This is a genomic window from Aeromonas sp. FDAARGOS 1416, from assembly GCF_019048085.1.
GTDB classification, from domain to species: domain Bacteria; phylum Pseudomonadota; class Gammaproteobacteria; order Enterobacterales; family Aeromonadaceae; genus Aeromonas; species Aeromonas veronii.
This window is the reverse complement of record NZ_CP077301.1, coordinates 172122-228848: the sequence shown is the minus strand read 5'-3', so window position 1 is coordinate 228848 and position 56727 is coordinate 172122. Positions and strand designations below refer to the sequence as shown.

Here is a 56727-nt window from a genome sequence, read left to right as displayed (position 1 = left end):
CTTGCCTATGACAGCACTCACGTTCTGGCACCCGCATCGCTTGCCCGCAGGCTAGATGGCGAGATCGTGTCGCTCTTTCTGTGCCATATCCAGGGTCACCAGATCGAACTTGCTCCCCTTGAGGGCGGACAAAATATCCGATTGCATATCAAAGGCCTGCGCACGCTGATGCTCGGGCAGACGCACCCGAGCCAGGGTGGTGGAGCAGTCACACAGGGTATGGAAAAAGACCTGAGCCTCGTCCAGCCCCATGTCGGCCAGCATCTGCTCTGCCTGATCCACCATTCGCAGATAACGCTGCTCAAGCTGCCGTGGATTGGTGAAGCGATTGCTGAGGCAACCGTTGCTCCCTTTGCCCCAACGACCGAGCTGACGCTTGTTGAAGCCGTAACGATAATCGCGACGCATCAATCCGTTGTCGGCAAAAAACCAGATGGAGTTGGCAGGCAGAGACCCGAACTGGGCAAGATAATCATCACGCTCCTCCACCGCAGCCGGAACCAGCAACGGCAGATGAGTCCATTCCGGACGAGTCTGCACATACTCACCAATGCGGCGAACCGGGTCGATCAGCCCTTCAATATTTGGCAGGCGATCGCAAAAGACGATCTCGTCACTCTTGATGACCCAGTGATCGATACCATAACGCTGGCAATAACGGCGGGCACGGGCTACTTCGCTGCGACTGCGGGTCGGATTATCGAGGGTAATTGCGTGGATTTTCACACCGGCAGCGCGGCACAGCTCGATGCTGTAGCAGGATTCCAACCGTCCCGAAAAAGAGACAACCAGCTCGTCAAAACTTGCCAGTCGCTCAATCAGCAGCTGTTCCCTGGCTTGAAAAGAGTGATCATATCCCTGATTCAGTACAACTACATTGGCACCCATTAAACAGCTCCGGATGATGAACAGGTGCAGTATTGTGCGGCAAACAAACTGAATAGACCCTTAAAGAGTCTGGTTAAAATTAAAACTTGATGATTATTTCCTGTGATTCTGCTGCTAAATCTTCATTTTGGGCGTCATAAATTCGTAATCTTGCTTGGTGAACCCGATGGGCTCGCAAGAACCCCTGCGCCTGATCCAGCGAGGTGAAGGTCAGGCGTCCTCCCTCGCTGTCGGTCAGGCAGAGGCACTCCCCTTCCGCCTCAATGCAGAGCTGATAACCGCTGCCATCCTTGCAGGCGATGATCAGGGTCGCCTCGGGATAGTGACTGAGCCAATTGCGAAACCGGCCATGCTCCATAGTGCTCCTAGAGGGGCATCACCCCTTGCCGGGGGCGGGCAAACAGCCCAGCTCACCCAGTTGCTGGCGGCAACTCGCCGCGTCGGTAAAGACGATCCCCCTGATACCGAGGGCCTCGGCGGCCGCAATGTTGGCAGGACTGTCATCGATGAAGAGGCACTCTGCCGGTTTCAGATCGAACGACACCAGCAGATAGCGATAGATATCCGGCTCCGGCTTCATCATCCGCACCCGCGCCGACACCACCTTGCCGCTGAAGAAGCGCCAGAAATCCTGATGCTGCTCCAGCCAGTCGATGCTGGCATGACCCATGTTGGAGAGGGCATAAAGAGTGTGCCCCGCCCCGTGCAGCTCGGCTATCAGGGTTAGCATAGCGGGATCTGGCAGCAGGGAAGCGGGAACTGCCTGTAAAATGGCCAGATTCTGTGCCGCCGAGAGGCCTGTGCGCGCTTGCGCTTCCCGGGCCATGGTGTGGAGCGACATGGTACCTCTGTCTACCTCCAGCCAGTCCGGGTGGTTAAAGAGCTGCTCGGCCAACTGTTCGGCCCCTTGCGGACCACGCACGGAACGCACTATGCCTACCGGATCCCAGCTCACCACCACCCGTCCCAGATCGAAAATAATCGCCATCGTCTTTACCTCCCCCACTGGGTTTCAGTCATAAAAACAGAGTCAATAGAACATCGCTCATACGCCATTTTCTTAACCGGATACCCTGCCCCCATCCCCGCCCGCGGGCAAGTTTTACTTGCATCAGGCCGACAAATCCCTTAATGGTTATGACGTTACTTCAAGGACACACCTATGCACGCACCATTCTTCTTTGCTTTCTCGTTTATCCGGCCCGCTTGAGGGAAGGCCTGTCGTCGTGTGAACAGAAAGCAAAGACGAATCGAGCCTCCCCTAGCGGAGGCTTTTTTTTGCATTAATATCAATCGATTACTTGGATAGGGAACAATCATGGCAACGCTCGACGAGATCAGACAAGACATCACCCGGTTGGATCAGGAGCTGCTTGCCCTGCTGGCGAAACGCAAGACCCTCAGCATCGAGGTGGCCCGTGCCAAGCAAGCCAACCCGCGCCCCATTCGTGACCATCAGCGGGAGCAGGAGCTGCTGGTCGCCCTGATCCAGAAAGGGCGCGTGCTTGGGTTGGATGCCCAGTACATCACCCGTATCTATCACACCATCATCGAAGACTCTGTGCTCTCCCAGCAGGCCTATCTGCAGAGCCTGCTCAATCCGGAGCAGCAAGAGCCGATGACCAGCGTCGCCTATCTGGGGCCGCGTGGTTCCTACTCCAGCCTGGCCGCCCGCAAATATCTGGCGCGCTACAAGGATCAGGTGATCGAGGTGAACTGCCAGAACTTCCGCGAAGTGCTGGATGCGGTGGAGTCGGGTCGCGCCGCCTTTGGCGTGCTGCCCATCGAGAACACCAGCTCGGGCTCCATCAACGAAGTCTATGACGTGATGCAGCACACCAGCCTCTCCATCGTCGGCGAGCTCACCTACCCCATCGAGCACTGCATCCTCACCGCCGTACCGACCGAGCTGAGTCGCATCAAAACCTTCTATGCCCACCCGCAGGTGTTCCAGCAGTGCTCCCACTATCTGAGCAAGCTGGAAGGAGCCCGTCACGAGATCTGCGACTCCTCCTCCAGCGCCATGATGAAGGTGAAAGAACTGGCCAGCCCGGAGGCCGCCGCCATCGGCAGCGCCGCCGGTGGCGAACTGTATGGTCTGGATGTGCTGGCCGAGCAGCTCGCCAACCAGAAAGAGAACTACAGCCGCTTTATCGTGGTGGCGCGCAAGCCCATCGATGTGGCACCGCAGATCCCGGCCAAGACCACTCTCATCATGTCCACCTCCCAGAAGCCGGGTTCGCTGGTCGAGGCGCTGCTGGTACTGCGCAGCCACGAGATCAACATGACCAAGCTCGAATCCCGTCCGGTGCAGGGCAACCCGTGGGAAGAGATGTTCTACCTCGATGTCTCCGCCAACCTGCAGACCCCGGCGATGCAGGCCGCACTGGTGGAACTGACCAAGATCACCCGCTATATCAAGGTGCTTGGCTGCTACCCGAGCGAGGATGTGAAACCCACCGCAGTGCCGCCGGTGCTGATGGGGAGCTAACCAGCCCACAACGACAAAAGGCGAGCACACTGCTCGCCTTTTGTTTTGATGCCGGTTTTCACGGCAAGCCCATCAACTCAGAACTGACCCGCCATCAACTGATTGATGTTGTAGAGGGCGCGGGTATCGAGCTCCATCTCGGTGGCATAGGTGTTGCCGCGCGGATAGGAGGCAACTACCCGGGCACCACGCACCACACCGGCGACCGACACATCCAGCGAGTTGGAGGTCTGTGTCAGATCGCGGTAGCTGCTCTGACCGCGCACCTGCTGACCATTGAGCTGCTCTGCCAGTTCGCGATAAGCATCCATCTTGGAAGCGCGAATGGCTTGCAGCATCTTCTCCGACTGGGAGGGGCCGGGCTGGATGTCGATCACCGCATACCCCACCGCCTTGAGCACCGGAAAATCATCGGGCTTGCCACCCTGGGTGTAATCCACCACCCGGTTGCCGCTGCAACCGGTGAGCAAGAGTGCCAACAGGCAACCAAACAGGATCTTCATGACTCGCTCCTCACGGGGTCAGGTTGACCAGATGACCACCCGGCCGGGCCTGACTGTCACGCATCAGATAACCGCGATTGATCGATGCCCGACCAAACGAGTTGTTGGCACCGAACAGATATTTTTGCGGGATCAGGCTCTGGGCCGTGGTCTCCACCATCTTGGTGCGCATGTCGATAACGCGGGCATTGACCAGGATCCCCTTGCTATTGCGGCTGAAGGTGCCGACCAGAATGCGGGAGATCGGCAAACGGGAAGAGAGCTCCTTGTAGTTGCGGCTCAGCACGAAGTCCCCCTGCGGCGTCACCTTGATGCTGCCGGTCAGCTTGAAGTCCACCACCACCTCGCCGCGGCGGTTGAGCTCGTAGATAAAGCTCTCCTCAATCTGCTGCCCCATCCAGTTGGTATCCTGCAGGGTATCGAGATCGACGAAAGAGGCCACCGCGATGGGTTCGGTCAGGGTGGTCAGCGATTTGCGCTCCATCAGCTGATCGGTCATGCGCGCCACCAGCCAGTTGAGTTCCATCCCCTGCGCCGCCTGGCGGGGGTCACCCTGATCCCGATTGATAGGGTCGGAGCCACACCCGGTCAATGCCAGGGCAAGCGCCAACGCCGTGATGAGTTTGTTCATGGATACCTTTCCTGTATCTGCACCTGACTTATTATCGGACGCTCCGGACAAAGCTTGAGCCGGGAATGAGGCATGATTCTTGCTTTTTAATGCTCATCGTCAGCGCCAACGTGCGCTGCCACTTGGAACGTGTTGTGATCCATGTCGGCCAGCAGGCGCCATTTCCTCAACATGGCTCGGCTGCCCGCCAACTCAAGGTATCTACTATGAAATTACCGCTGCTGTTGACCCTGCTGCTGGCCAGCCTGAGCGCCCGCGCCGAGCTTATCGAAGCGCAGGGCAGCGCCGCCATTCTGGGGGGCGATGAGGTCTATGCCCGCGAGCAGGCGACCCGCGACGCCCTGCGTCAGGCGCTGCTGGCCAGCGGCGCGGCCGTTTCCAGCGTGCAGCGTCTGGAAAATGGCAGCCTGCGATCCGAGCAGATCCAGATCCGCTCCGGCGGTGACATTCGCCAGTATCGGCTCAAGCGGGAAGAGGTGCGCAACGGCCGCATGTATATCACGCTAGTGGCCGACATTCATGCCGAGCGCCAGATCTGCCAGACCCAGCACTTCGCCAAGGATTTGACACTGGTGAGGCTGCGGATGCGCTATCCGGACCAAGCCAGCTACGGCGCCATGGACGACATGCCGGAAAACCTCTCGCGGCGGCTATTCGAAACTCTCGCGAATGCGCCGCAAGGGGTCGCGGTGCGCCAGTGGCTGGATGAAAACCTGCGCATCGATCCGCTCCATCTGCAACAGGGAGATCGCAGCGCCCTCGAGGAGATCAAGGCGCTCAGCCTGCGTACCGACAGCCAGTATCTGGTGCTCGGCAGCATCGACGATCTCTCCATAGAGCCGCAAGGCAACCAGCTGACCAGCTGGTATGAGGATCCCGTACGTAACTTTCGCATGCAGCTCTACCTGTTTGACGGCATCAATGGCAGCCTGGTCAACCGCAAGGTCTACGAAGGGCGCGCTACCTGGACCTTTGGCAAGCGGGAGCAAGTGGGCAGCAGCAGCGGCCAGTTCTGGCAGTCAAGTTATGGCCAGGAGGTCAACTACCAGTTGCAACAGGCGGCTCAGGATCTGGTAGCCCAGCTCACCTGCGCCCCGGTCACCGCCCGGGTGGTCGGCCAGAACGAACGCGGCCCCTACATCAATCTGGGGCGGCGCAACGGCATCAAGCTTGGCGATCAGTTCCGCATCCAGCACAACGCCGACTTCATCGACCCCTACGGCAAATCGCGCATGATGCGCAACCCGGCCGACGGCCTGTTCGAAGTGGTGCAGGTGTTCGACGATGGCGCCATCATCAGCAGCCAGAACAAATATTCGCCGTTTAACATCCAGAACGGGGATTTGGCAGTATTGGAATAAGAATCAAGGGTTTAAAAGGGAGTTGCTTCTTGTATAATGCCCGCCACACAGCTCCCGTAGCTCAGCAGGATAGAGCGGTCCCCTCCTAAGGGACAGGCCACTGGTTCGACTCCAGTCGGGAGCGCCATATAAAACAAGGGGTTGGCATCTTCATGATGCCAACCCCTTGGTCGTTTTTGGCCCTGGCGTGCTTGTGAGCGTATTGCCCCATCCTTCGCTCAAAACCCAGATACTATGGGATAACACAGTGGCCCTGAAGGGCCACTTGCCTGTCAAGCTATCAGCCTTTTTGCCAGGTAGTGGCGATCTTGCCAAACCAGTGCTCAGAGAGCTTTTGCGCCTGTTTGACTTCCGGCTTGGTCATCGCTGCTTCCAGCTCATCACGAGCCTGCACAGCTTCTGGCATCCCTTCTGTTGCCGCCATAGATAACCAGGCATAGGCATGTACCCGGTTGCGCGGAGCTCCCAGTCCCTCTTCACGCATGGTTCCCATACGGTATTGAGCCATCCGGTCACCCTGCTGGGCAGCCAGACGATATTGCTTGAGTGCCAGCACATAGTCCTCTTTACCGCCCAAACCCTGCCGCAGCATCTCGCCATAAGCATATTGAGCCTGGGTATGACCTTGTCCAGCAGCTTTGGCATAGCTGGCTCTGGCTTGCTCCAACTCACCCTGCTCTTGCTGCAACTGCGCCAGCTCGAAACTGGCCTTGGTGATCCCGCCTTCCGCAGCCAGAGTCAACCAATGCTGCCTGGCTACGCCATCTGTTTGTTGCAAGCTCAGTTGGTACTCCGCCTCATGCGAGCCATGAGTCACCGCCAACTCCAACCAATATCTACCCAACGCAGGATCAGCTTGCACCTGCTCTCCCGCCAGATAAGCAACACCCAGCCATAGTTCAGCTTCGGCAGAACCCGCATTGGCAGCCCGCTGATAAGCCGCGAAAGCATCCGTCGGTGTAGCCTGACGAGCCAGCAACAACAAGGCATCCGGCTGCTGCTGGGCGGCAGCCTTCTCAAACCAGCGCTGGGCAATATCCGGGCGTTTGATCACCCCTTTCCCCTGCTCATAGCGCTTGCCCAGCTGATACTGAGCGTTGCGATTGCCCTGCTCTGCCGCTTTTTCCAACCACTTGACGGCATCCTCATCCGCCCCCTGCTGCTTGGCATACCACTGCCCAAGGATCAATTGCGCCTCTGCATGATCCTGTTTGGCGGCTTGCTCGAACCAGTCGAGGCATTCACTGACCAACTTGCCCTGATGCTGCTCCTGACACATCAGGCCCAGCTGATAGCTGGCATTGCTGTTGCCAAGGCGAGCAGAGCGCTGCCACCACTGAGTAGCAAGTGCTGGATTCTTTGGCTCACCGAGTCCAGCCTGATACCACTCCCCTACCTGCCAAGCTGCATTGGCACGGACATGCTGATCGGCAGCCAAAGGGCCCGACTGCTCTGCCGCTTGCTGCATCCAGTGCATGGCATTAGGGTAATCGGGCTGGATTGCCAGCCGTCTGGCCAGTTCATATTGGGCGCGGCCATCCCCCTGCTTTGCAGCTTGGGATAGCTCGGCATCAGTGCGTGGCGCCGTGGCAGAGCAGGCGGTTAAGATGCTGGCAGTCAGTGCCAGCCATAGGACTCGATGGGTCATGAGAAATTCTTCGCTGAGTGAAAAAGGGGCGAATAAAACAGGGCCGGTTACAGATAGTGCCATTATTGGTCAATCAAGGGGCAGAAAAGCTGAATTACAGCCTCTCTGCCCCATGGCTTAATGTTTATTGACCAGCAGATCGAAGCGAGCCAGCTCGTCCTCCGCCATTCAATATCTAAATAACAAGCCCAGATTAATTTACATATCGACTCTGTGCTTGTTATCAGTGAATAACTTTACGTGACAGGATGGCCCTTTATATATTTTATTTCGACGCATCTAATCTGCGATTTAATAAGTTCAACGACCCATCCAAAATCCTCAGATTTACAATATATGTTATCGCTATGTGCTGATTTAAAGGGCGTGGATTCAAATCTCAGGGCTTTTTTCCTATTGGAAATAAAAAGCGTGTAGGGCCACTCTTTTTTAAACATGGTTTCATGCTCTGTCACTTCACTTTTAAAGTCAGTAAAAAATACTGCCAAAAGCGCCATACCACCGGCACCCACCAGGGCCAATGGCCCCAGCAGGGCAACCGCGAGCACACATACCACCACACCAAACCACGCCAAGCCACGGACTATGGTATAGGCCACTTCGGGTATCGCATCCTGATAAGTGACGATGACACCCTCAGTGGTTACCCGGTAGTGGTAATCCTTATCTGCCATAACCAAATAGCGAAAATAAGGTGTCATTGCCATAGCGACACAGAATGCTAGATAAGCAAACCCCCAATCACCATCACCAGCAAGCAATACGCAACCCACAGCGAACAACGTCATAATTGTTGTAACTGTTAGAATCATTAGCCAAGCGAATGGTGTAGGAACCCTGATATCCCATTCATGGAGGGTTGGCGCTTCACGAACCCTTTTTTGATTGGCATCGAGAATACGCTGTTGCTCCTCCTGCGGTAGCTGACGAAAAGGGGTCTCCTGCTCATTAGCCCCAATGACTTCGTTTGCGTTGTCCATTATCTGTTCCCTTGCTTGCCGACCATCAACGCGGGCATGGTACCCAAGCCGCCGGAGCTTGTCGCCAATGTGATTGGGCCGCTACTGCTACTGCTGCCCTTGAAGATAAATTCTTGCTGAACCATGCCCCCCAAATAACCCAGCTCCAGCTTGATGGCGGTATTGATATCGACCCCCAGCGGCAGGGTATAGACCAGATCATCCCAACGTCCGCGCTGTGTCTCCAGCGTTTTGGGCTGCATGGCGACCTGATAGCGCGCCAGCTCCTCTTTAGAACGGGCCGGTATCATCTGGCCGGCCTTGGCGATCGGTTGGCTAATGACCTTCAACCCGATGGTCTGTCCGCGCAAGTGCGCAGGCAGCGAGAGCTGCAATTGCCATTGGGGGCGACCCGTGTCCATCCACCCCTGAGGGGCCGAGCGCACCACACTTAGGCTGGCCCCCGGTTTATTGACCAGCACCTCGAAGCGAGCCAACTCATCTTCATCAGACCAGTTGGCTGGCTGCTCACCCCAGGTGGATTGACGCAACCATTTCTCCAGATCCGAGCGTCTAAAGATATTGAGCAATACAGCCAGCACCAGATAAGCGGCCCCCAGCACAAAGAAGCCAATACCCATCCAGCTTGCACAGATGGCTGCGATGGATGAAAAACCTAAACTATTGACACCTAAATACGCAAGCTGGATGAGGAAGATGCCACCCTGCCCAAATAACACCACGGCTTTCATCCGCAAGAGTGTTTTTTCTATGCCGCTTATCAGAGGGTCCTTACTAGCCTGCCAAGTATCCCAAAGCTCTGCCCCGGCCGCCGCCATGCCCAGGCCAGAAAAGGCCAGCATACGCAGTGAGAAGGTTTTCACCAGCGCGGTATGTTCGCCCTCTTTTATGGCCGCTTTAATCGAAAGTGCAGTCAGTGCCTTTTTGCCTCCATCAACAGTGAGTGGTTTCAACTGCCCCCACGCAGCTCCCTGATAGAGCGCGGCGATGGCATTGCCGGTCCAGGCGAAGGCCGAGCCCAGCTGTATATTGGCGCGCAACCGGCCAACCGACTGGGTATTTTGCGCCGTTCCGGCCATGACCACCGTCAGGTTCCAGAGGTTGAGCAGGGCCACCAGCCCGCCAAAGGTAGTCAGATTGGGGACTCTCTCGTTCATGGCGGTGATGCGCTGATTTACGCCGCTGCGCACACTTGCCAGATAGTCGCCGATATATTGTCTAGCCTGCTGCTGGTAGAGATCGCCTTTGAGTTTCACCAGCATGGGCATCTCACGGGCGATCAAGGCATCCAGCTTTTGCTGCAGACTGCGCAGATCGCCGTTGATTGCCTGCACTGTGGTGTTGTGTCCCGCTGGTGGCGAGCTGATGGCTGCCATCTGTTTGGTAATAACCAAGGCCTTCTGCTTGAAGCTCTTGGATAGCATCCGATAGCCGCTGTTGACCTGCAGCGGCTGGTCACCGAGCAGTGATTCCAGCAGCACCAGCCTCAGATTACCTGCCAGGCTGTTCTTCCAGGCGTGGGGCAAGATGGCCGCCATGATCTGGGCGTGAGCGCCCTTGGCCAATGACGTTGCAGCCGCCTTCATGGCATCAATCACGGCTTCGGCAGCCTGGAACCAAGGCTTCTGCTTGAGCCCGTCGTCACCCAGTAGCGCCTCCAGGTCGGCCGTTCTACCGAAGAGTGCCGTCATATCGCCAGAGGAGGTGCTGAGCCAAACATTGTCGACCGTCTGTTCACTCAACCCTTTGTGCAGCGCCGCATCAAAACCATAGGGGGCCAGCGCCAGCAAGTTGTCATTGACCTTCTCGCCGAGCAGTTTTTCCAGTGCTTTTTTGTTGTCCTCTGTGCTGCAACTGAGAGAGAGGGCCTGCCCCGCCTCGGCAAACAGGGTTTGCAGGTAGGCTTGTCCTTCGGCCGTGCAGTTGTCGAGCCCCAGGGGCAGCGGATCGGCTTTGAGACGGGTCAGGCCATTGCGCAGGTCCTCATGGGCCCGCGCCAACGCCAGCACCAATTCATTGAGCGGTGCCTGATACTGTTTAATAAAGGCATGGAGGCCACTCCAATTGACCTCGTCCTGGAACGCTGCGCGCTCTTTCCACTGACGGACCTGCTTGTCGGATGGATTAAAACCATATTGTTCCCGCAGGATCTTCAACTTGGCATCTGCTCGTTTCGTCATGAGGGAGTCGAACCTCACCATACCCGGCTCTGCCGTCATGTTCTCCATATCGGCGAGATAGCGATCCCCAAGATAATCATCCAGCGCCTCTTCAAAGGCATGAACCTTGGCCACATTGCCACTGACGGAGGCGGGCAACTCTTTCTCATCGAGGCGCACCCGGGCCAGATTGCGCGTCACCTCGGCCATCATCAACTTGTGCGTGTTTGCCTTGCGCTGTTTCTCATCCTTGCCCATCAAGGCTTCGCGCTTGGCCAACAGTTGATTGACCTTCATGGAAAGGTCTGCCAGATCGGCCAGCGGATCCTCCAGAACCACAACCATAGCGCTTTGGGGATCCGGCATTCCCGCCTTGTAGGCGGCTGGTGAAGCCGCGGGCTTGTGTACCAACAGTTTGATACCTTGCTTATCCTCTTCGGCTGGCTTGGCCAGTGGAGTGCAAGAGAGCACAAAGCCGTTATTTGGCATACCGAGATCCGCAACCTTATCTAGAGCATCAGGCAAACCACAATGTGCGGCCTTCATGGTGCTTGCAAAACTGCCCAACTTCACCTGCTGCATCCAGGCACTGCGCAAGCCGCTGTTCTTCTCCATCTCTTTCTTGATGCGCCCGGTCCAACGCTGGGGAGAGTAAATGAGGGACAACGAATGAGTCGCCGGGTAGAGCAGATGGCCCTTGCTCCCCTTGCTCTGACTGATGAACGTGGCATCTTTCACTTCATATTCATCCAACACCTTGGCTTTTTCGTCATAGACATAGAGCCAGCCATCGCGCAGTTGGCGCAGGGCATAACAACTTTCCTTGAGCTTGAGCGGTGCAACAAAACCCGCTCCGGCGGGTAATGGATGCGGCTGCTTCTGAGGAGGTGCGAAAGGCTCATCAAGGGCATAGCGCACTGGCACCAGGGCGATATCTTTGTTTTTAAAGGGACAGGTGCCAACCGGGCTTTTGCAATCCTTGTTGCTGGTCGCCATTGCTGTCTGATTGGCACCATGCTTGGGAGTGGTCGCTGCGTTGCCCGTTGTGGCTGCACTGTTCGATGTCGGCAGTTTCAGGGTTTGCCCGCTATAAATTTTATCCGGATCAGCAATGCCGTTGAGTTTGGCAATGGCATCGACAGAGGTGTTATTGCGACGAGCAATGGCGCTCAGGGTATCGCCCTGTTTCACCTGATAGGTTTGGCCCATTTAGCTTAACTCCTGTGGTAATGCGTGCTGCTCAGCCCAACTGGCTGCCAGCTCCACACGTTGTGACGGGGTTTGCGCCGAAGGCGCTGTCAGCAGTTTGGTCAGGGTCGGGTAGTCATCTCCCAGCCACCATCCCTCGCCGACAAATCCCAGCACATTGAAAAACAGCAGCTGGTCGCGCTCGGTCTGAAATCCCAGTTGATAGGCCTGTTTTGCCCAGTGGGCAATCCATGCCTTTGGGTCGGACTGCTGCGCCAGCCTCGCGGGAAACCACGCCTGCATATGGTGATAAGTTGCCTCTAACTGGTTTTGCCAGCTCACCTCACCAAGCCGGGCCCATTGGCTGTCTGTGAGCCTGCACTTATCACCGATGGGGGCGACCAGCGTCTCTTTAACCAGCCAATGATGCCAACCGGTGCGGGTTGGCAGCCAGACTTGCGTTATCCCCCGCCACAGCCAGGGGTCGGCATCTACCATCAGGCAGGCCATGGTTTCCGGGGCTGCCAGTTTAAGCAAGATGCGGCTGCCATAGGGGCTTTCGACCTCGATAAGCTGGCGCAGCTGGTCAGCCAGCGGTAATAGCGCCTGCGGCGAGGCAAGCAGCCATCCGGTATTGGCAGGCTGCTGCTGAAACCAGCTGAGCAAGGGCTCGCTGGCCTCCACCAGACAGGGAGAGACCTCCCGCAGGCTATCCCAGGGGGCATAGAGATAGAGCGGCTGATAGGCCGGGCTGTCGCTGACCTCAAAGAGGTGGCGCTCAAGCTCAGGGATCTGCCCGCCATCGAGCAGCAAATAGAGCCGCTCACCGGGCGTCAGATCAAACTCGGGCAATCCCATTACTTGCCCTCCTTGGCCAGCTGCTCACATATCTCGCAGACTGGCTCGGCCGATTTCAGAGTCGCAATCTGGCGCACCGGGTCGACCGGGGGCGGTGGGGAGACCACCTCCACATCATCAGGTTGTATTGGCATCTGCCCGCCCCAGCCAGAGCCAGAGCCGGGACTACCGCCAGAGTTCATCTTGATAGAGCCGCCAGAGAGGGTGACACCACCGGCATCAATCTTGACAAAGCTGCCGCCGACTTTCAGGGTCAGTTCGGCGCCCGCCTCCATCACGATTTTCATCCCCGCTTTGTGGTGCACTTCACTGCCTGCATCAACCAGCAGTGACTGCCCCAGCTTCTGGTGCATGGAAGCATCGACCGTCAACGAATAGTCGGCCTTGATGTGGTCGCGCTTTTCCCCTTCTACTGTCAGATGGTCATTGGCCTTGATGCGGGTCACCCGCTCATTGTCGATATCCCGATGCTCGTCATGCTTGATATGCCACGCCGCATCGTTCTCTATCAGCACATTCAGGTCTTTCTGACCGTGGATGTAAATCTCTTCCTGCCCCGCCTGGTCTTCAAAGCGCAGTTCATTGAAGCCCTCGCCCTGGTGGGTTTCGGTGCGCAGCACGGTGCGAGTCTTGTTGGCTGGCAGCTCATACGGCGGCCGGTTGGTGGCGTGATAGGTACGGCCGGTGACGATAGGCTGGTCGGGGTCACCTTCGAGGAATGAGACGATAACCTCATGGCCGATGCGCGGAATCGCCATCATGCCATATTGACCGCCCGCCCAGCCTTGGGAGACTCGCACCCAGCAGGAACTCTGGTCGTTGGAGCTGCCATATCTGTCCCACGGGAACTGCAGCTTCACCCGGCCATGTTCGTCGCAGTAAATCTCCTCCCCCTCCGGGCCCACCACGATAGCGATTTGCGGGCCGTCCACCATCGGCTTGTGGGGCGCCTCGGGGCTGCCGATTCGCGCCCGCCAAGTGGTGCTCGCCTTCACCACGCCAAATTCGTTGTGGTAGACAGTCGGGCCGCTGCCACCCTCTTCCTCCAGCGCCTGCGGCTGTTCGCCGGTATGGCGGATATGGACGATTTGCCAGTCGGTGTTGAGGCTGCCGTTGGGATGCTCGGTGAGTGAGAAGTGCTGACCTGGCAAGAGCGCCGCGCTGTTGGATTTGCCGCTGCCCGCTACCGCGTCATTGCGCAGGGCATCGAGCCGGTGTTGGGCAAAGGCCTTGCCACTCAGGTCCTGCTTGTAGCGACCCGGATAGTCGAAGTGTTGATAGGTGTCGCGCTGGTGCTCCAGCTCTGCTCCCTGCTTTTTGTGGGAGAGGCCATAAGCCGGGGTCTTGAAGCTGTAATCTTTCAGCTCCACATCCGAGGGGCGCACCGCCTCGCGGTAGTGGAACTGGCGCACATAGGGCCCTTGTTCCAGCGAGCGGTTGCCGAGGTTGAAGAAGAGCTCGGGGCCAGCAGTCAGTGCTGCCGCGTCGTCGGCAAACACGATGCGGTGCTTGCCTGCTTCAAACTCGTGGAAGTAGAACAACCCCTCTTCGGCAGCAAGGCGATTCACGAAATCGAGGTCGGTCTCCCGATACTGCACGCAGTATTCGCGCTGGGCGTGTTCGTTTTTCAGGGCAAAGGCGTAGTCGGTGATGCCATGCTCTTGCAGCAGGATGCTGAGGATTTCATCGGGCTTCTGCGCCTGAAAGATGCGGGAGTTCTGGCGCAGCCCCAATCGCCACAGGGCGGGTTTGACGTTGAGGCTGTAACGGGTGCGGCGAAAGCCGCTGTCCCCTTGGGCAAACTCGCTCACTACCCCGCAGACCCGGCGTTGCAGCTCGCCGTTGTACCACACCATCAGCTCGCACGGCTGGTCCAGCACGGCGCCAAAGTCAACATCAGGCTGGCTGCTGGCCACCTCCAGCTGCAGATTGAACGGCCGATTCAGCCCCTCATCCAGCTGGAAACTGGCCACCACAAAGGTGCTCTCGGGCAACGCCCCCACCTTCACGGTAAATTGCAATCCGGTTTGATTAGCCATGGCTTTCCCCTCTTGTCACGGCCAAGCAGTGCCTGAGCCCTTGCCTACTCTCGCGCCCATACACGCCCTCACCGCGCGGCCACGCTACCGCCCTCTCCGGTGCCGCAAGGGCCACCAAAGATAAAGGGGTTAACAGGTTACGAGCGGGTCGGGTCTGCATCACAGGACACCCTTTAGTGCTTTGCCATCCCTCCGCACTCACCGGCAGGGGGATGACAAAACAGAAAAGCTCCAGCCAACCCGTTGGCCAGGCTGGAGAAAATGCACAGTACAAGAAGCCGGTTGAACAACCGGCTCAAAGACACATTACTACTTACAAGGAATACCAAAGTACCGAAGCAAGGCTTACGCCTCGATGGGCGCGCGCCAGTCGTCCGCACCGGAAGTACCGGCAACGGTGTGCTCCCAGTCAATCTTGCGGTAAGCCATGGAGACCTGGATAAGCTGGGTGAAGTCAGACTTCGCCGGGTCCTGGCAGTGCGGCATCTGGCAGTCGATGTCAACGATGGTGGCATCGGTCAGCACGGTAGAGAAGAAGTGCTCCTGCTTGCCCTCAACGGAGGTGCGGTACCACTTCAGGGTCACTTTCGGCAGCATTTCACCGGAAGCCAGAGAGTTGTACATCAGCGGCACAGCTTTGTTCAGCGCAACGGTGAACTTGAACGGCTTGTGGACACGCTGACCAGCAGGCTGACCGGATTGCGGGTCGGTCGGGACGGTGACGACGTGCTGGAACTCTTGTACCAGCATCTCGTCTTCATGACCTTGCACGAAGATGTTGCCGACGGAATCGGAGGTGAAGGCACCTGCGGTGATATTGCCCTGGGTTTTACCTTCGATGCTGATATAACATGGAGTTGGCATGGGTATGCTCCTAAATAGATTGGTTAAACGAGATAGCACTCGACCAACCTTTTAGCAGCGACCATGCCATTTTTTTACCACTTATTTATCAAATACTTACACCCAGCCAATTCTCACTCAACGCACATGGGTGCAATAAGTTGCGCAATGTCATCACACTCACTGGCAAAACTTACCTTTTCAGTAATTTCATCTACGTAATGAGCAAGCTTTTGCGTTAGACAGCATCATGCACTGTTATCATCCACATTTTCGATTTGTGCCGTGTCAATGTTCAGCCTGACAATCCCCTGCATCAGTGCCCAGGATATCGCCTGATTTTTGCTGCTTGCCCCCAGCTTCTCTGCGATCCGCTCAAGATGGAAAGTGACGGTTCTGGGCTTGATCCCCAGGATCTGGGCAATATCGCTCACTTGCTTGCCTTCGGCGGCCCATTGGCACACCTCCAGCTCCCGTAGCGTCAGATCTTCCTGAGGAAGCTGCACGGCAAGACAAACACGGGCCACCGCCTCGAAGACATGCACCGCCAGCCAGCTTAAAAAGGGAATAGCCGTCAACCACTGATGTTCGGTTCGTGGCGTACGAGTGATCAATGACAGCAAGCCAACATGGCCATTCGCCCCGTGCCAGGGAATCGTGATCCCGTCGCGCAGCCCCATCTCTTGTGCCTGCAGCATCACTTCCAACCCCGCGATGTCCTGCAGATCGCAACACTCGGTGATCAGGTTGGCCCAGAGAATGGGGGTGCTCTGTTTCATTCCTTTGCGCACAACGGGATCTACCGCAAAGAAACGCTGTTTGTCATAGGCCTGCACCCACTCGGCAGGACAGCCGTTGAAAATCCTCACATCAGGACGCTGAATTGAACTGGGAAAGATGAATCCCAGCCGGAAGTGGTCAAATCCCATCTGCTGGCTCAGAGTTCGCAACAGAGTCACTATGGTCTGCTCGTCAGGGGCCTCATTGAAGCGGGTAATCAGCTCAAGTGCATCGGCGGTGTCGAGAAAATAGTTCGATGTCGAAGTCAAAGGCGAGTCGCACCCATTGTAAAGAATTACTAAATATCATTAACAATGAATGAAATAGCATAATATCTCGCCAACACAAAGAAAAGGCGACGCCAACGAATAACATGGCGTGAGCGGATCACCTCACGCCTGGCTACATGTATAAAAAATCCCCGCCTGTCAGGGCGGGGATCCGGTGCGGGCAACAGCCCGCGATCACTGCGTGTGTTGTCTTTTTAGAATACGTATTTGACCCGTGCACTCAGGTTGCGACCCGGCTCGGTCATCAGGCTGTTGTCGGAACCTGCATCACGACCGGCGATGCGCTCGTAGCTGGTGTACTCCTTGTCAAACAGGTTGAAGACCCCGACGTTGAGCTGCAGGTCGGTCATCGGGTTGAACTGGGCGTACATATCCACCACACCCCAACCGGCGCTCTTCACGTAATCGTTGCCTTTGCTGTCTTTACGGACTTTGTCCATGTCGTCAGCAAAGCGCAGCGCTGTGTTGAAGTTCCATTGGGCCTGTTCCAGACGCACACCGACGGAGCCGTTCAGCGGGCTCAGGCTGTTGATGTAGTTGCCATCCTTGCCTTCGATGTAGGCGAGGTTGCCCCAGACATTGACGATGTCGTTGAGCCAGTAATCCGCCTTGGCTTCGACCCCTTTGGTGGTCGCCTTGCTCAGGTTCTGGTACTGATAGACGGCGGTGCGCCCCTCTTTGCCCACTTCCACCATCTCGATGAAGTCTTCAAACTTGTTGTAGAAGCTGGCTACTTCATAGCTGAAGCCGTTGCTGCTGCCACGTACACCAAGATCGATGCCGTCGCTGCTCTCCGGATTGAGGTTCGGGTTGGGCTCGATGCGATAGCCGTAAGCCTGATGGTTCAGGGTGGAGAAGGCGCTGTCATACATGGGGGCCTTGAAACCGTGGCTGTACTGGGCGAACAGGTTGGCCGCCTCGTGGGCCTTGAACACCAGACCCAGCTTGGGTGACAACTCCCCTTCGGAGAACTTGTGCAGCTTGTCGCCTGTGTAGGCCGGATCGTTGTCCGGGGTCATCCGGTAGTAGTCATAACGGGCACCCGGGGTCAGCACCCAGCGCTCGCCAAACTTGATCTCGTCAAAGGCCCACAGGGCGCTGCGCTCGCTGGTGGTAGCCGGGAAACTCAGCTCGTTGTAGCCGACAAAATCACCGGGAGTCGTCGGCCCCTTGTAACGGGTACGTTCGTTATCGGTGTGCTCGTATTCAGCCCCCCAGGCCAGGCGGTGGTTGGCGACCGCCTTGTGGAACTGCAGCTGGGCGCCGATGTTCTTCTGATCGAACACGTTGTGATCCAGCGAGTTTTTGGTCACATAGGGGTTGCCGGGGCTGACCGGATACTTGGATGAGGCGTACTGATCCAGCGTCTGCTTGGTGCGGGCGAAGTAAACCTTGCTATCCATCCGATCGGCCCAGCCTTGATTCAGCGCGATGCCGTGATCCAGCACCACAGAGAGGTTGTCGGTCTGCTTGTCGGTGATGGGCTGATCAAAGACACGGGCAGTACCGGTACCGACCTTGTTGAGCTTGACCGCATCCGGCTCCTCGCCATCGGTCAGGTAGTCAACGGTCAGCTTGAGGAACTGCTCATCGGAGAGGTTCCACTTGCTCTTGAGCAGCAGGGCGTGGGTACCGATATCGAAGTCGTTTTTGGTGGAGTCGAAATTCTGGGTCACACCGCCATCGCGCCAGGTGTAGCGCAGCAGGTTCTCCACTTCGCCGGTGCGCAGGGCGCCGGTAAAGCCCGCCATCTTCTGGTGGCTGCTGGAGGCGTAACCGCTGGTCACATCCAGATAACTATCCTTGCCCTTGAGGAAATCGCTGGCATCCTTGGTGGTGATGGCAATCACGCCACCCAGCGCATCGGAGCCGTAGGCCGCAGAAGCGGGCCCCTTGGCCACTTCTACCTGCTTGATCATGTCGGTATCGAAGTAGCTCTGACCGACACCGCCCTTGCTGTAGGCATCGTTCTGGCGCACACCGTCGCGCACCACCTTGACCCGGTTTTCCCCCATGCCGCGGATGATGAAGGTCTGCGCATCACCCTGACCGCCGAGCACGGTCACTCCGGGTTCGTAGCGGAACAGGTCGGCGACGTTGGTGACGACCTGCTCTTCAATCTGCTTGGCGGTGATCACCGAGATGGGGCCGGAGACATCTTCCAGTTTTTGCTCCATCCGTGAGCCGCTGACGACCACGACTTCATCCGCCTTCTGGGTGGCAGCAAAGACTTGGGAAGAGAGACCGGCTGCCACGGCGAGGGCAACCAGAGAGAGTGCGTTATGATGGGTCACAGCGAATCCTTATTGAGAACTGTTATCAAACAGGCCGCATATTACCCGGCTCTCGACAAAGATCAACAAGAAACGAAATCATTCTCATTTGTTTTGAACCAAATTGGTTTTACACTGTCGCCCTGTGTTGCCCTTATTCTCTATTAGCCCCCCGAGATGCACCGGCATCCGGGCATATCAGCCGTGAGATCCCATGATTAGACGACTTCCCCTGCTCGCCCTGCCGCTGCTACTGGCAGCCTGTGCCACCCCCACCCAACCGACCCAGTCATCACAGTTGCAGACGCTCTATGACTACCGGCTAAGCGGCGAAAGAGAAGCAGACCTGACGCTGGAGCAGGCAATCGCGCGCATTGCCGACGCCGACATCATTCTGGTGGGTGAGCTGCACAGCCATCCCGCCGTGCATCTGTTGCAATCGCGCCTGCTGAGCGGGCTCTACACCGCTGGTCAGCAGCACGGTCGGCCATTGGCCCTCTCCATGGAGCAGTTCAGCCGCGCCGATCAGAAGACGCTGGATGCCTATCTGGCGAACCAGATTGGTGAAGCGGCCTTGATCCGCGAAGGCAACGCCTGGCCCAACTATCCGAGCGACTACCGCCCGCTGGTGGAGTTTGCCAAGGCTCACCAGATGCCGGTGATCGCCGCCAACGCCCCCAAGCCCCTGGTGAGCTGTGTCGGTCAGGAGGGGGCTGAGTGGCTCGACAAACTGCCAGCCACACGTCGCAGCCAGCTGGCCCGCCAACTGACGCTGGGGGATGATCCCTATCGCCAGAAATTTATGGCCTCCATGCACCACGGCGATGCCGACAGCAACGCCCGCCGCTTCGCAGCCCAGACCAGCTGGGATGACACCATGGCCGAGAGCATGGTGGATTATCTCGCCAAGCACCCGGGCCAGCAGATCATGCATATCGCCGGCAATTTCCACGTCGAGGGGGGGCTTGGGCTCGCCAGTCGCATCGCCAGCCGCAATCCGGCCCTCAAGGTAGCGCTGGTCGTCCCCCGTACAGATGAGACCTCTGTTGCAGATCCCGCAGCCGATGTGCAGGTAACCATCATGCCGCTGCCTAAGCGCTGGCAAAACAGTGACGAGATGAAGCAAGATATGGGCGCGCTGCATCAATCCCGCAGTCGTGACTGCAGCCAGTGGCTGCAACCCTAATCTTCAAGGAAACGGCGGGTAAAATATGGATGTGTTACTGATCATCGATGTGCAGCAAGGCTTGTTCAACGAGCCCCGTTACCGCCAGGAGCAGGTGCTGGCCAATATCAATCGGGCTGCGGCCCATGTCAGGCAGCAACAGGGACGGGTCATCTATATCCAGCATGACTCGCCCCCCGGTACCGAATTGGAACCGGGCACCCCGGGTTGGCAGTTGCACAGTGCGCTGCAACCGGCCAAGGGAGAGAGCCGGGTGCGCAAAACAGCCTGTGACAGCTTTCTCGATACCGAGCTTGCCTTCCTGCTGGCCGAGCAGCCGGTCGATCGACTCATTCTCTGTGGCTGTGCCACCGATTTTTGCGTCGACACCACGGTGCGCAGTGCGGCCTCCCATGGGTACGAGGTGCTGGTGTTGAGCGATGGTCACACCACCGCCGATCGCCCCCACCTGAGCGCGGCCCAGATCACCGAGCACCATCACTGGATGTGGCGCCACCTCAGCCTGCCGGAGGGGCGCAGTGTGACCCTGCTCACCACCGACGAGCTGCTGGCAGTAACACCCGCCCTGCAGCCGTGCTAATCTGCGAACCTCGCCTCGTTTCTCACTGGAGTCTGTCGTGCGCCTGTTGTCTGCCACCCTGTTGTTGATTGTTCCCCTGCTGTCGGCCTGCTCCAGCTTGCCCGGACAGAAGTATGACGGGCAGGAACCCCTGTTTCTGACCCACATCAACGAGGAGGGGAGCAAGCGGTTCACCTTTGAAGCCGCGCCCAACGACACCTTGCCGCGCGGCCTCTCGGCGGCCCAGAGCCAGCGGCTGCTGGAGCAGCGGGAGGCGTTGCAGGAGAACCTGCTGACCGAGACCCTGGCGACCAAGCAGTATTGCCGCCAGGGCTACATCGTACTGAGCCAGACCTCCTGGAAGGTGCGGGGAGAGTGCAACGAAACGGCCACCGATGCCGATCGTCGCGCTTTTCCCAACAAGGCCTCCTGGCAGGATTGAACAGGCCGGATGAGATAACGCAATAAAAACGGGCAGCCCAGTGGCTGCCCGTTTTGTTATGACGGCTGTCGTGGTCGACAGGGATTATCAGACCGGCGCATCGGCCGGGCTGGTGAGCTCGGCACCGTTGTCGATGCGCTTGTGCCCTTCCACCAGATGGACGAAATCCACCAGCTCGTCACCGGAAACCGCGAACGCCTGACCGAAGCCCTTGACGAACAACCCCTGCTCCGGCTTGAGGCGGAACAGTTTGAAATCCTTGAGGTTGGAGAGACCCTTGATGATCTCGCCAAAACGACCTTCCAGTGCCGCCACCGCCTTGCTCCAGCGGGCGTCGTCACGGGACACCACTTCAGCCACCGCATCGAAGGTCAAGCGCTTGCGGGCAAACAGCTCGCGGGCACCGCTCTCATCCTCGATCAGCATCAGGGATACCCGGGGCACCTGTTGCAGGTTGCGGGCGTGGCGGGCGATCTCGGAGATCAGCACATAGTAGCCATCTTCCTGCAGCACGAACGGGGCATAGCTGGCGTTGGGATTGCCTTCGCCATCGACGGTGGCGAGCTGCAGGGTGCGGCAGCTGTCGCGAAACTCGCGGATCTCCGGTTGCAGGCGGTTCTGCAGACGCTCCTGACGTTCACTCATGCTTTGACTTCCTCTTGAGAGTTGTGGCGCAGCGCCATAAAACGGGTGACCTGATCGGCCAGCAACTGGCGTTTCTCGTCGCGACCCAGATAGACCTTGAAAATGCAGCGGCCGGAGTGACCGAAGAACTGGAAGGAGTGCCCCTCCTTGCCCATGAACAGCTTGCTGACCAGCGCAATCCCCGCCACGTTGTCGAGCTTGAGGTGACCATGCAGCTCACCGTCGCGGCCCATCAGGTTGTAGTAACCGCGTGCGTCCTTGCCTTTCGGGAAGGGGGCTTTGACCTCGAAGATGGAGCCTTCAGATTCGACGATGGTGGTCACCGGGCCCCAGTCGGCCAGATCTTCCAGCAGACCTTGTGCGCGATCGGCGGGTAGCAGGGTCACCAGCTCGGCGGGCAGATGGCGAACCACCTCCCATTCGCTGATGGCAAGCTGGGCCGCCAGGGTGGACGGATGAGCGCCGGGATCCTGCTCCAGCAGCGCGTGAATGCGTTGTGCAATGCTCATGTTTTCTCCCTCTGCGGGACCAGGTTGTCCCGCTGTTTATCATGGCGGCTACTCTAATAAAGCACTGGAATCAATGCAATTGATAATTGCTATCATTATCAGTGCATTTTTTCCAAAGCCTTGATATTCTCGGCGGCACACCCGTTTCATTCACCCCTTCGGAGGTTAGCATGGGCCGTCGTCTTGCCCTCGCCATCACCCTGCTCTGCAGTTCACTCTCTTCCTTCTCTGCCGTTGCCGCCGACGGACAGAAAGAGCGTATCGTCAGTATCGGCCCCGCCACCACAGAACTCATTCTGGCCCTTGGCGGTGAATCTAGCCTGATCGCCACCGATGTCAGCAGCCCCTTGCCAAAAGGGTTGCCCAAGGTGGGTTATCACCGGGCACTGGCCGCCGAAGGGATCCTGAGCCTCTCCCCCACCCGACTGGTGGGCAGTGACGAGATGGGCCCGGCCCCGACCCTGGATCAGCTGCGCCGTGCCGGGGTCAAGGTGGAGGTGCTGGATACCGCGCCGACCCTCGCCAACCTCAATCAGCGTATCGACACCCTCGCCAGCCTGCTGGGCGATAAAGCCGCTGGCGATCGCCTGAAGGCAGAGATCCAGGCCCAGACCGCTCAGCTGGCGACGCAAGCCAAACAGAACAAACCGCTCAAGGTCGCCTTCCTGCTGCTGCACAAGGGGCAACCCACCAGCATCGCCGGAGGGGACACCACAGCCAGCGCGCTGATCTCGCTGGCAGGCGGCATCAATCCGGTCGCCGAGTTGCGCAACTACAAGCCGGTATCCGCCGAATCCCTCATCGAGATGCAGCCCGATCTGGTGCTGGTCAGCGGTCGTGACTGGCAGCAATATGCCGACCCGGCCAAGGTGCTGGCAGAAGTGCCCGCCCTGGCCGCCACCCCGGCTGGCAAGCGTAACGCCATTCACGCCATCGACGGCCACGCCCTGCAAGGGGGCCTGAGCCTCAACTCCCTGCAGCAGGCGAACCAGATCGCCCAGTGGATCAAGCAGGGGTCATGATGCGGTTACCCCTCTCCTGGCTGCTGGCCTTTACCACGGCCGCACTGGCACTGTTGCTGCTCGGTTCGCTGGCAACCGGCCCCATGACCCTCACCCTGGGCGAGAGTCTGCGGGCGCTGTTTGCCGGGCAGGAGAGCGGGATAGAGTCGCACAAGCTGCTGATCGTGCAGGAAATTCGCCTGCCTCGTACCCTGCTCTGCATCGCAGTGGGGGGGATTCTCGGGCTCTGTGGCGCCGTGATGCAGGGGCTGTTTCGCAACCCCCTGGCTGACCCCGGCATCATAGGTGTCTCCGGCGGTGCGGCGCTTGGGGCTGCACTCGCCATCGTGCTGCTTGCCCCCCTCGGCCAGCAGCTGCAAGCCACCATAGGGGTTGGTCTGCTGCCGCTGCTCGCCTTTCTCGGCGGCGCGCTCACCACCACCCTGGTCTATCTGCTCGGCACCCGTGAGGGGGGCACCTCGGTCACTGTTATGCTGCTGGCCGGGGTCGCCATCACGGCGCTCTCCGGTGCAGTGATCGGCCTGCTCACCTATCTGGCGGACGATCAGATGCTGCGCAACCTGAGCCTGTGGCAGATGGGAACGCTGGCGGCAGGTAAACCGGCCGATGTGGCGCTGGCCCTGCTCACCCTGGCGGCCCTGCTGTGGCTCTTTATGCGCGATGCCAATCCCCTCAATGCCCTGCTGCTGGGTGAAGGGGAGGCTCGTCATCTGGGGGTCAATGTGCAATCCCTCAAACGTCGTCTGATTCTGCTCACCGCCGCAGGCGTCGGGGTGGCGGTGGCGGTATCGGGGATGATCGGCTTCGTCGGGCTGGTAGTGCCCCATCTGGTGCGCCTGCTGGCGGGCCCCAACCATGTCAGGTTGCTGCCGCTCTCGGCCCTGCTGGGGGCCGCCCTGCTGCTGGCAGCCGATATGCTGGCACGCACCCTGCTGGCCCCTGCCGAGCTGCCGGTGGGCATCATCACCGCCCTGCTCGGCGCCCCCTTCTTCATCTGGCTGCTGGTAAAAGGCCGCCGCGCCCTGTGATACGGACTGTTATGCAACCACTCTCATCCTCACTCTCCGCCCCCCTGTTGAGCTGCAGCCGACTCAGCCTGCGCCGTGGCCAGCGCCAGATCCTGGATGGGCTCGATCTTAGTCTCGAGAGCGGCACCCTCACCGCGCTGCTCGGCCCCAACGGGGCGGGCAAGAGCTCTCTGCTCAAATGCCTGACCGGCGAGCTGGAATATGAGGGTTCCATCACCCTGTTTGGTGCAGATCGCCAGCAGTGGGACAGCAGCCAGCTGGCCCACCGACTCGGGGTATTGCCGCAAAGCTCCTCCCTCAACTTCCCCTTTCTCTGCGAGGAAGTGGTCGCCATGGGGCGCCTGCCACACAGTGAACCGGCGGCGCGGCGCGACGAGATTGTGGCGGCGGCCATGACCCATGCCGGGGTCGAGCATCTGGCCAAACGGCTCTATCCCGGGCTCTCCGGCGGCGAGCGGCAGCGGGTGCAGTTTGCCCGGGTGCTGGCGCAGATCTGGCAGGCTCCCTCCCCGACCGAGCAAGCCGAGCAACCCCGCCTGCTGCTGCTCGACGAACCCACCTCGGCGCTGGACCTGAAATACCAGCATCAGCTGCTCACCATGGCGCGCGCCCTCGCCAGCCGCAATACAGCTGTGCTGGTGGTGCTGCACGACCTCAATCTGGCGGCGCGCTATGCCGATCGGCTGGTGATGCTGGAACGGGGTAAGCTGATGGCCGATGGCACGCCTGCCGAGGTGCTCACCCCTGAGCTGATCGCCCGTCTCTATGACTATCCGGCACAGGTGATCCACCACCCCGAAAGCGGCCTGCCGATGGTGGTGTGACAAATTCAGAGTGCGGTAACGGCAGGAAGCGCGCTATTCATCCCGGAAACTGCAGCGTATAAACCGGTTTTTCACACCCCATATCGCCCTGCTAACATTCATCATCGCCAGATATGTGGTGTGAATATCCTCACACTTTGCTCAGGCAAAACCCCCGCAGCATCACCGTCTACTTATAATGGCGCCGCCTCACGAAGGCATAACTCATTGATGCTACGGAATAATTACAATGAAGAATATCAACAAGACCCTACTGGCTGCCGCCATCTCCCTCGGGATGCTGGCTGGCTGCAACAGCGACAACGACTCAAAGGCAGCTGATCCCATGGTTCGTTTTGCCACCTTCAACCTCTCTTTTGACCGCACTGCCGCCGGTATGCTGACCGGTGAGCTGGCCTTGACCCGCACCGAGCAGGATGCCCTGCTGGCCCGCCTCGCCGAAGGGAGCCTGAGCGGTGCCATTGAAACCAAAGCCAAGAACGTGCAGCAGATCCGCAACGTGGCGGAGATCATCCAGCGCACCCGTCCGGATGTGTTCCTGCTCAACGAGTTCGACAACGACGGCAAAGGCGAGAGCACCGCCGATCTGAAAGCCTTCAACGACAACTATCTGGCTCACGCCCAACACGCCGAAGTGACCGCCATCAGCTATCCGGTGATGCAGAACTTCGCCACCAACACCGGCCTGATGAGCGGTTATGACCTCAATCTGGATGGCAAAGTCAACAGCGGCCCCGACGATGCCTGGGGCTTTGGCAACTACCACGGCCAGTACGCCTTTGCGGTGATGTCCAAATACCCCATCGACACCAAGCAGATCCGCACCTTCCAGCACTTCAAGTGGAAGGATATGCCGGGCGAGCAGAATCCCGTCATCGATGACTGCAACAATCCCAAGGTCAAGATCCCGGCCAGCCGCCAGTGTGGCGATGCCTGGTATGAAGACGCGGCCTGGCAGCAGTACCCGCTCTCCTCCAAGAACCACGCCGATGTGCCGGTACGCATCAAGACCGAGAAGGGTGAAGAGGTGATCCACTTCCTGATCTCCCACCCGACCCCGCCAATCTTTGCCAACGCGGCGCGCCACACCGTCAAACACAACCGCGCCGAGATCGCCTTCTGGAACGACTACGTCAAGGGTCTCAACTACATGACCGATGACAAGGGCACCAAGGGTGGACTGGCCAAAAATGCCAAGTTTGTTATCGCGGGTGATCTCAACGCCGATCCGCTCACCGGTGACGGCGACCTGACCGCCATTCAGGATCTCCTTAACAACCCGCTGATGAATCAGGCCATCACCAATGGCACCCTGATCCCGGTCAGCGAAGGGGGCCCGGAGTGTGTCAGCAAGGGAACCGACTGCAAACGCAACCTCACTCGCCCCAACCCGGAGCGGATCACCAACTCCAGCGTGCTGCAGCTGGATCACGTCATCCCCTCCGCCAACCTCAACGCGGTCAAGAGCGGCGTCTTCTGGCCTGCCAGCTTCGAGGCCGGTTATCACCTGGTCTATGATGCAAAACTCGGCATCGCCAAGGGAGTCAGTTCGGATCACCGCATGGTGTGGGTCGATCTCAAACTCGACTAACTCTGCCATGACCCCGCTGCGGCGGGGTCTTTTATTGGCGATGGCAGCGAGCGGAGCGCTGCTTATTAATCCACCAGATGGCATTGAGTTATCCATCCATAACTCCTCCATAGCCGTTGAATGGGCCTCGCGATCACAGAACCGCCGCGCCAATGGTGGTAGCATGCCTCCTCTTGCCATCCGGCCGCACGGCGGCTCCGGTGGCCCTCCCTCCTCCGCTTTCACTTTTTGAGGACATATCTGATGGAACTGCTTCTGCTTAGCAACGGTAAAGCCAACGAATTTCCGGGTCTGCTCGGCTGGGCCCGAGATCGGGTTCAAAGCCTGCTGGCTCGCAAACAGGTCAAGCGCATCCTGCTCATCCCCTACGCGGTGATCCGCAGCGACTGGGATGCCCGCGCCAACGAACTTACCGAGAGCCTCGGGATCGAGACCATCAGCATTCACCACTTCGATGATCCGGTCGCGGCCGTCAATCAGGCCGACGCCATCTTTATCAGTGGCGGCAACACCTGGCGCCTCAACCAGATGCTGCATGAAAACGGCCTGATCGTGCCGATCCAGCGTGCAGTGCGCGAACGGGGCGTCCCCTATGTGGGCTGGAGCGCCGGTTGCAACGTGGCGACCCCGAGCATCCGCACCACCAACGACATGCCGGTCTGCAACGCCGCCGTGCTGCCCGCGCTGGGCCTGTTCCCGCTGCAGATCAACCCGCACTATCTGGACGCCAGCATCAGCGGCCACATGGGCGAGACCCGCGACGAGCGTCTGGCCGAGTTCTGCGCCATCAACCCGAGCGAGCACGTAGTGGCCCTGCGCGAAGCGAGTCTGCTGCAAATCACCGGAGAAAACGGCAGCGAGCGTCTGGAGTACTGGAGCGCCCGCGAGCAGGACTTCAAGATCTTCAAACACGGTCAGGAGCCACAAGCCTTTATGGACGCCGCCCCGCTGGCCGAACTGACCCCCTTCAAGGTCGGCTAAGCCACGAAGAGCGCCGAACCACTGGCAGGCAGATGGCTCACAGCAACGTATGTCTAGTCCTGAAATAGGTTTACACATTTTCAACTAGCATTTCTCTACTCAGAACCCCCTATGTACCGCATCGGGGGGTCTGTATTTCAACGCATGATGCGGCCGCTCCGCGTTGTAAATATCTACTGCTTCACGCACCATCTCCCGCGCTTGCGCCAAATCCTGCGGGCTTTGCAACAATAACTCTCCTTTCAAAATCCCGTTCACCCGCTCCGCCAACGCATTCTGATAACAGTCATACCCATCCGTCATCGAGCATTTCACCCCGTACCGTTCATGTAATGATTGATACAGTCCCGAGCAATACTGCACGCCGCGGTCTGAGTGATGGATTAGCTCCCCGCCGCCACGCCGTTGCTTCAGCGCTTTCTTGAACGCCATCGCCACCGATTCGGCATGCATCCCTTCGTGCACGTGATGGCCCACTATCTTGCGTGAGTACGCATCCGTCACCAGGCTCAGGTACAGCGGTCCGCTCCTGGCTGGCAGATAGGTGATATCTGCAACCCAGACCTGCTCCGGGGCCACCGGCGTAACCTGCTCTGGCCCCGCCTTGAGCAAGTTGGGATGACGGTAGAAACGGTGAAAACTGTGGGTGGTCTTGTGATACGCCCGTCTGGGTGGCACCAGCAGGCGGTGCTCGGTCAATATCCGAAACAGCCTGTCCCGCCCGACCTTGAGCCCGTCATCATCCTGACCCTGCAGCAGATAATGCAGCTTGCGAGTGCCCACCCGCGGTTGTCGCAGTCGAACCTGACGCACGAAGCGCACCACCTGCAATCCCTGTGCATGGCGCTCGTCGGCGACCCGATTGCGCTTGTAGTAAGCCTGCCGGCTTATCCCGAGAAACAGGCAAGCCCTGACAATGGTCAGCCTCTCGACTTGCCGCTGCGAGAGGACTTGCCGGGTCGCTTTTTTACGATGGAGACGCCGTAGTCATTCTTCAGTACATCGACGACGGCCTCAAAGAACTGGGCTTTCTGACTCATCAGCGCCAGCTGTTGCTCGAGTTCCTTGATGCGCTGTTCGGGTGTCTGGTTGTCGGGGTCAGGCATGGTGATGCTCCTGCCGGCACGTACAGAAGCCCCCTGGCTCCAATCTTGCCGACCATGTTTACGTAACCATACCAGAATGGTCGAATTGCCCTGAATGCCATATCGGGCTTGTGCTTGCTGGCAACTGAGCTCGCCTTTTTCAATCTGCTCGACCAGTGCCAGTTTAAAAGTCAGTGAGTAATCGCGCTGTGTCCGTTTCACACCTTGTCCCATCGGGTTCTCCATTTATTGGGGGGGAAAGGTGTAAACCATATTCAGGACGGCACAAGAGCAATAAAAAAGGGGAACCTGACGGTTCCCCTTTTTCGCGAAATCTGATGGTCGATTAACGACGCAGACCCAGCTTGGCGATCAGAGCAGCATAACGCTCGGAATCTTTACGCTTCAGGTAGTCCAGCAGCTTACGACGCTGGGAAACCATGCGCAGCAGACCGCGACGACCGTGGTGGTCCTTGGAGTGCTCTTTGAAGTGACCTTGCAGATGGTTGATCTGGGCAGTCAGCAGGGCAACTTGCACTTCGGGGGAACCGGTGTCGTTGGCGCAACGAGCGTTGTCAGCAACGATTTGAGCTTTGATCTCAGCATTTAGAGACATGAGTTTACTCCAGTAGAGTGTTTAAAGGTTCACAGCCAATCTCTAATTCAGCCGTGAAATGAGGGCGGTATCATAATCGTCCCCGCCCCTTTTCGCAACGATAAAGAGGCGAAACGGGAAAGACGTCCTGATACCGCCTGAGGATCACTCCTCGTCGTGATAACGCACCAGTCGCTTGGGGGCGACGCGGCCATCATCATCAATCTCGCCAACCCCGATGAACTCGCGCTCCGGGCCGACTGTCATGCGAACCTGACCGCTTTGTGGCGCCCCCGCCACCTGCACGGCCTGGCCCTGATTCACGTAGGCAGCCACAACAGCCAGCATGTTCACCTCGGGCAGGGAAGCCACGGCGGTGTCCATCGGTAGCAACAGCGGATCCAGCTGCTCGCGCGGCGGGATGCTCTCGGCCTTGGCCTGCTCGAAGATGCACTCGAGTTGCTCCAGAGTCAGCATCCGCTCATACGGATAGCTGGCCACCTGGGTACGGCGCAACTGGGTCACGTGGGCGCCACAACCCAGCACTTCACCCAGATCATCCACCAGAGAGCGGATATAGGTGCCCTTGCTGCAGTGCACTTCAAGGCGCACTTCATCACCTTCAAAGCTCAGCAGTTTGAGCTCGAATACGGTGATGGGACGGGCTTCTCGCTCGATCTCGATGCCTTCGCGGGCATATTCGTAGAGCGGGCGGCCGTTGTGCTTGAGCGCGGAGTACATGGACGGCACCTGCATGATGGGGCCGCGGAACTGGTCCAGCGCCTCGATCAGGGTACCGACAGCCACGTTCACCGGACGGGTGGAGACCACCTCACCATCGGAGTCGCTGGTGTTGGTGCGCTCGCCCAGTTTGGCGGTCACCTCATAGCGCTTGTCCGCTTCCAGCAGATACTGGGAGAACTTGGTGGCCTCGCCGAGGCAGATCGGCAGCATGCCGGTCGCCAGCGGATCCAGTGCGCCGGTGTGACCGGCCTTGGCGGCGTTGTAGATGCGCTTGACCTTCTGCAACACATCGTTGGAGGTCAGGCCGGTCGGCTTGTCCAGCAGCAAAATGCCGTGCACATCACGGCCCTTGAAACGACGTCTTCGGGTCATCTCAGGCTTTATCCTCAGTCGTGTCATCCGGTGCGGATTCAGCTTCTTCGTCACGGCCGGATTCGGCCATGCGACGCTTGTCTTCACGCACAGTGTTGGTCACCAGGTTGGAGAGACGCATCCCCTCGACCAGAGTCTGGTCGTAGTAGAAACGCAGCTCGGGCACCACGCGCAGACGCATGGCACTGCCCAGCAGACTACGGATATATCCGGCTGCTTCGGTCAGACCCTGCAAGCCTTCCTTGATGCGCTCGGCATCATTTTCCAGCTGCAAGAAGGTGACATAAATCTTGGCATAGTTGAGGTCACGGGACACTTCCACATCGGAAACGGTCACCATGCCGATGCGCGGGTCTTTCACCTCGCGCTGCAGGATCAGCGCGATTTCACGCTGGATCTGCTGTCCGACCCGACGGGTCCGGCTGAATTCTCTGGCCATATTCTATCCTGCGATAAAAGGGGGCCGCGGCCCCCTATTTTGTCTAACTCTCGGCTTACAGAGTCCGTTGGATTTCAACAGTCTCGTAAACTTCGATCTGGTCGCCTTCGCGCACGTCGTTGTAGTTCTTGACCGCGATACCACACTCGTAGCCGTTGCGAACTTCGTTGACGTCATCCTTGAAGCGGCGCAGGGATTCCAGCTCGCCTTCATAGATAACCACGTTGTCACGCAGAACACGGATACGGTTGGAACGCTTGACCACACCTTCGGTAACCATACAGCCGGCAACTGCGCCGAACTTCGGAGACTTGAAGACGCTACGCACTTCAGCCAGACCGATGATCTCCTGACGATACTCAGGGGCCAGCTTGCCGCTCATGGCCTGCTTCACTTCGTCGATCAGGTCATAGATGACGGAGTAGTAACGCAGATCCAGGCTCTCGGATTCGATGACCTTGCGCGCAGATGCGTCGGCACGGACGTTGAAACCAACCAGGATGGCGCTGGAAGCAGCAGCCAGGGTCGCGTCGGTTTCGGTGATACCACCTACGCCGGAACCCACGATCTTCACCTTCACTTCGTCGGTGGAGAGTTTGACCAGCGCATCGCAGATCGCTTCCACAGAACCTTGTACGTCGGCCTTGATCACCACGTTCACTTCGGACACTTCGCCCTCGGTCATGTTGGCGAACATGTTTTCCAGCTTGGCCTTCTGCTGGCGAGCCAGCTTGACTTCGCGGAACTTGCCCTGACGATAGAGCGCCACTTCACGGGCTTTCTTCTCGTCACGGACAACGGTGGCTTCGTCACCGGCAGAGGGAACGCCGGACAGACCCAGAATTTCCACCGGCAGGGACGGACCCGCTTCCTTGATCTCGCGACCCAGTTCGTCACGCATGGCGCGAACACGGCCGTACTCGAGACCACACAGAACGATGTCGCCCTGACGCAGAGTACCTTCTTGTACCAGTACGGTAGCAACCGGACCACGACCTTTATCCAGGAAGGATTCGATCACGACGCCGTTGGCCATGCCGTCAACCACCGCTTTCAGCTCCAGTACTTCAGCCTGGATCAGGATGGCTTCCAGCAGGTCGTCGATGCCTTCGCCAGACTTGGCGGATACGTGCACGAACTGGCAGTCTCCCCCCCAATCTTCGGACATGACGTTGTAACGGGCCAGTTCGGTCTTGACGCGATCCGGATCCGCTTCAGGCTTGTCGATCTTGTTGACCGCAACAACCAGCGGCACACCGGCCGCCTTGGCGTGCTGGATAGCTTCGATGGTTTGCGGCATCACGCCGTCGTCAGCTGCAACAACCAGAACAACGATATCGGTCGCCTTGGCACCACGAGCACGCATGGAGGTAAACGCCGCGTGACCCGGGGTGTCCAGGAAGGTGATCATGCCACTGTCGGTCTGGACGTGATAAGCACCGATATGCTGGGTAATACCACCGGCTTCGCCAGCAGCAACCTTGGCTTTACGAATGTAGTCGAGCAGCGAGGTCTTACCGTGGTCAACGTGACCCATGATGGTCACGACCGGTGCGCGCGGCTTGGCTTCGGAGGTCTCGTCACGATCGGACAGCACCGCCTCTTCCAGCTCGTTCTCACGACGCAGCACAACCTTGTGACCCATCTCCTCGGCGACCAGCTGAGCAGTCTCCTGATCGATCACCTGGTTGATGGTGGCCATGGCGCCCATCTTCATCATCACCTTGATGACTTCAACGCCCTTGACGGCCATCTTGTTGGCCAGCTCAGCCACGGTGATGGTCTCGCCGATGACGACGTCGCGGTTCACCACGGCAGCCGGCTTGTTGAAGCCGTGCTTCATGGCGTTCGGCATGGCGACCTTGCCGCGCTTGCCTTTGCGGGCACGCGGGTTGCGAGAGTCGCGATCATCTTCACGACGACCGGCTTTCTTCGGTGCCTTGGCAGCTGCAGCAGTGCGGCGGCTGGTCTCTTCTTTCCGATCCAACTCGTCTTCTGCGGCTTGCGCATGCTTGTTGGTGGTCAGATGGTAGTCGCTGCTCTCTTTGGCGCGAGCGGCCTCTTCTTCAGCCCAGCGGGCTGCGTTCTGTTCCGCCATGAGACGAGCCTCTTCGGCTTTCTTCGCGGCGAGTTCTTCAGCTTTTTTCAAAGCTGTTTGTTCCTGTTGGCGCTTCAGTTCTTCTGCTTCGCGCTTGGCCATCTTTTCTGCCTCTTGCTGAGCTGTGCTACTGGCTGCTTTGGCGGGCTGTGAAGCCTGTCGAGCCTTTGATTGTGCCTCGATCCGCGCCTTTTCCTCAGCTTCACGACGAGCTTGCTCAGCCTCACGGCGAGCCTTCTCTTCAGCTTCGAGGCGAGCCTTCTCTTCGGCCTCGCGACGAGCTTTTTCTTCTGCTTCCAAACGCGCTGTTTCCTCGGCTTCCGCCTGACGCTGTTCATCTTCCAGCGCCGAGCGTCTTACATAGGTGCGAGACTTGCGCACTTCTACCTGCACTTCCTTGTTCTTGCCGCCAGTCCCCTGAACACTGATGGTGCTCTTGGTCTTGCGCTGCAAGGTCATGCGGGCAGGAGCGGCGACCTCGTCACCTCCATGCTGTTTCTTCAGGTGTGCCAGCAGAGCCTGTTTCTCAGACTCGCTGACCATGTCGTCGGCCTTGCTCTTGCTGATACCGGCATCGACAAACTGCTGGAGAAGACGATCAACCGGTGTGTCGATGTCAGTGGCAAGTTGTTTGACTGATACTTCTGCCATTCATTTTCCTCCGTTTGATCTTACTCGGACTGCTCTTCTCCGAACCAACAGATATTGCGAGCAGCCATAATGAGCTCACCTGCCTTCTCGGCAGTCAGCCCTTCAATATCAGCAAGGTCATCGATACCTTGCTCAGCCAAATCTTCCAGGGTGCCCACGCCACGGCCCGCCAGAGCGTAAGCCAGTTCGCGGCTCAGACCGTTCAGATTGAGCAGCTCTTCGGACGGCTCAACGCCATCGAAAGACTCTTCTTTGGCCAGTGCCTTGGTAGTCAGGGCATCTTTGGCGCGCTTGCGCAGCTCTTCGACCATGTCTTCATCCAGACCGTCGATAGCCAGCAGCTCGTTGACCGGTACAAAGGCGATCTCTTCCAGGGTAGAGAAGCCCTCTTCCATCAGCAGACCGGCGAAATCGTCGTCGATGTCCAGGGTGCTGGTGAACAGGTTCATGATGCGGTCGTTTTCGGCCTGGTGCTTGGCACGCATGTCCTCAACGGTCATCACGTTCAGCTCCCAACCGGTCAGCTGGGAGGCCAGACGCACGTTCTGACCATTGCGACCGATGGCCTGAGCCAGGTTGGCAGCTTCCACGGCGATATCCATGGTGTGGTTGTCTTCATCAACGATGATGGAGGCCACATCGGCAGGTGCCATGGCATTGATCACGTACTGGGCCGGGTTGTCATCGTACAGCACGATGTCGGCACGCTCACCGCTCAGCTCGGCGGAGACAGCTTGCACACGGGCACCACGCATACCGATACAGGCACCGATCGGGTCGATACGACGATCGTTGGTCTTCACCGCGATCTTGGCGCGGGAACCCGGATCACGGGCAGCACCCATGATTTCGATCATCTCTTCACCGATCTCCGGTACTTCGATACGGAACAGCTCTTTCAGGAAGTCCGGGCTGGAACGGCTGACAAACAGCTGGGAACCACGGGCTTCCGGGCGTACTGCGTAGAGCAGGCCACGGACACGGTCGCCCGGGCGGAAGGTTTCACGCGGCAGCATGTCATCACGGAAGATCACGGCTTCAGCATTGCTGCCCAGATCCAGGATGACGTTGTCGCGGTTGCTCTTCTTGACCACACCACTGATGATGGTGCCTTCTTTATCTTTAAACTGATCAACTACTTGTGAACGCTCGGCTTCGCGCACTTTCTGCACGATAACCTGCTTGGCGGTCTGGGTAGTGATACGGTCGAAGGTCACAGAGTCAATCTGGTCTTCAACATACTCACCGATCTGGATTTCCGGCTGATCAATCTGCGCAGCTTCCAGGGTGATTTCAGCATAGGGATTCTCCATTGCGGCTTGATCCGCAATGACTACCCAGCGGCGATAAGTGTCGTAGTCACCGGTCTTGCGATCGATTTCGACCCGAACTTCAATCTCGCCTTCATATTTCTTCTTGGTCGCAGTCGCCAGCGCGGTTTCCAGAGCCTGGAAGATCTTCTCGCGGGGTACCGCTTTCTCGTTGGATACTGCGTCAACGACCAGCAAAATCTCTTTATTCATATCCGATAGCCTCGTTAACCAAAGTTCGGCACTATGTTCGCTTTTTGGATATTGGTGAAAGCCAACACGTCGTCCTTACCATCTACTGTCAGGGTGATCATGTCGCCTTGCACAGCTTTGATTACGCCTTTGAACTTGCGGCGGTTGTTTGTTGCCATCCGAAGCGTTACCGCCGCCTCTTGGCCAACGTATTTTTCGAAATGGGCAACCTTGAACAGGGGACGATCCAGGCCGGGGGAGGACACCTCGAGGTAGTACTCCTCGGTGATGGGATCTTCGACGTCCATGATGGCGCCAACCTGATGGCTGACTTCAGCACAGTTCTCGACAGTCACACCCTGCTCGCCGTCGATATAGACACGCAAGGTGGAGTGTTTACCCGCGCGGATAAACTCAATACCCCAAAGTTCAAAACCCAAGGCAACGACCGGAGCCTCGAGCAGATCGGTCAAACGTTGTTCCAACGTAGCCAAAGTCACCCTCCGAAAAACAAAAAAAGGGCATAAAGCCCAGATAGATATCGATTCAGAGTAAATTGCACATAACAAAAAGCCCCGATGTCAAATCGGGGCTTGGCGCTTTACCCTGATTGTCGCCTCGCAGCGACCGCCTTCCTGAGCGTAGGAAATGCGTGAAATTTGGTTGCGGGGGCCGGATTTGAACCGACGACCTTCGGGTTATGAGCCCGACGAGCTACCATGCTGCTCCACCCCGCGTCCGAAATCGTGCGAGATTATAGCCACTTCACTCTCTCGATACAAGACTGACTGGCTATAATACACTCGGTTTCCCGAGCTCACTGCTTAATTGGTGCCGTGGGCGGGACTCGAACCCGCACACCCTAGAGCACTACCCCCTCAAGATAGCGTGTCTACCAATTCCACCACCACGGCAAAACTCTTACTCGGGAACGTCAGTATCTTTCTTCACTGGCGCTTTGGTCTGCTCAACCTGTTGGGTTTGCTGCAGATTTTCCCATTCACTACCCTGCTTTACCTTGTTGCTGGACATAGATCCGAGCACCAGGCTGATAACGAAAAACAGAGTAGCCAAAATTGCTGTTGTTCGGGTCAGGAAACTGCCTGAACCACCGGAGCCGAATACTGTGTTCGATGCCCCTGCGCCGAAGGAGGCGCCCATATCAGCCCCTTTACCTTGCTGAATCATCACCAGACCAATCAGAGCCAGTGAAACCAGCAGATAAACGACTAAAAGAATCTCGTACATTTAACTTGCACCCTTTGCCGCTTCAACAATTCCTAAAAACGCATCGCTATCGAGGCTTGCTCCGCCAATCAGTCCGCCATCAATGTCGGGCTGTGCAAACAAATCTCTCGCGTTGCTTGGCGTTACGCTCCCACCATAGATGATTCTAACTTTCTCACCTATTACCGGAGTATCCTCCGCCAAGCGACCACGTATAAAGGAATGAACCTCTTGTGCCTGCTCGGGTGTGGCGCATTTACCTGTACCTACAGCCCAAATCGGCTCGTAGGCGATGATAGCATTATCGAAAGCCATCGCGCCATTTTTCTCTATGACGATATCCAGCTCTTCAGCGATCACCTCGAAGGCTCTTCTCGCCTGCCTCGCCGCACCTGATTCACCTAAACAGAGGATTGGAATCAAGCCTGCCGCCCTGGCTGCCGCAAACTTCTCTGCGACGATAAAACTGGTCTCACCAAAGAGACGCCTGCGCTCGGAGTGCCCTACCAATACGTAACGACACCCTGCCTCAACCAGCATCTGACACGAGATTTCTCCGGTGTAAGCGCCAGCCGCGTGCTGACTCACATTCTGAGCCCCCAACTTTATTACCTTCTGCTCATTAAGCAGTGAAGCGCTAAAGTCGAGATGCACATGGGAAGGACATAGAACCACATCTACTTTTCCGTCAACGCCGTTTAGGCACTGACTCGTAAACTGCTCTAACTGCGACCTACTACCGTGCAACTTCCAGTTGGCTGCTACAAACGGCTTGCGATGTCCCATCGGCAACTCCCTTGCGAAAGCGGGGCTGATAATATCCAGAGGATGCTCAGCTGACAAGTGCTATTTTTAAATTTTTGAATCGTTTGAACAAGATACAACCAGGGCGGCTAAAAAGCCGCCCTGGTTGTTCATTAAAACGCCGATTCAACCTGCTTGGCGATGCGCTGAGCCATGTCACGTACCTGCTGTTCATGCTCCCCTTCGACCATGACCCGGATCAGCGGTTCGGTACCTGATTTACGCAACAGTACGCGACCACGACCAGCCAGCTCCTGTTCCACCTTGGCAACCTCAGCCATGACAGCATCCGCGGCCAGCGGATCCTTGCCTTCGGCAAAGCGAACATTCACCAGCACCTGCGGGAACTTGCTCATGCCGGAGCGCAGCTTGGCCAGCGGCATCTCGGCACTGCGCATGGCGGTAAGCACCTGCAAGGCGGCTACGATGCCATCACCCGTAGTGGTCTGATCCAGACAGATAATGTGGCCGGAGTTCTCGCCACCGATGCGCCAGCCCTTCTCTTCCATCATCTCCAGCACATAGCGGTCACCCACCTTGGCACGGGCAAACGGAATGCCCAGGGTTTGCAGCGCCAGCTCCAGACCCATGTTGGCCATCAGGGTGCCGACGACACCGCCTTTGAGGCGACCATTGCGCAGGGCATCGCGCGCGATGATATAGAGCACTTCATCACCGTCGATGAGATAACCGGTATGGTCGACCATGATCAGACGGTCGCCGTCACCATCAAAGGCAACCCCCAGATCGGCCTTGCACTCCAGCACCTTGGCAACCAGTGCGTCAGGCGCAGTCGAGCCGACACCATCGTTGATGTTGAGACCATCCGGGGCGCAGCCCATGGTGATCACTTCGGCACCCAGCTCGCGGAAAACCGACGGCGCAATGTGGTAAGTAGCGCCGTGGCCACAGTCGACCACCATTTTCACCCCATCCAGATTCATGTGAGAGGGGAAGGTGCTCTTGCAGAATTCGATATAGCGACCGGCGGCATCATCAATGCGCACCGCTTTGCCAAGTTCGGCCGACTCGACACACTTGAGCTCGTGATCCAGCTCGGCTTCGATAGCCAGCTCGACATCATCGGGCAGCTTGGTGCCGTCGGCGGAGAAGAACTTGATGCCGTTGTCGTAGAAGGGGTTGTGGGAAGCACTGATGACGATGCCAGCTTCAGCACGGAAAGTGCGAGTCAGGTAGGCAACCGCCGGCGTGGGCATGGGCCCCATCAGAATGGCCTTGAGGCCTGCCGCGGAGAGCCCCGCTTCCAGCGCGGATTCCAGCATGTAACCGGAGATGCGGGTATCTTTGCCAATCAGCACCTTTTTGGTGCCCTTCTTGGAGAGCACTTTGCCGGCAGCCCAACCCAATTTCATCACAAAATCAGGGGTGATCGGGTATTCGCCAACCTTGCCGCGCACACCATCGGTACCGAAATACTTTCTTGCCATTGTCTGTTCTCTTTATTATCTGGAAATAAAATCTTGTCCCGTCATTGCCAGCCAACCGACGCGCAATGCGTCCATGGTCTCCCGTACATCGTGTACCCTGATGATGCGGGCACCATGCTGCATGCCGATAAGGGCGCATGCCAGACTGCCCGCCAGACGCTCATCCACCGGACGGCCCAGCAGGTTGCCTATCATAGACTTTCGCGACATCCCCACCAATAGCGGCAAGCCATAATCAAGCAGTTCCTTTTGAGCCGCCAACAGCTGATAGTTGTGTGCAAGGGTTTTGCCAAAGCCATATCCCGGATCCAGCAACAGCTCTTCACGACGGATCCCGACCGCCAGACAAGCCGCAATACGCTCATCAAAGAAGGCGCGTACCTCCCCGATCAGGTCGTCATAGTGCGGCTCGACTTGCATGGTTCGCGGCTGACCTTGCATGTGCATCAGGCAGACAGGAACAGCAGCTTCGGCCGCGGCTTGCAGTGCTCCCGGCTCTTGCAACGCCCGCACATCGTTGATCAGATGAGCTCCCGCCTTGCAACCCTCCCGCATCACAGCCGCTTTGGAGGTATCGAGGGAGATCATCACATCCAGCTCACGGGCCATCTGTTCCACGACAGGAATGACTCTGTCCAGCTCCTCCTGCTCGTTCACATCGGGCGCACCAGGGCGGGTTGACTCGCCACCGATGTCGATGAGGGTCGCACCGTCAGAGACCATCTGGCGCGCATGGGCCATTGCCCGTTCAAACTGGTTGAAATTACCGCCATCGGAGAAGGAGTCGGGCGTCACATTGAGGATCCCCATCACATGGGGACGATCGAGGGAGAGGCTGAGCCCCTTGCTGGTTAACTGCATTTTCACGTCCATCTGATAAAGAAAAACCCCGGGCAAGCCCGGGGTTTGGAGAGTCACAATTATTTGGCCGGAGCGTCGTTGGCTTTGTCGATAGTGACATCCGCCACCGGTGCAGCCTCATCGGCAGGCTTGGCCTCGGCAGCCACGGTGGAACCGCCTTGCGGGGTATCACCGTGCTCGTCATGCCAGTTGCTCGGAGCACGAACCTCGCGACGCGCCATCAGATCATCGATCTGTTTGGCGTCGATGGTCTCGTACTTCATCAGCGCATCTTTCATGCTGTGCAACACGTCCATATTATCCAGCAGGATCTGCTTGGAACGGGCGTAGTTGCGGTCGATGACCTGCTTGACCTCGGCATCGATAACGCGAGCGGTATCGTCGGACATATGCTTGGCCTTGGCCATGCTGCGACCGAGGAACACCTCACCATCTTCTTCCGCGTAGAGCATTGGGCCGAGACGCTCGGACATACCCCACTGGGTCACCATCTTGCGTGCAATGTCGGTCGCCCGCTCGATATCGTTGGACGCGCCGGTCGATACCTTCTCGGCACCGTAGATCAGCTCTTCTGCCAGACGACCACCATACAGACTGGAGATCATCGACTCCAGATGCTGCTTGGAATGGCTCCAGCGATCCTGCTCAGGCAGGTACATGGTCACACCCAGCGCACGACCGCGCGGAATGATGGAAACCTTGTAGACAGGGTCATGATCCGGCACCAGACGACCAATGATGGCGTGACCGGCTTCGTGATACGCCGTCATCTCCTTCTCGGACTCTTTCATCACCATGGAGCGACGTTCCGCACCCATCATGATCTTGTCCTTCGCCTTCTCGAACTCGGCCATGGAGACCACTCGGCGGCTCTCACGGGCAGAGAAGAGGGCAGCTTCGTTGACCAGGTTAGCCAGGTCAGCGCCGGAGAAACCGGGAGTACCACGGGCAATCAGCGCCGGATTGACATCATCCGCCAGCGGAACTTTGCGCATGTGCACTTTCAGGATCTGCTCACGACCACGGACATCAGGCAGACCGACCACAACCTGACGGTCGAAACGGCCCGGACGCAGCAGTGCCGGATCCAGTACGTCAGGACGGTTGGTGGCAGCAATGACGATGATGCCTTCATTGCCTTCAAAGCCATCCATCTCGACCAGCATCTGGTTAAGAGTCTGCTCACGTTCATCATGACCACCACCCAGACCGGCACCACGCTGGCGACCGACCGCATCAATTTCATCGATGAAGATGATGCAGGGGGAAGATTTCTTGGCCTGTTCGAACATGTCACGCACCCGGGAGGCACCGACACCGACGAACATCTCCACGAAATCGGAACCAGAGATGGTGAAGAACGGCACCTTGGCCTCGCCCGCAATGGCCTTGGCCAGCAAGGTCTTACCGGTACCGGGAGGACCAACCAGCAGCACACCGGTCGGGATCTTGCCACCCAGTTTCTGGAATTTGCTCGGGTCGCGCAGATAGTCGACCAGCTCCTTCACCTCTTCCTTGGCTTCATCACAACCTGCAACATCAGCAAAGGTGGTCTTGATCTGATCTTCGCTCATCAGGCGAGCCTTGCTCTTGCCAAACGACATGGCACCTTTGCCACCGCCGCCCTGCATCTGACGCATGAAGAAGACCCAGACACCGATCAGCAGCAGCATCGGGAACCAGGAGATGAAGATAGAGGTCAACAGAGACGGCTCTTCCGGCTTCTCGCCCATCACTTTGACATTGTGATTGAGCATGTCGTTGAGCAGCTGGGGATCCGGCGCAGGGATGATGGTGGTGAATCGTTCACCAGTACGCTTGACGCCATTAATGACCTTACCGTCCATCCGCACTTCACGGATCTGCTCTTGGGTCACCTCTTTAACGAAGCTGGAATAGTCCAGCTGGCGACTGGTGGTATCGCTGGGGCTGAAGCTATTGAACACCGACATCAAAACGACGGCGATGACCAGCCACAGGATTAAGTTTTTCGCCATGTCACTCAAATCAGTAACCTCGCAGACTGACAGTTAACGATGAAGGTTAGGGTACTACAGTTTAAAACCGGTAGCCACAATGTAGACTTCCCGTGATCTGGCGCGGGATGAGTCTGGTTTACGAATTTTGACAGCGGAGAAAAGTTTACGAATTTCATTGAGATAGGCATCAAAGCCCTCTCCCTGAAACACCTTCACTACGAAACTGCCGTCACTACGCAATACCTGATTGCACATGTCCAGCGCCAGCTCGACCAGATACATGGCGCGAGCCTGATCCACCTGCTGGGTACCGCTCATGTTGGGCGCCATATCAGACATCACAACATCGACCTTGTCGGGGCCCACTCGTTCCAGCAAGGCGCCGAGTACAGTTTCCTCCCGAAAGTCCCCTTGCAGGAAATCGACACCAGCAATCGGATCCATCGGCAAAATGTCACATGCGATGACGCGACCCGAATCACCAACCTGTTCAACCGCAAACTGGGACCAACCACCGGGGGCTGCACCCAAATCCACTACGGTCATGCCATGTTTCAGCAAGCGATCCTTGCCCTGGATCTCGTCAATCTTGAAAACAGCACGAGAACGCAGGCCCATTTTCTGGGCTTTTTTGACGTATTGATCGTCGAAATGTTCTTTTAACCAGCGAGTTGAACTGGGGGAACGTTTTTTCTGGGTCATGATAATCGACTTTAAAAAACCACAAGGGTTATTAGTATTAAGGGCTAAGTGGGGGTAGAATACGCCCCTTTCAACCCTGACTTATGAAGAAATTGCGATGATTCTCAACAATAAACAGAAACAGTACCTCAAGGGCCTTGCCCATAGCCTCAAGCCTGTCGTCCTGCTGGGTCAGCATGGTCTGACCGAAGGTGTACTGGCCGAGATCGATCTGGCACTGAACCATCACGAGCTGATCAAGGTTAAGGTTGCCTCTGAAGATCGCGAAATGAAACAACTGGTTATGGATGCTATCGTCCGTGAAACCGGTTCAATCAAGGTGCAAAGCATGGGTCATGTGCTGACCATTTATCGTCAAGCCAACGAACCCAAAATCCAGCTGCCCCGCAAGTAAAAGGAAAGAGCATCGCTCTTTCCTTATTCCACTTCTTCCCGAGTCGCTTGCCAAAGTAGTCGCAAAGCCCTTAACCTGCGATGAATACTTCCGGACACGCATTATGGCTCACCATCCTATTCTGACCGACGATGAGCTGGCCATGCTGCGGGACTTGGGGAGCAATCAGGACACCCATGTTCTGAGTGGTCACCTCGATGCCCCCATGCTTGGCTTGCTGCAAAAAGCCGAATACCTTGTACTCGAAGCCCGCTTCGCAGGCCATCAGCTGCGTTTTCCCCTGAGCTTTACCCAAGGGGAAGATGGCTTCGTCGAGCCCCGCTTATCTGCACCGGTCATCAGGGAGCTAGGGTTTGCGCAACCGCGTGCCTGGCGTCTCACCCAAAAAGCCAAGCTTTGCAGCGACCTGGGCCTGTTTCAGGTACTCAGCCTCTCCCTCAACGGCCTCATCGTGGAAAATTTGCCAACAGACATGGTGGCCGATACCCCCATCAACGGCGAGCTCTGCATCGAGCAAGAGGCCCCTCTTCCACTGCAGGGACGACTGGTAAGGCGCATCAAAGCCAATGCCGACCATGCCACCTGGGCGCTGAGCTTTCAAATGAGCGAGAGCAACATAGAACGGCTGCGCCACTGGTTGTTTCAGCGTCATCAGGACGCCTTTACCGAGGCGTATCTGTCCTGATTTTTATCAATAATCATATAGATAAAGACAAACAGGGGAGCGCAAGCCCCCCTGTTTCATCGTCTGTAGCATTCGCTTAGATATAAGCGACTTCCAGTACTTCGTATTCCACATCGCCAGCAGGGGTCTTGACGATTGCAACATCGTCCACTTCCTTGCCAATCAGGGCGCGGGCAATGGGGGAGTTGACAGAGATGAGGTTCTGTTTGATATCAGCCTCATCATCACCCACGATGCGGTAAACCACCTCTTCCTCTGTCTCGCTCTTGAGCAGAGTCACCGTCGCGCCAAAAATCACGCGGCCGTTGTTGGTCATCTTGGTGACATCGATCACCTGCGCATTGGAGAGCTTGGCTTCAATCTCCTGAATGCGACCTTCACAGAACCCCTGCTGCTCGCGAGCGGCATGGTATTCGGCGTTTTCCTTCAGATCGCCGTGCTCACGGGCATCGGCAATCGCTTCGATAATCTGGGGACGAAGCTCGGTCTTGAGATAATCGAGCTCTTCGCGCAGCTTCTCAGCGCCGCGAACAGTCATCGGAGTATGATTCATAGTCGAAACCTGGGTTGCTTGAAAATAGAAACTGCGGCCATCTGCAAGGAGGCCGCAGCGATCGGTTCGGATGAGGCATCTTAATATGAAGCCAACACAAAATCCACGTCAGCCCCCTGATGCAGATCCCACTTGCGTCATCGACATTCCCCTCGCTTACTTCCCTTCCGGTACGGAAATGGGGGCCGAAACGGTCGGTTTGCCCTGCATGATGGCGATCTCCACCCGCCGGTTCATCCGACGATTTTCCGGGGTGGTATTGGGCACCAATGGCTGGGAATCCGCCATCCCCTGCACCACCAGTCGCCCCTGATCAAAACCGGGGACCTTCAGCATCTGGTGCGCCACAGCCACTGCCCGTTGCGACGACAGCTCCCAGTTGGACTGGAACAGCTCATCTTCGGTCGCGACGTTGTCGGTGTGACCGGAGATGGTGATTTCACCCGGCACATCCTTGAGCAGGGTCGCGACCTTGCGAATAACCGGCCAGAACTGGGGCTGCAGAAACGCCGAACCCGCCGGGAACGACGCTTTTTCCCTGATCCGGATGATGATCTGCTGGCCCAGCGCCTCAATTTCGATGGCGCCATCCTGGATCTGATCTTTCATCTGCTCGGCGAGGGCTTTGGCCAGGGTATTGGACTGTTCTTGCGCCTTCTTCGCATCCTGCGCGGTATCGCCCCCCGTCTGCTTGCCGTCACTCTTGTCCTGACCACCGGCCTGATCCGCCTCGCCGGGCAGAAACTCCAGTTCGGTCTGAGTCATATCGATGGTTTGCTGCATCACGGTATCAATCGGCGTGGGCTCAGGGCGACCGGGCCTGAACTCCTGGGCAATCACCGAGGTTCCCTTGGGAATATCTTTCACCTCAAGGATGTTCTGCACTCCGAAAGCATTCTTCATAGAGCCCGCGATCTGCTTGAACTTGAGTACGTCCATCTCGGCAAAGGAGAGCAAAAGCACGAAGAAGCACATCAGCAGCGACATCAAGTCGGCAAAGGTGCCCATATAGGCAGGAAGACCGGGGGGGGGACATTTGCAATCAGACATGGTGCCTACTCCGCGCCGGTATTGCGTTTGGACTGGCTCAGATAGTTTTGCAGCATGGACTGGATCACCCGCGGATTCTGGCCATCCTGAATCCCCATAATGGCATCAAGGATCAGGGTACGACTGAGCTTCTCCTCCCCGCTGCGCAGTTCCAGCTTGTCAGCAATAGGAATGGCGATCATGTTGGCCTCAATTGCTCCGTACAGAGTGGTAAGCAAGGCCACCGCCATTGCCGGACCGATCGACTTGGGGTCACTCATATTTGACAACATGGCCACCAGGCCCACCAACGTACCTATCATCCCCATCGCTGGGCCCAGATCCCCAAGGGTACGGAAGACCTTGATGGCAATGACATGGCGCTCGGCTGTCAGGTCGATATCCTTTTCCATCACGGCGCGCACCACTTCGGCATCGTGACCATCCACCAGCATGTCGATCCCTTTTTTCATAAATGCATTGGGGATCTCTGCAGCCTCCAGTGCCAAAAAGCCCCCTTTGCGAGCAGCGTCAGCCAGTTCAACGGCTTTGGCGATCAGGTCGTCGAGCTTGTCGCCCTTGTACATAAAGGCTTTGCCCGCCACCTTGAAAGCCAGAAAAAACTGCCCGATATTGAACTTCATCATGGCGATAAAGATTGAGCCAAGAATAGTGATATAGACCGATGGCATATCGATAAACATGCTCAACGAGCCACCAAGGATCATGCCGTAAATCACGACACCGAATCCTAAAACGATACCTAACAAGCTCCCTAGATCCACGTCCCTACTCCTGTCACCGGTTCTTATGCCTAATTATAGTTTGTTGAATTTTCTGCTATTGCGACCCTAGCGGCAAGCATGCATCCACTGAGAATGATGGCTCATTATCGGCCAGTTTAGCGAGAGTTTGAGGGGGCAATGCTTTTCTGCCTCCCCCCTGTGGACGGTCGATGTTAATATAAGCCGTTTTTTTCAATCCCCGAGGATGGACATGGCCAGTAAAAAAATCGACCGTCTGAGTTTTGATGCCACTCTGGAAGAGCTGGAAACCATCGTTCATCAGCTGGAACAAGGTTCCCTACCCCTGGAAGAGGCACTCAAGCAGTTCGAGCAGGGCGTTCATCTGGTACGGGCCGGTCAGCAGAAGCTGGAACTGGCCGAACAGAAGATCCAGATCCTGCTCAGTCAAGCCGATGGCAGTGACCAGCTCGCCCCCTTCCAGCCAGAACAAGGAGAGGAGTGAGTGGCGCTGGACCATTTTTCCCGTCTGCATCGTCAGCGTATTGACGACTGTTTGTCAGCACAACTTGAATCCTTGCCCGCCATGGCGCCACGCCTGCGCGATGCCATGAGTTATGGCCTGCTGCTGGGCGGCAAGCGGGTTCGCCCGTTTCTGGTCTACGCGGTCGGCGAGATGCTGGGCGTCAAGAGCGAACTGCTGGATGGCCCCGCGGCTGCCGTGGAGTGCATCCACGCCTACTCCCTGCTGCACGATGACCTGCCCGCCATGGATAACGACGACCTGCGTCGTGGTCAGCCAACCGTTCACAAGGCGTTTGACGAAGGAACCGCCATTCTGGCCGGTGATGCGCTGCAGACCCTGGCGTTCTCCATTCTGGCCGATCACCCCATGCCCGATACCTTGATGGCCAACCGGGTGCGGATGCTGAGTACCCTCGCCCGCGCCTCCGGCTATCTCGGTATGTGTGGCGGTCAGGCGCTGGATCTGCAGGCCGAAGGTCGCCAGATCTCGCTAGCCGAGCTGGAGCAGGTACACCGCCACAAGACCGGTGCGCTGATTGAATGCGCCGTGGCGCTCGGCGCCCTGTGCAAAGCCGATGTCGATGACGCCACGCTGGCCGCCCTGCAAACCTATGCCGCCGCGATTGGCCTCGCCTTTCAGGTGCAGGATGACATCCTCGACATCACAGGTGATACCGCCACCTTGGGCAAGCCACAAGGTTCTGACCTGGCGCTGGAGAAAAGTACCTATCCAGCCCTGCTCGGACTCGAAAATGCCCGTGAGCTGGCTCGCGAACTGCATGGGAAAGCCTTAACAGCCCTGCAATCCTTGCCCTACAATACCGACATTCTGGAAGCGTTTGCCGATTACATCATCGAGCGAACCCACTAAACGCTGGATAACAGTAACAATATGAGCGTTGATATTAGCAATTTCCCCAACCTGGCCCTCGCGGACACTCCGGTCGAGCTGCGTTCCTTGCCCAAAGATCGACTGCCGGTGCTGTGCAACGAGCTGCGCGAATATCTGCTGCGCTCTGTCAGCCGCTCCAGCGGACACTTTGCCTCCGGTCTCGGCACGGTCGAACTGACCGTCGCCCTGCACTACGTCTACAGCACCCCGTTCGATCGGCTGATCTGGGATGTGGGCCATCAAGCCTATCCCCACAAGATCCTGACCGGGCGCCGTGACCAGATCCACACCATCCGGCAGAAGGATGGCCTGCACCCCTTCCCATGGCGCGGCGAGAGTGAATACGACGTGCTCTCCGTCGGCCACTCCAGCACCTCCATCGGTGCTGCCCTAGGTATGGCGGTGGCCGCCGAGAGCGAAGGGCTCGGCCGCAAGGTCGTTGCAGTGATCGGTGATGGCGCCATCACGGCGGGGATGGCTTTTGAAGCGCTCAACCACGCCGGCGATGTCCATAAAGACATGCTGGTGATCCTCAACGACAACGAGATGTCCATCTCCGAAAATGTCGGGGCGCTCAACAACCATCTGGCGCGGGTCATGTCCGGCAAGCTCTACACCACCATCCGCGAAGGCGGCAAGAAGGTGCTGGCGGGTCTGCCGCCGGTCAAGGAGCTGGCCAAGCGGGCCGAAGAGCACCTCAAGGGGATGGTTGTGCCCGGCACCCTGTTCGAGGAGTTCGGCTTCAACTATATCGGCCCCATCGACGGTCACGATATCGAGGCGCTGGTCGAGACCCTGCGCAACATGCGCAACCTCAAGGGCCCGCAACTGCTGCACGTCAAAACCAAGAAGGGCAAGGGTTACGAGCCGGCAGAGAAAGACCCTATCGGTTATCACGCCGTGCCCAAGTTCAATCCTGACGATTGCTCCCTGCCCAAGGCGAGCAGCGCCAAACCCACCTTCTCTGCCATCTTTGGCCAATGGCTGTGCGACATGGCCGCCAAAGACGAGAAGCTGGTCGGCATCACACCCGCCATGCGCGAAGGCTCGGGGCTGGTGAAATTCAGCCAGCAATATCCGGATCGCTACTTCGATGTGGCCATTGCCGAGCAACATGCAGTCACGTTCGCCGCGGGTCTTGCCATCGCCGACAAGAAGCCGGTGGTGGCCATCTATTCGAGCTTCCTGCAGCGCGCCTACGATCAGGTGATCCACGATGTGGCGCTGCAAGATCTGCCGGTGCTGTTCGCCATCGACCGGGCCGGTCTGGTGGGCGCCGATGGCCCGACCCATCAGGGAGCGTTCGACATCAGCTTCCTGCGCACCGTGCCCAACATGGTGGTGATGACGCCATCTGATGAGAATGAGTGCCGCCAGATGCTCTATACCGGCTATCTCCATCAAGGCCCTGCCGCCGTGCGTTACCCCCGCGGCAGCAGTATGAGCGATGCCCCTATCTCGTCAGAAATGCAGGCACTGGCGCTTGGCAAGGGACGAATCGTGCGAGAGGGCAAAGGCACCGCTATTCTTGCCTTTGGTACCCTGCTGCACCACGCGAAAGCGGCGGCAGAGGCACTGGATGCCACCCTGGTGGACATGCGCTTCGTCAAACCGATGGATGAGGCGCTGGTGCTGTCGCTGGCAGCCAGCCACGATCAGTTCGTCACTCTGGAAGACAACGCCATCATGGGCGGCGCCGGTTCGGCGGTGAACGAGTTGCTGATGCGCAGCAAACAGCGCAAGTCGGTGCTCAACCTCGGTCTGCCGGATCGCTTCGTCGAACAGGGCACCCAGCAGGAGATCTATGCCCTGCTCGGTCTGGACGATGCAGGCATCCAGCGCAGCATCGAAAGCTGGCTGCAAGCCTGACGAGACACGATGTGATGCAATAGACAGGAAAATTCAGTAACGGTTCGAAAAAATCCCCAGGTAATGCCCGGGGATTTCTCTAAAAGGGCTTCCGAGTGTAGCTCATGTTATGATTATGCCAAAATAACGGAACTCACTTGCAACCATAGCTAACTGTTGAGTTGATATAGTTCACCTCGTTCTTCGGCTCATAAGCGGCAACATAAATGAACTTTTGATCCTGGATATAGTTTTTCAACACATCAGCATCAACCAAACCTGCGTTTTTGGTTGTGATCTTGGGATAACTATCACCGCCATCTGCACTGTAGCTCGGAATAGCAAAGCTGTAAGTAGCCGCAGGGTCAAACGCCTTGCCACCAACGCGAGAAATATTCACGCTCTTGGCTTGGCAATCCACTACCATCTCGATACCGCCAAACTGGGCATAACCGCCGGAACCGCTGGTCTTGGTCGCAACCTGTCCCAGATAGGCAGCCAGCTCGCTTCCCTGCATCTCAGCCCTGTTAACTTGGTTGCCGAAAGGATGCACCTTCAAAACGCTGCGGTAGGTGATTTCACCTGCAGGAATATCATCACGCACACCGCCGGAGTTGACGATGCCAAAGTCAGTGTTCAAACGGGAAGCTGTGGCGGTAGTGATTAAACGACCTAGGTTGGTCTGCTTCGCTCGCACCACAGAACGGTTACCTATCAGCAAGCCATCAGTATCACCGATGCGCTCATTGAGTTTTTCCTGGCCCTGTTCCTGATAGGCGAGCAGGGTGTTATAGAGCTCAGGATCCTTGATAATTTCGTCCTGTACAAACTTGCCATCACTACCTTTCAGGTTGACCGGGATCAGGTCATAGCTGGTCAGGGTCAACTTGCCATTCTGGTACTCAAACTGGGCACGGCCCACATACTTGCCCCACTCGTGGGCCTGCATAATCCAGGTGCCGTTTTGCTGGTCCGGTTGGCAGTTATCACCCGGTTTGAAATTGGCGTTGTACTTGTTCGCGGTGCTCGGCTCCATACAGACCGGGTTCTGGGAGTGGCCACCAATGATGCCATCCAGGGTGCCAACCGGCAACTTGCGAGCCATCTCCACATCGCCCGGCGCATTGCTGCCGTGCTGACCATCGGCATAGTGGCCCATATGGGTGATGGCGAAGACCAGATTGGCCTCTCTCTTGTCACGGATCTGCTTGCTCAATGCAGCCGCTTCCGTGGTTGGATCGCGAAACTCCAAGGTTTCCACATTGGCAGTTGCCGCCAGCTGAGCAGTATCTTCAGTGGTCAGACCCAGTACGGCAACCTTGAGGCCGCTCTCCAGCTTGAACACTTTGTAGGGGTCAAAGTAGCGCTTGCCGCTCGCCTTGTCATAGATGTTGGCGGAGAGCATGGGGAACTTGGCCCAGCGGCGCTGCTCTTCCAACGTTTTAAGCGGATTGTCAAACTCGTGGTTACCCACCGCCATGGCATCGTAGCGAATGCTATTCATCGCGACGAAATCAGGCTTGGCATTTTGCATATCGGACTCGGGTACCCCGGTATTTACATCACCGCCAGAGAGCATCAGCACTTCACTGCCAGCCGCCTTGGCCTCGCTACGCAGCCGATCGACCAGGGTCTTCTGGGCAGCCATACCGTACTCATCTTTCTCGTTATGCCAGAAACGGCCGTGGGTATCGTTGGTGTGCAGTATGGTCAGTTTGCAGACATTTTCGGTGCAGGGTGCAACGGTGTCATTGGTCGAGGTATTACAGCCAGTCAGTGCAGCAAGCACGGCCAGTGCCACGCCGCCTTTGGTAAAGTTATTATTCATTTCCATATCACCTTGATTGTTTTGTTATTTATCAACCCTGTCCAGCGGGTCGGGCGCCAATATAACAAACAACAGATGACCGTTTTTCATCGATGACTCACAAATTCTGCTAATTGTGATCTTCGGCTCAACATCCGGCTTCCTGCTGATTTGTCAGGTTTTTTGTTAAGTGGTCACTCACTTGCCCCATCCCGCACCAAGGAGGCGCCACCCGGACGCGCCTTTATGGCATACTCCCCAGCCATGCCCGAGGAGATGATTTGATGGCCAAGTACGACAAGATTTCCCCCGAGACCCAGCAGGAGGCGATGAAAATTGCCCGTGCCAACCAGAAGCCGGGGCAGACCAAGGAACAGACCCAGCTTATCGCGCAAGGGATCCAGAAAGGCATCGACGAGTACAAGAAGCAGATGAAGGCGCGGGCCCGTGAAGCGAGCCGCCAGAAAAAATTGCAGGCCAAAGCCAGGCAGCCACAGGGCGCGACCCAAACCGAAGAACAAGACGATCAGCTGGAGCTGGTTGAAGTAAGCCATCAGCATCCCCTGCCCTGGATATTGCTGGTGCTGAGCTGGCTGGGATTTGCTGCAGCCTGGTTCTGGTTGCACTAAAAGTGCGCTAGCAAACCTTTATCCGGGATCCTCTTCACAGCCCGGACCCAGGCTGCTGGTGATTACCTGCGAAGAGTGATTAAATCCCGCGCCTCTTGCACCGGACTCCCTGTTTTTTGACGATCAGTTTTCAGGAAAGATGTTATGAACCCCGCTCCGCTCTATCTGCTGGCCCCTTTTGTTCTGTTCCTTGTGACCATGCTGCTCTATCGCATTTCGCCGCTGCGGGCGGTCGCCGCCGGCGGGGTACGCTGGTTTATCCTCCCCGCCTTCACCCTGTTTATTTTGCTGATCATCATCAATGGAGCCGCCGATCCCGCCCTGCGCGCTCCGGCATTCCACTGGTTGATGCCGGGCCTTGGCTTTGCCCTGAGCCTGTTTCCGGCCCTGCCCAAGGCGCTGGTGCCAAGGCTCGCCATCAAGGAGGGGGCCTTTGCCGCCCTCGGTCTGATGCTGATGAGCCTGGCTATGGTCTACTGAGCAACTGGTCACAGCCGTTAACATGACTCAAGGGGCGCTCTGTGACGGGCGCCCCTTGTACAAACAATGGCCTGCAGGCATCTTGGTGACAGGATAACCAGCAAGGAGGCCAAATGGACAATCCGCCCGATTTCATGGCGCTGTGGGATTATCAGGATCCCGCCGCCAGCGCCCTGCGTTTTCACACCCTTCTTCCCGAAGCGCGTGCCGCCGCCGACCTGCAACTCGAACTGGAGTTGCTGACCCAAATTGCCCGCACCCATTCACTGCAGCGCCAGTTTGCCGAAGCCCATCAGCTGCTCGACGAGATAGAGCCCCGCCTCACCGATAAAACCCCCAGAGCCCGGATCCGGACCTTGCTGGAGCGAGGCCGCACCTTTAACTCGGCGGGCGACAAAGCCAGTGCCAAACCGCTGTTTGAACAAGCCTGGCAGTGGGGACTCAAGGAGAAGGAGACCTATCTTGCCATCGACGCCGCCCACATGATCGCCATCGCCGCACCGCTGGAAGAGCAGAGCCGCTGGCATCAACTGGCGATGGAGCTGGCGGAGCGCAGCAGTGACGAGAAGGTGCGTGGCTGGCTGGCCCCCCTTTACAACAATCAGGGCTGGACTCTGTTCGAATTGGGCCGCTTTGAGGAGGCGAAAATCCAGCAGCAAAAGTGTCTGGCCTGGCATCTGCAGCATAACCAGCGGGCCAAGGCGTTTATCGCCCGCTGGAGTCTGGCTCGCCTGACCCGGGCCCAGGGTCAGCACCAGCAAGCGCAGGCAGAGCTGCACCAACTCAAGGCCGATATGGCCGAGGCAGGCGAACCTGAGGATGGTTATCTGTTCGAGGAGCTGGGGGAGAATGCCTTGGTGCTGGACGATCCGCTGGCCGCGGAATACTTCTCCCGCGCCTGGTTTCTGTTGTCGCAGGACCGCTGGTTCAGCGCCAACGAGGGGGAGCGACTGGCCCGCCTCAAGCGCCTCGCCAAACTCTGATCCCCCAAATAGCAAGGGCGGCACGCTAGCCGCCCTTTCTGCTGGCAAGATGGTTCAGGCCCGATTGGACTCTTCCCACCCCTGCTTTTTACGGTAAATGGTGGAGGGGCTGATCTCGAGCAGGGCCGCCGCCTTGGGAATATTGCCGTCACAGCTGGCGATGGCCTGTTCGATCACCTCTTTCTCCACCAGCCAGAGCGGACGAATTGGCCCGTTGGCCACGCCAGTGGCTGCCGGAGCCGATGCCACCGCTGCCGCAATCGCAGCCGGCAGCTGGGGACGAACCCCATTGAGCGGTGGCGGCAGAATATCCGGGCTCACCAGCTCCTTGTCGTTGAGCACCACGATATTGCGCACCACGTTTTGCAGCTCGCGTACGTTGCCAGGCCAGGGGTAGTCGAGCAGCACTCGCGCCGCCTCGACATCGAAATCCTTGAAGCGTTTGTTCTCCTCCTTGGCGTAGCTCTGCAACAGGGTACGCGCCAGCAGCAGGATATCCTCGCCCCGCTCCCGCAGCGGCGGCAGGGTGAGGGGAATGACGTGGAGCCGATAGTAGAGATCCTCGCGAAAACGGCCCGCTTTCACCTCCACCAGCGGATCCCGGTTGGTGGCGCAGATAAAGCGCACATCCACCGTCTCGAGCTTGCCACTGCCGACCCGCTGCAGGGTGCCGGTCTGGATAAAGCGCAGCAGCTTGCTCTGCAGATCCAGGTCCATCTCGCAGATCTCGTCGAGAAACAGGGTGCCACCATCGGCCAGACTGGCCGCCCCCTTGCGATCCCCCTGGGCGCCGGTAAAAGAGCCCTTCACATGACCGAAGATCTCGCTCTCCATCAAATCGTGGGGAATGGCGGCGCAGTTGAGGGCAATAAAGGGCTGTTCGCTGCGGGGACTGCACTGGTGAATCGCCTCGGCACACACCTCTTTGCCGGTGCCGCTTTCGCCAGTGATAAAGACGGTCGCCTTGCTGGGCGCAGCGCTCTCGATGATGCGATAGACCGCCTGCATCGACATGGAGGCACCGATAAAGCCGAAGAAGGAGCTACGCTCGAAGTTCTCCCGATAGTGGGCAACCAGCGAGCTCAACTGCTGGTGTTTCAAGGCATTGCGAACGGTGGCACAGAGCCGCTTGCTGTCAAACGGCTTGGTCAGAAAATCGAAGGCACCGAGGCGCATCGCCTCCACCGCCACATCCACCGAGCCGTGGGCGGTGATCACCACCACCGAGCAGGGCAACTGCTGTTCGGTGATCATCTGCAGAATATCCATACCGGACATATCCGGCAGCTCCAGATCCAGCAGCACCACGGGGGGAGGACTTGCCAGCAACTGCGCCAACGCCTGCTGACCACAATCGGCCAGCACCACCTCATACCCCTCCTGGCGCAGGTACTGTTCATAGACCACCGCCAGACTACGGGTATCTTCCACCAGCAGGACACGCGATTTATTTTCAGCCACTGGACTCATCCTTGTATTTGATTCTGCGATCTATTTTGCCTTATTTTCGCGCGCAAACCCAACGCCAAGACAGCTCTGTTATCCCGCGATTGCAGGGAATACACAAGTAAAAACGGCTCCTTAAGGAGCCGTTTTTAACTACAAGAAGGGATTACTTCTTGGCGTCGTCTGCAGTCGGCTTCTCGATAGCCAGCAGCTCAACGTCAAACACCAGCACGGCGTTCGCCGGGATGGAGCCTGCACCGTGCTCGCCATAGGCCAGCTTGGACGGCAGGAAGAACTTGAACTTGGAGCCAACCGGCATCAGCTGAACACCTTCAGTCCAACCCGGGATAACCTGGTTGAGCGGGAAGGTAGCCGGCTCGCCGCGATCGACGGAGCTGTCGAACTTGGTGCCGTCGGTCAGGGTACCGGTGTAGTGAACCTTGACGATGTCGGTAGATTTCGGCTTGGCGCCAGTGCCCATCTTCTCGACCACGTACTGCAGGCCGGATTCAGTGCTCTTCACCCCCTCTTTCTTGGCGTTGGCAGCCAGGAACTCTTCGCCCTTCTTCAGATTCTCAACGGCGTCTTTCTCGGCCTTGGCCTTGGTCAGCTCGTTGATCTTGGCGTCGTAATCCTGCAGTACCTTCTGGATCTCTTCATCAGTCATCTTGGCTTCTTTGCCCAGACCGTCAGTCACCCCTTTCAGGATCACGGCGTTGTCCAGTTTGATGCCCAGTTCCTGCTGACGCTCCAGGGTATTGGCGATGTAACGACCCATGGAGAGGCCAATTGCGTAGCCAGATTGCTCTTCAAAGCTCTTGGCTTCGGCCTTGGTCGCCTCTGCCGGCTTGCTGGCTTCTGCCTTCACTTCGGCGGTATTGGCCGCAGCAGGCTTCTCGTCTTTTTGGCAAGCAGTCAGACCGACGGCAACGGCCGCCGCCAACAGGGACACCTTCAGAAATTTGTTCATCAGTTTCTCCAAACTCCAAATACCGCTCTCGGTTCCATCGTGAAATGAGAGGTTTATCGTGATAAGCGCCTTATACTAACGCCGTGATCGCAGGTAACAAAAGCGTGAGACCGCAAAAATGATAAAAAGTGCCATTTATCTGGTGAGCCTCTGTTTAATGCTCACCGGTTGCGAGCAGAGCTCCCAACCCAACCAGCAAATGACCCTCGCCAGCACGGGTCTGCTGACCGCAGATCTCTCCAGTGATGGCAAGCAGGCCATCGTCTCCAGCATCAGCCAGGGCATCATCGTCTGGGATCTGGAACAGAACCGTCAACGCTGGCGCTGGAAGCAATCCGACTCTGCGGAAGATCTGGTATTCATTACCCGCTTTTCCGAAGGCAACAGCCATGCCGTCACCGCCACCCCAGACACCTTTGCTACCTGGCGGCTGAACGACGGGCAATCACAAGGCTACTACTCACTTCCTGAATCCAGGCTGAGGGACATCGCGCTCTCTGCCGACGGTCGTTATGTGCTGATAGGTCGGGAAGATGGCAAAGCCGAGTGGCTCGATACCCGAAGCGGTCGTCGCCTGCAGTTTCTGGGGCACACCGAACAAGTCAATACGGTGGATCTCTCCGCTAACGGTCGTTACGCCCTGACCGGCGGCAACGACTACAGCGCCTATCTGTGGGATACCCGTAGCGGGCAGGTAATTTGGCGCTTCAACCATGGTGGCCGGGTGATCATGGCCAGACTGGAGCCGAGCGGCCGCTACGCCTTCACCGCCGACAGCAGCCGGGCCAGCATCTGGGATCTGAAAACCGGCAAAGAGGTGAGTCAGCTGCAATATGATCACCGCTTCGAGGTCTATACCAGCGCCCGCTTTGCCAACGATGGCAAGTGGCTCATCACCGGCGCCCCTTCCCGTCAGCTCTCCCTGTGGCAAGTGAGCGATGGTGCCCTGCTGCAGAGCTGGCGCGTCTCGCCGCAACCCAAGGTGAAACCGCCCAGCGCAGTGGTCTACGGCGTCGCTTTGCGCGACAATAGCCACCTTGTCAGTGCCAGCTCCAGTGGTCTGGCCGAAATCTGGACAATCAAGTAAGGACCCGAAGGCCCATGAGTCAGCAACTTAACGATCGCATCGAAACCCTGGAAACCCGTCTCGCCTATGCGGAATACACCATAGAGCAGCTCAACGACGAGGTAACCACCCAGGGCCGTGAACTCGATCGGCTCAAATACCAGATCCAGCTGCTGATCGACAAACTACAAAGCGTACAGCCCAGCCAGATTGCCAGCATGGCAGAAGAGACCCCGCCACCGCACTACTGATGGGTGTGCAATCAACAAGCTGTCTGCTCAAGACCAATAAAAATCCGAAACCGGCAAAACCGGTTTCGGATTTTTTTATCCAAATGACCTGATAGCTGCGACTCGGCGCCTCAGAATCAGCCCGCGTTAACCTTTGTAGATCTTGGGGTTAAACACATCCCGCAACCAGTCACCCAGCAGGTTGATGACCAGCACCAGCA

55 protein-coding genes, 3 tRNA genes and 1 other annotated feature (1 of these 59 cut by a window edge) are annotated in these 56727 nt (G+C 57.7%); of the genes, 21 read left to right on the top strand and 37 right to left on the bottom strand.

The window, feature by feature from the left end; translation table 11 throughout:
• Positions 1 to 51 precede the first annotated feature (51 nt).
• The 3 genes from I6L46_RS01090 to I6L46_RS01080 form a co-directional block, all read right to left on the bottom strand.
• Complete coding sequence (locus I6L46_RS01090; protein ID WP_042080710.1) at positions 52 to 888, bottom strand: hypothetical protein; 837 nt, start codon at positions 886 to 888, stop codon at positions 52 to 54.
• A 79-nt stretch (positions 889 to 967) separates the two neighbouring features.
• Entirely contained in the window at positions 968 to 1246 is a 279-nt protein-coding gene (locus I6L46_RS01085) for a DUF6482 family protein (RefSeq protein WP_069554313.1), read from the bottom strand.
• 18 nt (positions 1247 to 1264) lie between these two features.
• On the bottom strand, positions 1265 to 1876 hold the full coding sequence (locus I6L46_RS01080; protein ID WP_216977166.1) for an HAD family phosphatase: 612 nt from the start codon (positions 1874 to 1876) through the stop codon (positions 1265 to 1267).
• Between the two features lie 170 nt (positions 1877 to 2046).
• Positions 2047 to 2168: a sequence feature (Phe leader region), on the top strand.
• Between the two features lie 38 nt (positions 2169 to 2206).
• Between I6L46_RS01080 and pheA the strand changes: the two genes are divergently transcribed.
• Complete coding sequence (gene pheA / locus I6L46_RS01075; RefSeq protein WP_005343631.1) at positions 2207 to 3379, top strand: prephenate dehydratase; 1173 nt, start codon at positions 2207 to 2209, stop codon at positions 3377 to 3379.
• Between the two features lie 77 nt (positions 3380 to 3456).
• Here pheA and I6L46_RS01070 read toward each other — a convergent pair whose 3' ends face one another.
• Positions 3457 to 3882, bottom strand: a complete 426-nt coding sequence (locus tag I6L46_RS01070) for an LPP20 family lipoprotein (RefSeq protein ID WP_005338717.1) — start codon at positions 3880 to 3882, stop codon at positions 3457 to 3459.
• Positions 3883 to 3892: 10 nt separating this feature from the next.
• The gene (locus tag I6L46_RS01065) at positions 3893 to 4513 is read right to left on the bottom strand and encodes a FlgO family outer membrane protein (RefSeq protein WP_005338718.1); all 621 of its coding nucleotides are present in this window, start codon (positions 4511 to 4513) and stop codon (positions 3893 to 3895) included.
• 206 nt (positions 4514 to 4719) lie between these two features.
• Here I6L46_RS01065 and I6L46_RS01060 point away from each other — a divergent pair, with 206 nt between their 5' ends.
• Positions 4720 to 5874: a flagellar assembly protein FlgT gene (locus I6L46_RS01060; RefSeq protein ID WP_216977164.1), complete on the top strand. Its 1155-nt coding sequence runs from the start codon at positions 4720 to 4722 to the stop codon at positions 5872 to 5874.
• Between the two features lie 50 nt (positions 5875 to 5924).
• Positions 5925 to 6001, top strand: a tRNA-Arg gene (locus I6L46_RS01055).
• 153 nt (positions 6002 to 6154) lie between these two features.
• Here I6L46_RS01055 and I6L46_RS01050 read toward each other — a convergent pair.
• From I6L46_RS01050 to I6L46_RS01015, 8 genes are all read right to left on the bottom strand, one after another.
• Positions 6155 to 7522: a tetratricopeptide repeat protein gene (locus I6L46_RS01050; protein WP_216977162.1), complete on the bottom strand. Its 1368-nt coding sequence runs from the start codon at positions 7520 to 7522 to the stop codon at positions 6155 to 6157.
• 236 nt (positions 7523 to 7758) lie between these two features.
• Positions 7759 to 8502: a hypothetical protein gene (locus I6L46_RS01045; protein ID WP_216977160.1), complete on the bottom strand. Its 744-nt coding sequence runs from the start codon at positions 8500 to 8502 to the stop codon at positions 7759 to 7761.
• Positions 8502 to 11870 (bottom strand): toxin VasX, encoded by a 3369-nt coding sequence (locus I6L46_RS01040; RefSeq protein ID WP_216977158.1) that lies wholly within the window; start codon positions 11868 to 11870, stop codon positions 8502 to 8504. Before I6L46_RS01040 ends, I6L46_RS01045 begins: the two co-directional genes overlap by 1 nt.
• Positions 11871 to 12707: a DUF4123 domain-containing protein gene (locus I6L46_RS01035; RefSeq protein WP_216977156.1), complete on the bottom strand. Its 837-nt coding sequence runs from the start codon at positions 12705 to 12707 to the stop codon at positions 11871 to 11873. It lies immediately after the preceding gene.
• Positions 12707 to 14746 carry a type VI secretion system tip protein VgrG gene (tssI, locus tag I6L46_RS01030; protein WP_216977154.1) on the bottom strand — a complete coding sequence of 680 codons (2040 nt, stop codon included), beginning with the start codon at positions 14744 to 14746 and terminating at the stop codon, positions 12707 to 12709. Before tssI ends, I6L46_RS01035 begins: the two co-directional genes overlap by 1 nt.
• A gap of 345 nt (positions 14747 to 15091) precedes the next feature.
• Positions 15092 to 15610 (bottom strand): type VI secretion system effector Hcp1, encoded by a 519-nt coding sequence (gene hcp1, locus I6L46_RS01025; protein WP_005332563.1) that lies wholly within the window; start codon positions 15608 to 15610, stop codon positions 15092 to 15094.
• Between the two features lie 227 nt (positions 15611 to 15837).
• Entirely contained in the window at positions 15838 to 16638 is an 801-nt protein-coding gene (locus I6L46_RS01020; protein ID WP_216977152.1) for a LuxR family transcriptional regulator, read from the bottom strand.
• A gap of 215 nt (positions 16639 to 16853) precedes the next feature.
• On the bottom strand, positions 16854 to 18953 hold the full coding sequence (locus I6L46_RS01015; protein WP_216977150.1) for a TonB-dependent hemoglobin/transferrin/lactoferrin family receptor: 2100 nt from the start codon (positions 18951 to 18953) through the stop codon (positions 16854 to 16856).
• Between the two features lie 193 nt (positions 18954 to 19146).
• Between I6L46_RS01015 and I6L46_RS01010 the strand changes: the two genes are divergently transcribed.
• From I6L46_RS01010 to I6L46_RS01000, 3 genes are read left to right on the top strand one after another with little or no spacing between them, the layout of a single operon-like run.
• On the top strand, positions 19147 to 20118 hold the full coding sequence (locus I6L46_RS01010; RefSeq protein WP_216977148.1) for a ChaN family lipoprotein: 972 nt from the start codon (positions 19147 to 19149) through the stop codon (positions 20116 to 20118).
• Positions 20119 to 20143: 25 nt separating this feature from the next.
• Positions 20144 to 20698 carry a cysteine hydrolase family protein gene (locus I6L46_RS01005; RefSeq protein ID WP_005348211.1) on the top strand — a complete coding sequence of 185 codons (555 nt, stop codon included), beginning with the start codon at positions 20144 to 20146 and terminating at the stop codon, positions 20696 to 20698.
• A gap of 37 nt (positions 20699 to 20735) precedes the next feature.
• A complete protein-coding gene (locus I6L46_RS01000; protein ID WP_139742014.1) occupies positions 20736 to 21119 on the top strand; it encodes a hypothetical protein in 384 nt (127 codons plus the stop codon).
• An 87-nt stretch (positions 21120 to 21206) separates the two neighbouring features.
• On the opposite strand, the gene hutZ is transcribed toward I6L46_RS01000, so the two are convergent.
• Both hutZ and hutX read right to left on the bottom strand, forming a co-directional pair.
• Entirely contained in the window at positions 21207 to 21764 is a 558-nt protein-coding gene (gene hutZ / locus I6L46_RS00995; protein WP_047435363.1) for a heme utilization protein HutZ, read from the bottom strand.
• Positions 21761 to 22273, bottom strand: coding sequence for a heme utilization cystosolic carrier protein HutX (gene hutX / locus I6L46_RS00990; RefSeq protein WP_005362516.1), 513 nt, complete (start codon positions 22271 to 22273; stop codon positions 21761 to 21763). Before hutX ends, hutZ begins: the two co-directional genes overlap by 4 nt.
• A gap of 170 nt (positions 22274 to 22443) precedes the next feature.
• Here hutX and I6L46_RS00985 point away from each other — a divergent pair, with 170 nt between their 5' ends.
• The 5 genes from I6L46_RS00985 (at position 22444) to pepE (ending at position 27719) form a co-directional block, all read left to right on the top strand.
• A complete protein-coding gene (locus I6L46_RS00985) occupies positions 22444 to 23295 on the top strand; it encodes a hemin ABC transporter substrate-binding protein (RefSeq protein ID WP_204480039.1) in 852 nt (283 codons plus the stop codon).
• The gene (locus I6L46_RS00980; protein WP_005335261.1) at positions 23292 to 24323 is read left to right on the top strand and encodes an iron ABC transporter permease; all 1032 of its coding nucleotides are present in this window, start codon (positions 23292 to 23294) and stop codon (positions 24321 to 24323) included. The genes I6L46_RS00985 and I6L46_RS00980 overlap by 4 nt, the downstream gene beginning before the upstream one ends.
• An 11-nt stretch (positions 24324 to 24334) precedes the next feature.
• Positions 24335 to 25147: a heme ABC transporter ATP-binding protein gene (locus I6L46_RS00975; protein ID WP_076494954.1), complete on the top strand. Its 813-nt coding sequence runs from the start codon at positions 24335 to 24337 to the stop codon at positions 25145 to 25147.
• Positions 25148 to 25376: 229 nt separating this feature from the next.
• A complete protein-coding gene (locus I6L46_RS00970; protein WP_216977145.1) occupies positions 25377 to 26738 on the top strand; it encodes an endonuclease/exonuclease/phosphatase family protein in 1362 nt (453 codons plus the stop codon).
• Between the two features lie 243 nt (positions 26739 to 26981).
• A complete protein-coding gene (gene pepE, locus I6L46_RS00965) occupies positions 26982 to 27719 on the top strand; it encodes a dipeptidase PepE (RefSeq protein WP_216950246.1) in 738 nt (245 codons plus the stop codon).
• A 99-nt stretch (positions 27720 to 27818) separates the two neighbouring features.
• On the opposite strand, the gene I6L46_RS00960 is transcribed toward pepE, so the two are convergent.
• The 15 genes from I6L46_RS00960 to rlmE form a co-directional block, all read right to left on the bottom strand.
• A protein-coding gene (locus tag I6L46_RS00960) for an IS3 family transposase (RefSeq protein WP_216977143.1) occupies positions 27819 to 29038 on the bottom strand; the annotation gives its coding sequence in 2 pieces (ribosomal slippage) (positions 27819 to 28690 and positions 28690 to 29038; 1221 coding nt in all).
• Positions 29039 to 29150: 112 nt separating this feature from the next.
• Positions 29151 to 29420, bottom strand: a complete 270-nt coding sequence (gene rpsO, locus I6L46_RS00955) for a 30S ribosomal protein S15 (protein ID WP_005338797.1) — start codon at positions 29418 to 29420, stop codon at positions 29151 to 29153.
• A gap of 144 nt (positions 29421 to 29564) precedes the next feature.
• On the bottom strand, positions 29565 to 30515 hold the full coding sequence (truB, locus tag I6L46_RS00950; protein ID WP_005338798.1) for a tRNA pseudouridine(55) synthase TruB: 951 nt from the start codon (positions 30513 to 30515) through the stop codon (positions 29565 to 29567).
• Position 30516: 1 nt separating this feature from the next.
• Complete coding sequence (rbfA, locus tag I6L46_RS00945) at positions 30517 to 30954, bottom strand: 30S ribosome-binding factor RbfA (protein ID WP_005338799.1); 438 nt, start codon at positions 30952 to 30954, stop codon at positions 30517 to 30519.
• 55 nt (positions 30955 to 31009) lie between these two features.
• Positions 31010 to 33703, bottom strand: coding sequence for a translation initiation factor IF-2 (gene infB, locus I6L46_RS00940; protein ID WP_005338806.1), 2694 nt, complete (start codon positions 33701 to 33703; stop codon positions 31010 to 31012).
• A 20-nt stretch (positions 33704 to 33723) separates the two neighbouring features.
• Positions 33724 to 35226, bottom strand: a complete 1503-nt coding sequence (nusA, locus tag I6L46_RS00935; protein WP_005338808.1) for a transcription termination factor NusA — start codon at positions 35224 to 35226, stop codon at positions 33724 to 33726.
• Positions 35227 to 35240: 14 nt separating this feature from the next.
• Complete coding sequence (gene rimP, locus I6L46_RS00930; RefSeq protein ID WP_005338809.1) at positions 35241 to 35699, bottom strand: ribosome maturation factor RimP; 459 nt, start codon at positions 35697 to 35699, stop codon at positions 35241 to 35243.
• A 166-nt stretch (positions 35700 to 35865) separates the two neighbouring features.
• A tRNA-Met gene (locus tag I6L46_RS00925) sits at positions 35866 to 35942 on the bottom strand.
• Positions 35943 to 36034: 92 nt separating this feature from the next.
• Positions 36035 to 36119: transfer RNA gene (locus tag I6L46_RS00920), tRNA-Leu, on the bottom strand.
• 7 nt (positions 36120 to 36126) lie between these two features.
• Positions 36127 to 36453, bottom strand: a complete 327-nt coding sequence (secG, locus tag I6L46_RS00915; protein ID WP_005338811.1) for a preprotein translocase subunit SecG — start codon at positions 36451 to 36453, stop codon at positions 36127 to 36129.
• Complete coding sequence (tpiA, locus tag I6L46_RS00910) at positions 36454 to 37218, bottom strand: triose-phosphate isomerase (RefSeq protein WP_005358498.1); 765 nt, start codon at positions 37216 to 37218, stop codon at positions 36454 to 36456.
• A gap of 131 nt (positions 37219 to 37349) precedes the next feature.
• Positions 37350 to 38684: a phosphoglucosamine mutase gene (glmM, locus tag I6L46_RS00905; protein ID WP_005338823.1), complete on the bottom strand. Its 1335-nt coding sequence runs from the start codon at positions 38682 to 38684 to the stop codon at positions 37350 to 37352.
• Between the two features lie 15 nt (positions 38685 to 38699).
• A complete protein-coding gene (gene folP, locus I6L46_RS00900; RefSeq protein ID WP_216977141.1) occupies positions 38700 to 39545 on the bottom strand; it encodes a dihydropteroate synthase in 846 nt (281 codons plus the stop codon).
• A 59-nt stretch (positions 39546 to 39604) separates the two neighbouring features.
• The gene (ftsH, locus tag I6L46_RS00895; RefSeq protein WP_005343537.1) at positions 39605 to 41551 is read right to left on the bottom strand and encodes an ATP-dependent zinc metalloprotease FtsH; all 1947 of its coding nucleotides are present in this window, start codon (positions 41549 to 41551) and stop codon (positions 39605 to 39607) included.
• 45 nt (positions 41552 to 41596) lie between these two features.
• Complete coding sequence (gene rlmE, locus I6L46_RS00890) at positions 41597 to 42226, bottom strand: 23S rRNA (uridine(2552)-2'-O)-methyltransferase RlmE (protein WP_005338828.1); 630 nt, start codon at positions 42224 to 42226, stop codon at positions 41597 to 41599.
• Between the two features lie 97 nt (positions 42227 to 42323).
• Between rlmE and yhbY the strand changes: the two genes are divergently transcribed.
• Both yhbY and I6L46_RS00880 read left to right on the top strand, forming a co-directional pair.
• A complete protein-coding gene (gene yhbY, locus I6L46_RS00885; RefSeq protein ID WP_005338829.1) occupies positions 42324 to 42620 on the top strand; it encodes a ribosome assembly RNA-binding protein YhbY in 297 nt (98 codons plus the stop codon).
• A gap of 103 nt (positions 42621 to 42723) precedes the next feature.
• Positions 42724 to 43305: a hypothetical protein gene (locus tag I6L46_RS00880; protein ID WP_042054184.1), complete on the top strand. Its 582-nt coding sequence runs from the start codon at positions 42724 to 42726 to the stop codon at positions 43303 to 43305.
• A gap of 76 nt (positions 43306 to 43381) precedes the next feature.
• Here the strand turns inward: I6L46_RS00880 and greA are convergent, their stop codons facing one another.
• The 3 genes from greA to pomA all read right to left on the bottom strand — a co-directional run bounded on the left by greA (position 43382) and on the right by pomA (position 45672).
• On the bottom strand, positions 43382 to 43858 hold the full coding sequence (gene greA, locus I6L46_RS00875; protein ID WP_005343528.1) for a transcription elongation factor GreA: 477 nt from the start codon (positions 43856 to 43858) through the stop codon (positions 43382 to 43384).
• Positions 43859 to 44014: 156 nt separating this feature from the next.
• On the bottom strand, positions 44015 to 44908 hold the full coding sequence (locus tag I6L46_RS00870; RefSeq protein ID WP_031227624.1) for a flagellar motor protein MotB: 894 nt from the start codon (positions 44906 to 44908) through the stop codon (positions 44015 to 44017).
• A gap of 5 nt (positions 44909 to 44913) precedes the next feature.
• Complete coding sequence (gene pomA / locus I6L46_RS00865; RefSeq protein ID WP_005338837.1) at positions 44914 to 45672, bottom strand: flagellar motor protein PomA; 759 nt, start codon at positions 45670 to 45672, stop codon at positions 44914 to 44916.
• 211 nt (positions 45673 to 45883) lie between these two features.
• On the opposite strand from pomA, the gene xseB reads away from it, so the two are divergent.
• Genes xseB through dxs form a run of 3 tightly spaced genes read left to right on the top strand, consistent with a single transcriptional unit; the run spans position 45884 to position 48916 of the window.
• Positions 45884 to 46135, top strand: a complete 252-nt coding sequence (xseB, locus tag I6L46_RS00860; protein WP_005338838.1) for an exodeoxyribonuclease VII small subunit — start codon at positions 45884 to 45886, stop codon at positions 46133 to 46135.
• Positions 46136 to 47026 carry a (2E,6E)-farnesyl diphosphate synthase gene (gene ispA / locus I6L46_RS00855; RefSeq protein ID WP_005343523.1) on the top strand — a complete coding sequence of 297 codons (891 nt, stop codon included), beginning with the start codon at positions 46136 to 46138 and terminating at the stop codon, positions 47024 to 47026.
• A gap of 21 nt (positions 47027 to 47047) precedes the next feature.
• Positions 47048 to 48916, top strand: a complete 1869-nt coding sequence (dxs, locus tag I6L46_RS00850) for a 1-deoxy-D-xylulose-5-phosphate synthase (protein WP_216977139.1) — start codon at positions 47048 to 47050, stop codon at positions 48914 to 48916.
• A 133-nt stretch (positions 48917 to 49049) separates the two neighbouring features.
• Here dxs and ushA read toward each other — a convergent pair whose 3' ends face one another.
• A complete protein-coding gene (ushA, locus tag I6L46_RS00845) occupies positions 49050 to 50723 on the bottom strand; it encodes a bifunctional UDP-sugar hydrolase/5'-nucleotidase UshA (protein ID WP_216977137.1) in 1674 nt (557 codons plus the stop codon).
• A gap of 263 nt (positions 50724 to 50986) precedes the next feature.
• Between ushA and I6L46_RS00840 the strand changes: the two genes are divergently transcribed.
• The 3 genes from I6L46_RS00840 to I6L46_RS00830 all read left to right on the top strand — a co-directional run bounded on the left by I6L46_RS00840 (position 50987) and on the right by I6L46_RS00830 (position 52794).
• On the top strand, positions 50987 to 51331 hold the full coding sequence (locus I6L46_RS00840; RefSeq protein WP_128816555.1) for a DUF2956 domain-containing protein: 345 nt from the start codon (positions 50987 to 50989) through the stop codon (positions 51329 to 51331).
• Positions 51332 to 51475: 144 nt separating this feature from the next.
• Positions 51476 to 51811 carry a hypothetical protein gene (locus I6L46_RS00835; protein WP_216977135.1) on the top strand — a complete coding sequence of 112 codons (336 nt, stop codon included), beginning with the start codon at positions 51476 to 51478 and terminating at the stop codon, positions 51809 to 51811.
• Between the two features lie 113 nt (positions 51812 to 51924).
• Positions 51925 to 52794 carry a tetratricopeptide repeat protein gene (locus tag I6L46_RS00830; RefSeq protein ID WP_139743389.1) on the top strand — a complete coding sequence of 290 codons (870 nt, stop codon included), beginning with the start codon at positions 51925 to 51927 and terminating at the stop codon, positions 52792 to 52794.
• Positions 52795 to 52848: 54 nt separating this feature from the next.
• Here the strand turns inward: I6L46_RS00830 and I6L46_RS00825 are convergent, their stop codons facing one another.
• On the bottom strand, positions 52849 to 54255 hold the full coding sequence (locus I6L46_RS00825) for a sigma-54 dependent transcriptional regulator (protein ID WP_216949578.1): 1407 nt from the start codon (positions 54253 to 54255) through the stop codon (positions 52849 to 52851).
• 151 nt (positions 54256 to 54406) lie between these two features.
• The gene (gene fkpA, locus I6L46_RS00820; protein WP_005335283.1) at positions 54407 to 55210 is read right to left on the bottom strand and encodes an FKBP-type peptidyl-prolyl cis-trans isomerase; all 804 of its coding nucleotides are present in this window, start codon (positions 55208 to 55210) and stop codon (positions 54407 to 54409) included.
• A 118-nt stretch (positions 55211 to 55328) separates the two neighbouring features.
• Here fkpA and I6L46_RS00815 point away from each other — a divergent pair, with 118 nt between their 5' ends.
• Together I6L46_RS00815 and I6L46_RS00810 are read left to right on the top strand one after the other, a co-directional pair.
• Positions 55329 to 56297, top strand: a complete 969-nt coding sequence (locus tag I6L46_RS00815; RefSeq protein WP_005349516.1) for a hypothetical protein — start codon at positions 55329 to 55331, stop codon at positions 56295 to 56297.
• Positions 56298 to 56311: 14 nt separating this feature from the next.
• A complete protein-coding gene (locus I6L46_RS00810; RefSeq protein WP_005335285.1) occupies positions 56312 to 56527 on the top strand; it encodes a SlyX family protein in 216 nt (71 codons plus the stop codon).
• Between the two features lie 126 nt (positions 56528 to 56653).
• Here the strand turns inward: I6L46_RS00810 and I6L46_RS00805 are convergent, their stop codons facing one another.
• A protein-coding gene (locus I6L46_RS00805) for an ABC transporter permease (protein WP_033114145.1) crosses the window boundary here: on the bottom strand, positions 56654 to 56727 show its end. Its footprint extends 868 nt past the window's final position; only the last 74 of its 942 coding nucleotides appear in the window; its start codon lies beyond the right edge, outside the window — the gene reads right to left on this strand; its stop codon occupies positions 56654 to 56656.

Excerpts from the sequence above, each read along its gene's own strand:
- I6L46_RS01090 (WP_042080710.1), bottom strand. The coding sequence starts at position 888 with ATGGGTGCCAATGTAGTTGTACTGAATCAGGGATATGATCACTCTTTT.
- I6L46_RS01085 (WP_069554313.1), bottom strand. The coding sequence starts at position 1,246 with ATGGAGCATGGCCGGTTTCGCAATTGGCTCAGTCACTATCCCGAGGCG.
- I6L46_RS01080 (WP_216977166.1), bottom strand. The coding sequence starts at position 1,876 with ATGGCGATTATTTTCGATCTGGGACGGGTGGTGGTGAGCTGGGATCCG.
- pheA (WP_005343631.1), top strand. The coding sequence starts at position 2,207 with ATGGCAACGCTCGACGAGATCAGACAAGACATCACCCGGTTGGATCAG.
- I6L46_RS01070 (WP_005338717.1), bottom strand. The coding sequence starts at position 3,882 with ATGAAGATCCTGTTTGGTTGCCTGTTGGCACTCTTGCTCACCGGTTGC.
- I6L46_RS01065 (WP_005338718.1), bottom strand. The coding sequence starts at position 4,513 with ATGAACAAACTCATCACGGCGTTGGCGCTTGCCCTGGCATTGACCGGG.
- I6L46_RS01060 (WP_216977164.1), top strand. The coding sequence starts at position 4,720 with ATGAAATTACCGCTGCTGTTGACCCTGCTGCTGGCCAGCCTGAGCGCC.
- I6L46_RS01050 (WP_216977162.1), bottom strand. The coding sequence starts at position 7,522 with ATGACCCATCGAGTCCTATGGCTGGCACTGACTGCCAGCATCTTAACC.
- I6L46_RS01045 (WP_216977160.1), bottom strand. The coding sequence starts at position 8,502 with ATGGACAACGCAAACGAAGTCATTGGGGCTAATGAGCAGGAGACCCCT.
- I6L46_RS01040 (WP_216977158.1), bottom strand. The coding sequence starts at position 11,870 with ATGGGCCAAACCTATCAGGTGAAACAGGGCGATACCCTGAGCGCCATT.
- I6L46_RS01035 (WP_216977156.1), bottom strand. The coding sequence starts at position 12,707 with ATGGGATTGCCCGAGTTTGATCTGACGCCCGGTGAGCGGCTCTATTTG.
- tssI (WP_216977154.1), bottom strand. The coding sequence starts at position 14,746 with ATGGCTAATCAAACCGGATTGCAATTTACCGTGAAGGTGGGGGCGTTG.
- hcp1 (WP_005332563.1), bottom strand. The coding sequence starts at position 15,610 with ATGCCAACTCCATGTTATATCAGCATCGAAGGTAAAACCCAGGGCAAT.
- I6L46_RS01010 (WP_216977148.1), top strand. The coding sequence starts at position 19,147 with ATGATTAGACGACTTCCCCTGCTCGCCCTGCCGCTGCTACTGGCAGCC.
- I6L46_RS01005 (WP_005348211.1), top strand. The coding sequence starts at position 20,144 with ATGGATGTGTTACTGATCATCGATGTGCAGCAAGGCTTGTTCAACGAG.
- hutZ (WP_047435363.1), bottom strand. The coding sequence starts at position 21,764 with ATGAGTGAACGTCAGGAGCGTCTGCAGAACCGCCTGCAACCGGAGATC.
- hutX (WP_005362516.1), bottom strand. The coding sequence starts at position 22,273 with ATGAGCATTGCACAACGCATTCACGCGCTGCTGGAGCAGGATCCCGGC.
- I6L46_RS00985 (WP_204480039.1), top strand. The coding sequence starts at position 22,444 with ATGGGCCGTCGTCTTGCCCTCGCCATCACCCTGCTCTGCAGTTCACTC.
- I6L46_RS00980 (WP_005335261.1), top strand. The coding sequence starts at position 23,292 with ATGATGCGGTTACCCCTCTCCTGGCTGCTGGCCTTTACCACGGCCGCA.
- I6L46_RS00975 (WP_076494954.1), top strand. The coding sequence starts at position 24,335 with ATGCAACCACTCTCATCCTCACTCTCCGCCCCCCTGTTGAGCTGCAGC.
- I6L46_RS00970 (WP_216977145.1), top strand. The coding sequence starts at position 25,377 with ATGAAGAATATCAACAAGACCCTACTGGCTGCCGCCATCTCCCTCGGG.
- pepE (WP_216950246.1), top strand. The coding sequence starts at position 26,982 with ATGGAACTGCTTCTGCTTAGCAACGGTAAAGCCAACGAATTTCCGGGT.
- rpsO (WP_005338797.1), bottom strand. The coding sequence starts at position 29,420 with ATGTCTCTAAATGCTGAGATCAAAGCTCAAATCGTTGCTGACAACGCT.
- truB (WP_005338798.1), bottom strand. The coding sequence starts at position 30,515 with ATGACCCGAAGACGTCGTTTCAAGGGCCGTGATGTGCACGGCATTTTG.
- rbfA (WP_005338799.1), bottom strand. The coding sequence starts at position 30,954 with ATGGCCAGAGAATTCAGCCGGACCCGTCGGGTCGGACAGCAGATCCAG.
- infB (WP_005338806.1), bottom strand. The coding sequence starts at position 33,703 with ATGGCAGAAGTATCAGTCAAACAACTTGCCACTGACATCGACACACCG.
- nusA (WP_005338808.1), bottom strand. The coding sequence starts at position 35,226 with ATGAATAAAGAGATTTTGCTGGTCGTTGACGCAGTATCCAACGAGAAA.
- secG (WP_005338811.1), bottom strand. The coding sequence starts at position 36,453 with ATGTACGAGATTCTTTTAGTCGTTTATCTGCTGGTTTCACTGGCTCTG.
- tpiA (WP_005358498.1), bottom strand. The coding sequence starts at position 37,218 with ATGGGACATCGCAAGCCGTTTGTAGCAGCCAACTGGAAGTTGCACGGT.
- glmM (WP_005338823.1), bottom strand. The coding sequence starts at position 38,684 with ATGGCAAGAAAGTATTTCGGTACCGATGGTGTGCGCGGCAAGGTTGGC.
- folP (WP_216977141.1), bottom strand. The coding sequence starts at position 39,545 with ATGCAGTTAACCAGCAAGGGGCTCAGCCTCTCCCTCGATCGTCCCCAT.
- rlmE (WP_005338828.1), bottom strand. The coding sequence starts at position 42,226 with ATGACCCAGAAAAAACGTTCCCCCAGTTCAACTCGCTGGTTAAAAGAA.
- yhbY (WP_005338829.1), top strand. The coding sequence starts at position 42,324 with ATGATTCTCAACAATAAACAGAAACAGTACCTCAAGGGCCTTGCCCAT.
- I6L46_RS00880 (WP_042054184.1), top strand. The coding sequence starts at position 42,724 with ATGGCTCACCATCCTATTCTGACCGACGATGAGCTGGCCATGCTGCGG.
- greA (WP_005343528.1), bottom strand. The coding sequence starts at position 43,858 with ATGAATCATACTCCGATGACTGTTCGCGGCGCTGAGAAGCTGCGCGAA.
- I6L46_RS00870 (WP_031227624.1), bottom strand. The coding sequence starts at position 44,908 with ATGTCTGATTGCAAATGTCCCCCCCCCGGTCTTCCTGCCTATATGGGC.
- xseB (WP_005338838.1), top strand. The coding sequence starts at position 45,884 with ATGGCCAGTAAAAAAATCGACCGTCTGAGTTTTGATGCCACTCTGGAA.
- dxs (WP_216977139.1), top strand. The coding sequence starts at position 47,048 with ATGAGCGTTGATATTAGCAATTTCCCCAACCTGGCCCTCGCGGACACT.
- ushA (WP_216977137.1), bottom strand. The coding sequence starts at position 50,723 with ATGAATAATAACTTTACCAAAGGCGGCGTGGCACTGGCCGTGCTTGCT.
- I6L46_RS00840 (WP_128816555.1), top strand. The coding sequence starts at position 50,987 with ATGGCCAAGTACGACAAGATTTCCCCCGAGACCCAGCAGGAGGCGATG.
- I6L46_RS00835 (WP_216977135.1), top strand. The coding sequence starts at position 51,476 with ATGAACCCCGCTCCGCTCTATCTGCTGGCCCCTTTTGTTCTGTTCCTT.
- I6L46_RS00830 (WP_139743389.1), top strand. The coding sequence starts at position 51,925 with ATGGACAATCCGCCCGATTTCATGGCGCTGTGGGATTATCAGGATCCC.
- fkpA (WP_005335283.1), bottom strand. The coding sequence starts at position 55,210 with ATGAACAAATTTCTGAAGGTGTCCCTGTTGGCGGCGGCCGTTGCCGTC.
- I6L46_RS00815 (WP_005349516.1), top strand. The coding sequence starts at position 55,329 with ATGATAAAAAGTGCCATTTATCTGGTGAGCCTCTGTTTAATGCTCACC.
- I6L46_RS00810 (WP_005335285.1), top strand. The coding sequence starts at position 56,312 with ATGAGTCAGCAACTTAACGATCGCATCGAAACCCTGGAAACCCGTCTC.